Genomic DNA, 55,416 nt, shown 5'->3' with positions numbered 1-55,416 from the left:
AGGCTCAGCGCAGGCCCGCAGGAAAGCGAAGCGCCTGGAACGGAAATCAACAGCCTCGATTACACGCTAAATAAAAAAACTGCAGACAAGCTCTTTTTTCATCGAGTTTGTCTACAGTCTGGAATCCGCAGATTAAGCATCCGCGGATTTTTTTGTCCCATTTGATTTGTGCATTTTAAAAAATGTTCTTTGCAATATGATATATGTCACTTATTTGAAAAGCTCATGCTGATAAACTTAAAGTAATTAATAACGATTCTCACTGGCATGTGATTTTCAGTTAACGAAGGAGAGATCAGAATGGAAAACAAAGTTATTGAACTTGATGTAAGAGAGGATTTAAAAAATAAATTGGAGCCATTTCAAAAAATCATGTCGGCGATAGCTGAACTCGATATCGATGATGTTTTTATCCTTCATGCTCCGTTTAAACCCGTCCCTCTCTTTGGAGTATTAAAAGCTAAAGGGTTTGAATATGAAGCTGAAGAAATTGAAAAGAAGCATTGGAAAGTGATCTTTACTAAGAGAGGTGCGTCAAAATGAAACTGGATAACCGAGGGCTGGAACCGCCTCAGCCGATGATGAGAACTCTGGCAGCTCTTGAAGATCTGCCAGAGGGAGAAACCTTATCCATTATAAATGACAGGAGGCCCATGTTTCTTTATGAACAGCTGGACGAAATGGGCTGCAGGCATGTAACTGCCGAACAGGAAGACGGAAGCTTTTTAATAGAAATAACAAAATAAGCAGGTGATCGCATTGCTGGCCAATACAAAAAATGAGACCAATATCAAACTTCCTTTTTCATTTATACTTTTCAGCTTGCTCTGCTTAATAGGATCTATGGCGCTCATTCTTTTTCAAGGGGAATCCATGATTAACAGTCAATTTCGTATACCCGCCATTTGGTCAGCGGCTCATTTGTTTATATTGGGCTGGGCGCTGATGACAGCAATGGGAGCTATGTATCAGCTCGTTCCGGTGGCCTTTCTTACCCCTATATGGAATGAAAGATTTGGATTTATACAATTTACTGTAACCGCCTTTGGGATATTATATTTCGCGCATAGTTTATTTTATAATCCGGCGGGTGCAATGCTGCCCGGGCTCATTACATTAACAGGCATCTTAATGTTTCTGCTGCAAATGTTCATGACTTTAAGGCAGCAGGCAAAGCCCAATGTACTGACTCTTTTCGTAGGAACTGCATTGATTAGCCTGCTGTCTGCAATTCTATTGGGAATCCTTATGGTCTTCAGCATGAAAACCGGATTTATTTCCGGCCATTATCAGGCAGTTTTTAAAAGCCACATACTGCTTGGAACAGCAGGCTGGTTTACCCTTCTGATTTTTGGATTTTCCTATAAAATGGTTCCCATGTTTTCCTTGTCCCACGGATACAGCATGAAGCCTGCCAAATATGTGTTTATGGTTTATGCTATTGGGCTGGCAGCTGCTCTGATCTCTTTTTTCACCAAGAATAATTCGCTTTTAACTATAGCTTTAATGATCCTGGCTGGCGGATTTGCATTCTTCACCTGGCACATGCTGCAAATCCTGCAGAAAAGAGTAAAGAAAAAGCTTGATTATTCATTCCGATTTGCTCTTCTCGCTATACCTGCAGGGCTTTCAATCCACCTTGGAGCATTCATAAACTCACTAATCGGAAACTTTCAAAATACAGTGGGATATCTCGTGTTTGCATACCTCATGCTCTGGGTAGCCTTGAGCATTCTCGGTTATCTGTTTAAAATAGTGCCATTCTTGTGGTGGACCTGGAAATACAGCAAAGAGATCGGCAAACGGAGTGTGCCTTCTCTCAAAGATATGATGAATGACAAGGCATCCATTCCGGTTCTTTCCGCCTTCATTCTTGGTATCCTTGGTGCGACAGTCTCCATTGCCTATGAACAGCCCGCCCTGTTCCTAACCGGCCAGATTTTAACTGTTGGTGCAAGCATTGTGTTCTGTTATTTGATTATTACTGTTATAAAACAATAGGGGGAATTAACATGAATCGAAAAGAAATAGTCCTCAGCAATCTAAAAAGAGTTATGGATCCCGAATTGAATATAAACGTGGTTGATTTGGGCCTTATTTATGATATTAATATTCCAGAGGATGACAAAGCGGTTATTACCATGACTTTGACAACACCTGGATGCCCGCTGCATGACAGCATAGTCAGTGGAGTTAAATATTGCATAGAAGATCTTGAGCTGTTTTCAGATGTAGAGGTTAACCTTGTCTGGGAGCCTGCCTGGACTCCTGCTCGTATGACACCGGAAGCAAATCAGCTGTTGAGAGGTTAAAAGAAAGGCAGCGCCCTCTTGGGCACTGCCTTCGTTCAGCTTATTACGGATGGCTCTGCAGGCAGAACCCTTTTTATCATTTCGCGCACTTCAGGATTTTCATTTTTATTCATCAGAATATGAACGGTCCCTTTGTCTTCATGTGTTCTAATTAATCTCCCAATCCCCTGCCTTAACCGCAGAATCATATATGGCAGATCAACCTCTTTGAAAGGATTGGCCGAACCTTCCCTTTTCGCTGTAAAGACCGGATCGTGTGGAGGAAATGGCAGGCCATAAATAAGCACATTCTCCAGGGATCTCCCAGGTATATCAAGACCTTCCCATAAATGGACAGAGCAGAGTACTGAATGCTCATCATTTTGGAAATTTGATACGAGGCTGCTTATCTCTGCATCCCCTTCAAAAAAGAGCGGTACACTTATTTTCCCTGAAGCAAAGGCTTTGAATTCTGCCAGCTCAGAAGAACTGTTGAATAATACTAAAGCACGTCCTTCGGTTGCCTTAACTTGTTCGAGAATGTATTCCATTTTCGCTGTGCATGACTCCTCTGCAAATTCCGGCATGCGAATGACCATATTTTCTTCATAGTCGAACGGGGACTCAACAGTAAAGGATAAATAATCGTCTACTCCCAGGCTTTTTGCCATATAATCAAAGGATTTATTCTCAGACAATGTTGCTGAAGAGAAAACAAAAGGCTTCTTCTGGGAAAATACTTCTTCCCTCATAATATCTTCTACCATTCTTGGCATGATAACCAAGGTTCTTTCCCCATTATTCTCTTCAAACCAAGTTATTCCTTTTAATTCCTTAAGGAACAGTGAAAGTGAGTATGCGATTTGCTCAAGATATTCTTCAACAATTTTTAAGTCATATTCATTAATCACGTACATTTCGCTTTCAAATACTAATTCTTCCTCAAGTGTATTGATCAAGTCCTGCAGTTTACGGCCTTCTCTCATTACATCTGCAGTTTTTTCAATCGTTTTCTTGTCAGAACCAGTGTCACCCGAAGCAGACATGGACAATGTCAGAAAGAAATGCTCATTCTGGTAAATAGCATCTTCAATGATATTTAACGTTTTTTCACGCACATCATTCGCCATAAGCCTTGTTAAGAGGGATTCCAGAATCTGCTCGGAAAAACGATATGTCAGAGCCTTTTGGGATGCATATTCCAGCAGATGGCCTTCATCAAAAACCACACAAGAACTCTCAGGAAGCAATGGCAGCTGCCCTTCCCGTTTTCTCGATTCCTTTGTCCAGATATGTTCCATGTAAAAATCGTGTGAACAAATGATCAAGTCTTTTGCGCTGCGGTAATATTCCCTATGGAGAGTTTGACCGCAGCGGTGACGCTTCTCACAAGTGAAACAGTCCTGGATTGAATCCCAAGAGACATTGGTCCAATGCTCATCCGGCAATTCAGGGTAATCTTTCCGGTCACCATATCTTTCAAACTTTTGCATGGATGAGCCTGTTTGAACAAAATCCGGAAGATCATCAAAAATGCGATTATAGTGATCATGAGCATCATTTGCTACGAGCTTGTCCAGCTTGTTTAGGCATAAATACTGATCGCGTGATTTTGCCAGTCTGACATCAATATTTAACCCTAATGCTTTTTCCAGCTTGGCAATATCACCTTCTTTTTTCACAAGCTGCTCGATTAAAGTCTCATCCGCACAGGCGATAATAGCAGGTTTATTTATGTACCTTGCATAACTGATTGCATATAAGAGGTAAACAATCGTTTTCCCAGTCCCTACACCTGCCTCAGCAAAAATAACACTTTTATCTTTAAATGCTTTCTCCAGCTGAAAAGCCATAAATATTTGCTCATCCCGAATTTCAAATCCTGCTTCAGGCAATATATCGTAAAAAACATCTCCGATCCACTCACTTAGCTTTTCATAAAAAGATTCGCTCTTGGATACGGCAAAAGGCATCCGGTTCGACATGCTACCCCTCCGTAATTAAAAAGTTAAAGCGCCTAAAAACCAGACGCTCCTGAATTCAGTTCTATCATTATTTCATATATTAGGTGTTAATAATCAAATGAACATCATATAATTTTATCTCAAATACAGTAACTGTCAAGATATAACGCCAAACCTGTTGTTTTCGCCTATCAATGTTGTCCGTTGATTTCCGCTCCAGGATGCTCAGCGAACCGCGGGACTTTGAATAAGCTTCCTTGAGTAAACACCGCACGAAGAAAATGCGAATGCATTTTCGAGGATCTCGCACCTTGAGCCCCAATCAACTCAGTAAATAATATAAAAAATGCAACAAACCTTGAGAAAACAGCCTTATCAAAAAAACAGGGGTGCTTTAAGGCAGCCCCCTGCTCATTATAAACGACTAGTTGAAACGTGACATAGAAAATGACAATGCCTGCTGAAGTTCGTCCTGTGCGTTTTTAAGACTCTCCAGTGCCTCTGCTGATGGATCACCGTCTCCGTGAATTGCTTCAAGTGTTCCATTCAGCGCCTGGGAAATTTTATGGAAATCGATGCTGGAATGTTTCATTGCCACCCCTCCTGAAAAAAGAATCAGATAGATATATTCTATACAGTCTCAGGAGGTTTTATGCTTTTGCTGCTAATTATTTCTCGGCGGTCTTTTGCCCCAGTACTGATAATAGTCTGTACGAATAAAACCATTGAAGAGCTTGCGTTTTTTAGTTGCTTTTCTTCCATAGTGATTCTCAAATTCCTCGTCTGATGTCAGGATATAAATGGACCACGTGTCAAGAGGAGCAAAGGCATTTCCCATCTCTGCATACATTCGCTGTACCGCAGCCTTCTCACCAAGGCGCTCCCCATATGGAGGATTCCCGACAATGACACCATATTCCTTAGCAGTCGTAAAATCACGCACTTGCATTTGTTTGAAGTTGATCAAATCACCCAGTCCAGCTTCGAAAGCATTTTCTTCGGCAATCTTAACCATCCTGTGATCAATGTCAGCACCTGTTATATCGAGTGGCTGATCATAGTTTGCCAGGTCTTCAGCTTCATTTCTTGCATCTTCCCAAACTTTTTCAGGAATCCAGGACCATCCTTCCGAAATGAATTCACGATTAAAACCGGGTGCAATATTCTGGCCGATTAATGCTGCTTCTATCGGGATAGTCCCGGATCCGCAGAAGGGATCAGCAAATGGCTTATCAGGGTTCCAATTTGTCAGCATAACCAATGCAGCTGCAAGTGTTTCCTTCAGCGGGGCCTCCCCCTGCCCTGCACGATATCCCCGTTTATGGAGGCCGCTTCCGCTGGCATCGATGGTCAGAAGGGCTACATCCTTATGAAGAGCGACTTCTATTTTAAATAGGGGCCCATTTTCTTCAAGCCAGCCTGTCTTATTATACTTTGTTCTCATGCGTTCCACGATTGCTTTCTTGACAATCGCCTGACAGTCGGAAACAGAAAAAAGCTTGGACTTCACAGATTTACCTGATACTGGGAATTCGGCGTTTTCTGGCATATACCTTTCCCAGGGCAGCGCTTTAGTTTTTTCAAAAAGCTCGTCAAAGCTAGTTGCTTTGAATTCTCCTACTTTAATGCGAACCCGATCTGCTGTTCTCAGCCATAAATTAGACCGGACAATTGCAGCTTCATCACCTTTAAAGGTTATTCTGCCGTTTTCAACTTCACATTCATATCCAAGATCGCGCACTTCTTTTGCAGCAAGTGCCTCAAGGCCCATGGCCGTAGTGGCGATTAAATCGTATTTAGACATATTTATTTTCACCCTAACCTAATTCTTATTTCTATTATGTATACCCTAACTGGATCAACAAATAAAGTATATCTGTTTATAGGATTACCCGCAATGAATGCCTAAGTTATCATTATTATATACCAGCCTGCAGCAAAGTAAAAAAGCTCTCCCAAAAAGGAGAGCTTGAATTTATAACACTCATACTGTCTCACTAATAACGTTCTGTAAGCCATGTTTTGTACCGTAGTACTGCAAGCGACAAATGTCTCGTACTCAGGTGGCAATCATCTATCTACAGGCATCTGCCTGTCCTTCCCGTTGTTCATTTCCTCAGGGAAAGTGCCCCTACCATCATTTGGGTTTCTCGCTCGCGGGGTTTACCTCGTTCCACCCTTTTCATTTCTGAAAAGGCTACGTCACTGTGGCACTTTCAAGGTATTCATGCCATATCCCGAAGGACTTAGGCATTTTCCCTGCCGTCAGCCGGAGACAGCTCCGACTGCCCTAGCTTATGAATTCGCTAGGCACGAACACTACAGGCATCTCAGCCTGTGCGAGCATGGACTTTCCTCTACAATATAAGATATATTGCAGCGATTACCCGAACGCTATTAATGATCACAAAGAATATTATATGTAATCTGTGATGGAATAGCAATGGTTTTAAATTGGAAAGTCCGATAAATACTGTCAATCATACAATTTACTGCCAAAAACGTGTTTTTCCAGATTTGATAATCTTTTTAGGATGTCAAAATTGGTTGTTCCAGCAGTTTGTGCTGCCGGTCTGCGTGAAGCTTCCTCAACCTGTTTTTTCAGCTTCATATTTTCCAGCTGCAGATCTTCAATTTCCTGATGGAATGCCTCGTAGTCTTTAATGACCAAATCTAAAAACTTATCGACATCTTCAGGCTTGTAGCCTCTCATGGCTGTCTTAAACTCTTTTTCCAAAATATCTTTTGCAGTTAATTTAATTTTATCGGATAGCATGACACTCACCTCAGTATATCGGCAATCATAATTAATACTATTTTTCCAGAGATATGTACATTTGTCAATTTATCTGAGCATTATTCAAATGTGTCTCTCTGAGAGAATTGTTCTTCTTCTACAATCAATTGTAAATCATAAAAGGTGATTAGTCTAATATCATATTCATTTTCTTCCTGATATTTTTTTGCGGTTTCATACAGATACTTAGGGCTTCCCTCTTTTTCCATATCATAAAACAGCAGCAGAACATCACTTTTACTGATCAAAAAATGATTTTTTAATCTGAACTGCTGCGGACTTTCATATGGTTTTTTTGTGACTGAATCAACAAAATCTGCCTGAGCCAATATAGATTCATACCATTCTTTGTTGGCATCATTCCAGGAAGCTTCCTGATCTAAAAAGGGAGTAATGACTGCAAGCTTCAGGTCTTCGTATCCTTCAAGCTGAAGATTATAAACAACTTCAGCTGCCCAAAGTTCTGCACCAAGCTGCCCGCTGATGATTACCCATTCCAGACCGTCATCCATCAAAGAAAGCAGGCTTTTTCTGATTGCGGTTTTGATATAGCCGACAGCAGGGTTATCATTTTTAAATATCCCTACTTCAAAAGGCTTGTACCCTGAAATAACTGCTACTTTTGTCAATTGCAAAACTCCTTAAAGAAATCTGGCAGGGAATAGCCAGTTATATAAATAAAACAAGGGCATAAAGCCCTTGTTTATTATCTGCCTGAAAAGCCAGGCCCTTGTTTTGGACCCATTCCTGTTGATGCTCCAGCTACGCCAGTTCCAGGTCCGCCATATCCTGGTCCCATTCCCATTCCTGGTCCCATTCCCATTCCTGGTCCCATCCCCATACCTGGGCTATATGCACCTGCCACGCCAGGTCTTGGTCCCATATTCACATTTGATTGTGTAACCTGGTTAACATTTGACTGCGTTTGCGGGAAAGAGTGCTGATTCTCATAGTTAATGTGGTTTACATGAGTATGATGTGTAGGATGAATGTGCGGAACCACAATGTTCTGGAACGAATGAGTTACACAGCACTTTGTCGGATGAACAACAGCAGGCATAACCTGCGAAGGTCTCGGTCTGCAATACATGTAAAGATCCCCTTTCGAAATTGTTTTTACATTAACAACCTATGTTAGAAAGAGTAATCTTGTACTAATGAAAACACCTATTTTATAGGTACTAGCCTTAGAGCATACTGTAGAAACTGTCTTTTAAATTGGAGAAAACGATTGCAGTAGTGAAAATTACAAGGAAGAATAAAAATAAGATTGCTTTATACATCTTTTACCAGCCTCACTATATAAAATTCCTAAAAAAGTACCACACAAGTTATAATTTTAACTGTTAGAAGAAGTACATACAACTAGGAAATAGTGGATTTTTTTGTCTGGTATATTAAAATTATGTTACAAGGAGATATTAGCTTGATTAAATTTTCGTTCAAGCCGTACAATTCGCCGGTGCACATCTTCCTGTTTTATTTTCAGTTTTTCTATTCCGTTATCTGCTTCCAGCAGGTTTAACGCTTTATTTGAATAGATTATAGCCTGGCTAATATCCTTTATTCGATGCTCGTAGATCTTGGCCAGTTCAATGCAAGATATTACCTTCATATTGGTCAAACCTTTTTCAGCAATATCCTTCCATAATTTTGCTGCCTCTTCCCAATTTTTATGTTTCTTATGCTCAAAAGCTAATGCAAACCTGGCATTCAAAGCTTCAGATGACTCTCCTGCAGATATTTTATTGAAGGCACTTGCTGCCTGTGAAGATTCACCCAGTGTGGAAAGCCACCTTCCCACTTCATAAACCTCACGGGATGTCTGTCTTTCATCCAGCTGCAGAATCTGGAAAGAAAGATGTGTATACAGGCTTATCAGGGATAGGATATCAATTTCATTATGCTTTATGATTCCCAGCATGCCTTCAGGATCTTTTCTTTCAATAAAATCAAAATAAATCATTGGTGCCAGAAACCCTGGAATATCATCTTTTCTTTCAATCCCCAGAACATCTTTCTCCACTGCAGCAAGCTTTATTCTTTCAAGCTTGTGCTTCCACATTCTTCTAGCAGCATGATATAAATCAAAATGTCCAAACGGCGGCAGTTTTGGAACATGCTCCCTTAACAGGGTATGTCTCGTTTTAACCTGCGGCCAGTCGAAAGCTTTCCCGTTATATGTGACCATTGTTGAATAATCAATGCTTTCCAAAAAACTTTTATATAAAGCTATCTCAGCACCCGGCTGAGGGAGAATATGCTGTTTCAGCTTTATTTTGCTTCCCTGCAGGCTGGCTTGGCCAAGAAGGAAGATAGTATTGCCAGTCCCTCCGCCCAATCCGGTTGTCTCTGTATCAAAAAAGAAAAGATTTTCCGGCCCGTGACCGGATGCAGACAGCGGATGTCTCAGGCCGGAAGAATTCCAGGCATCCACCGCTGCTGTAAACTGTCCAAAAGTATAGATTCCATGCTTGTAATCAAGGCTGTATTCTTTTTCCCTTACAAGACAGTAAGAGTCTTCAAAGTAATACGGATAAACACCTTCTTTAGTCCATACTTCTTTAAAAGGAACATCGGCCTTATTCTCATGTTTTGGGACGGATGAAGGCTGTTTATCGTTATCTGTCCCAAGATGGCCCTTAAGCCTGTTCAGCTTGTTTTTAATGGACAATTCTATCACCTGCGCTATTAACGCCATTTTTAAAAGAGCCGAGAATCCTGAGTACGTCTTTTTTGGCCGTTTCTGATGAGGTATCTGTTCCTATGCAGGAAGGACAGCCATGGTCACATGCACATCTGCTGACCATTTCCATCGTTTCGTGCATGATATGTTCGATTCCCCCGAAAATTTTCTCACTTAACCCTACACCGCCAGGATACCTGTCATAGAAAAAGATTGTCGGCTTTTCATTATGGGCAGCTTTCACTTGCGGGACAACATGAACGTCCTGAGGATCGCACATAACAAATAACGGCACAATATGCTTAAGGGCATGTGCTGTTCCAATGAGTCCCTGTTCAAGCCGGTCCTGTTTATAATTCAAGGATTCCCGGTTAAACGAAAGCCAGGTTGAGCTTGTATGGAGCTCTTCTTCAGGAAGTGTTATTGGACCGGATCCGATATTTTCATGTGTTTCAAACTTAACTTTTTTAAATATTGTTGCCATTGCTACAACACTGACATCCCCATAGCCAATATCTCCAATGGATGACGACCTGATTTTATCCTGCTCAAGCACTTTGAGCTCTACTGCCAGATTAGCATCGGTAAAATAGTCCACATCCACTTCCCGGACAAATGCCTTCTTCTCTTCCCAATCAAGCATTTCCACCTGAAACTGGGTTCCCTGATGAAGATAGATTGCCTCATCGTGGAGAAGGGTCATAGCGGAAAAGCGGTCCATTTCACCAATTACTTTTACATTCGCAATATCTGACTGATCAATTATGATAACATTCTCCTGTGATGCTGAACGAAGACTGATGTTGTGGGCAGGAAATGAATCTTTCATCCAATAAAATTTGTCTCCGTTCTGATGAAGCACCCTCTCCTCCGCCAGATATTCCAATACCTCTTCGGTTTCAAAAGTGCCAAAACGTTCCCCGGCATTGAAAGGGAGCTCATAGGCTGCACATTTGATATGATCAACCAGAATAATAAGGTTATCCGGGTTTATTCTGGCTGTTTCAGGACTTTTATTAAAAAAGTAATCAGGATTTTGAATAACATATTGATCCAGCGGACTGGAGCTTGCCACCATAATGACAAGCGATTCACCATGCCTTCTGCCTGCACGTCCAGCCTGCTGCCATGAGCTGGCAATGGTACCGGGATATCCGGTCATGACACAAACCTGCAGCTGTCCGATATCCACTCCCAGTTCAAGGGCATTTGTGCTGACAACTCCATAGATCTCCCCTGAACGCAGTCCTTTTTCAATTTCCCGTCTCTGGGTTGGCAAATAACCGCCTCTATAACCCCGAATAGCTTTAGGCCCCAGTTTATGTTTGACAAGCTCCTGGAGGTAAGTCAGCAGGATTTCGACTCTGACCCTGCTTCTTGCAAATACAATGGTCTGGATTTTATTTTTCAGAAGTTCTCCTGCGAGCTTTCTCGCTTCGAGAGTTGCACTTCTTCTGATATTCAGCGGTTTATTGACGATTGGAGGATTATAAAATACAAAATGTTTCTTCCCGCTTGGAGCTCCGTTATTATCCACGAGTTTCATCGGCTTTTCAGTAAGCTTTTCTGCCAGCTCCAGAGGATTGGCTATTGTTGCAGATGTACAGATAAAAATGGGGTCGCTGCCATAAAAACGGCAAATGCGTCTAAGGCGGCGAATAACATTTGCTACATGACTGCCAAATACCCCTCTGTAAATATGAAGTTCATCTATGACCACATACTTTAAATTTTCAAACAAGGATACCCACTTTGTATGATGAGGCAATATTGCCGAGTGAAGCATGTCCGGATTTGTAATAACCACATGCCCGGCCCTGCGAACTTTTTGCCGAATGTTTGCCGGTGTATCCCCGTCATATGTATAGGAATTTATATCCAATCCGGACTCCTGGATGATTTCATTGATTTCGCTTTTTTGGTCCTGAGCCAATGCTTTTGTGGGAAACATATAAAGCGCCCTTGCATCCGGATCATTTACGATCGTCTGCAGGACTGGAAGGTTGTAGCAAAGCGTTTTTCCAGAAGCCGTTGGAGTAACAGCTACCAGACTGTCCCCATTCATGGCTGTCTGATAAGATGTTTTCTGATGTGTATAAAGCCTTGAAATGCCCCTTTTTTGCAGTGCATCCTTTAAGGATGGATGAATGTTTTCCGGAAGGCTCGCAGTTTTAGCCTCTTTTTCTTCTATTGTGTGCCAATGGACAATATTCTCTTTATATTGCTGTTCAGATATAAGCTGTTTCATGATTTCAGGCAAATTTTTTCGCACTTTCATCTATTTCACCTCATCTTCCTATTCTATCGAATAAACGTTCGTTCTAACAGAGCAAACTCTTAATTTCTATTAACTTTTTATGGAAAAATTTCTATTAAGCCTTTAAGTCTTTACTCTTTCAGATTCAAAGAAAAATTGACTGAAAGTTCTAAATATAAGAGAATGTAATATATCCATTTTTTCTCAAATGAGGTGAAGTCATGCTGCAAAGCATTTTAAAATCAACAGGTGTATTTATGTTAATTGTCATTGGATTTATCCTGATTCTTTTTCTTCCAAGAGAAAAGGAAGTAACCTTTTTATCGGCCTTTCATATTGAAGCAGATTACCCCTTCAGCTTTGAACTATATCTGGAAAGAATAGAAGATTTCACTGGCCATATCTTAACTGAAAAAGGATTAGGGGAAGCCCGCACCGGACGCCCCGTTAGTGAAGAAGCTGGAATATTCGTTGCGCGCAGCTTAAAAATTGTTCTGCCTGCTTTCATTGTCAGCATGCTTCTTGGCACATTAATGGGTGCTGTCCAATTTTACCGGAGAACAAAATTCACCGGGAAGCTGCAGAATTTTCTTTCCTGGATGTTTTCTTCCATACCCGATTTTTTTCTGTTTATTGCCATTCAGTATCTATTCATTCTGATGATGCAGCATGGACTTCCGCACTTTAAGCTATATGGACATGAAAATTGGTATAGCTTTTTATTGCCGCTCATTTCATTATCCCTATTTCCATTTCTGCACATGTCCCGTTTTACATCGGCTGCTCTTGAAAATGAAATGGGCGAAGAGTATGTGCGCACAGCATATGCAAAAGGGCTTGGCGACTTTAAAGCACTTCTTCACATGCTCTGGAATTGCTGGTCCCCCATTATGAACCAGGCGCAGCTGGTGATGCTCTATATCCTATCCAGTCTCCCAATCATTGAAAAGCTGGCAGGCTATAATGGGGCAGGCAAGGAACTTCTATTCAGCATATCATCTAATGATGAAATGAAGGCACTGTCCCTGATGCTTCCCTTCCTCTTCATCATGTTTTTAACAATTATCCTTTCACAGACAGCAAAAATATGGCTCGTCCAAAAGGAAAGGGTGTGAGGGAAATGCGATTTTTATCTTGGATCAAGAAACATGCTTTATTTTGCTTAGGAACCTTTTTGCTGCTGCTATTGCTGGCAATCACGTTTGCCGGACCATATCTTCCTTTTGTTGACCGTGAGCTAACAACGATTACATACATCCTAAATGAGGATAAGAAGCCAGTTATACCGCCTTATCCGCCATCAGAGGATTACATATTCGGCACTGACAAAAGCGGAAGGGATTTGCTAAGCCTGATTATCCTGGGGGCAAGAGAAACCATTTTGCTTGTTGCCTGTATAACTGTCCTTCGGTATGTACTGGCCATTCCGCTCTCCTTTCTTGCACACAAAAAATGGCTGGGTACACACCTTTTGCTTAAATGGCTGAATGGACTGCTGTCATATATTCCAACCATCATCATCGTCATGCTTCTTGCCATGCTTCCGCCATTTTTGCTGAGTGAATACCGCCCCTTATTCCTGCTCCTTATTATTGCTCTGGCAGAAATGCCCCGTGCTGCTGAAATGATAAAGCTGGAATTCGATCAGATTTCATCTAAAGAGTATATATATGGAGGGATTGCTGCCGGAGCATCACCTTACAGGCTTTTCAGAATATACTATCTTCCTCTTCTATATAGTAAGCTTCTTGTTTATATGGTTACTGATCTTGGAAAAGTCATGTTTCTGCTTGGTCAATTAGGGTTTGTCGGCATTTTTATTTCGCAGGATTTTGTTCAATCCATGACAGGAGATTGGCAATTGGTCAATAATTCGATTTCTTGGCCAATGATGATGATTAAAGCCTTTGAGGATATAAGAGGCCCAATTTGGATTCCTTTTTTCTCGGCATTTGCCATGACCTATGCTATCTTAACCTTCAATATATTCGCGGAGGGATTAAAATCATTTTTCACCAGGAAGGTCCGATATATTTAGATATCACAGCCGGGATTATTAAAATAAGCTTTTCTTAATATAAACGTTATTAATGTTTTTTGTTACAATAAGCTTAATAGGACAGAAGCAAGAGGTGGATTATGAAAGCAGAAGAAATTAAGGCAGTTCTCTCCCAGTTCTCTCTTTTTAAAGAGCTGAACAGCGAAGAACTGGATAAAGTAGTTGAGATATCCATATCACGGGAATGGAAAAAAGGAAGTCATGTTTTTCTGCAGGACGACCCGCTGGATAATGTTTATTTTATTAACAACGGCAGAGTTAAGATTTATAGAAGTGATATTAATGGAAAAGAACAGATAGTTGCCATCCTGGCAAAAGGCGAGATGTTCCCTCACGTGGGATTCTTCAGAAAAGGCGGGTACCCGGCTTATTCCGAGGTGCTGGAAAATGCTCAGCTCGTAGTTGTGCCTATTTCGCAATTTGAAAAGGTGCTTATTGAAAATCCGGAGTTATGTATTAAGGTGTTTAAAGTCCTTGGCGAAAAGATTGTCGACCTGCAGGAGCGCCTGGAATCGCAAATTTTAAACAATACTTATGAGCAAATCATTAAATTGCTTATCCGGCTAGCCAAAATGCATGGAAAAAAGCTTGAAAACGGCAGCTTTGTTCTAAAAGGGGACTTTACCAATAAAGACCTTGCCAATATGATCGGCACCACAAGGGAAACGGTCAGCAGGACTCTAACCAAAATGAAAAAAGAAATGTTAATTGAAACAGACCAGGATGGACATTTAATCATAAACCCTGATCAGCTATTAGAGACAATGTTTTAAAACCGCACTAGATGCGGTTTTTTCTTTTTCCTGATTAACCAACAGGAACATCCACCCAATAGGCGGCATACGATATGTTGAAAAATCCTGTTTGAGAGGGGATGGATGGATATGGAGGATCCAAAGAAAAAGGATCGAAACGAACCATTTGGGGATTTGATGAGATCAATGAATCAGCTTTTCCATGAAAAACCTGGCAGAGGATTTCTGCAGACAATGGATGATTTCTTTAAAAACCCCTTCCCGGCTTCTTCTTCCTTCCATGTTGATGTTGCTGAAACTGAAAAGGAACACATCATTAGTGCGGAACTTCCGGGAATAAATAAAGAGCAAATACAGATTGATATCCTGGATAATTATATAACCATTTCAGTTAAATCCTCTGAGATGATAACGGAAGAAGATGAAAAAAACAAAATTTTCCGCAGGCAGCAAAGCATGCAGCGTTCCAGCCGGACAATTCCGCTTCCACAGCCAGTTAATGAAAAGAAAGTAAAAGCGGTTTACCAAAATGGCCTTTTGCAAATTACAGTACCTAAGCAGCAGGGAAAAAGAATCCTGATCGATGAGAACTGATTCTGACTGCAATCCTGCTTTTATAAAGTCTGGTTAAACAAAAACAAGCAGTATCATGCCTGCTTGTTTTTGTTTGGGTTATCTAAGCTGGTCTTAACTGTTCAGTTTAGATGTATCAATCCAATTATTGAAATAGCCGGTCGGAACACTGAAATAATCCTTTGTGAAGGATATAAACTCCTTCGTATCGACCTCTTTATAGCGGAATTTCTGATAATAATCGGACAGGAACTGCATCCCCACATCCTTAGGAGTCTCCCCTTTCAAGGTATACTTTTCCTGAATCATTTGTAAAATCTCCAGTGCAGGCTGGCCATAAATATATCCTGTATGCTTTACCTCATTAACCGGCACATTTGAATATTGCCTGCCTAAACCAGCTTCCTCGATTGCCTCCATCCGATAATGGGAGATGCCAAATGCCTGCTGTTCAGCTTGATTTTGTCCTGCATAGAAGTACATAGAGGTGGCAAATTCAGTGATTCCTTCATCAATCCACGCATTGTTGTATGGGTCATTAGCTACTGCTCCATAAAAATACTGATGAGCAATTTCATGGACAATAGAAATATCATAAAACCTTTTATCATCAATATAAGGATTTATAGTGACTATACCGGGATATTCCATGAATTGCCCTTCATCCAAAACAATATCAAGCTGCTCATGCGGGTAATCTCCAATTTTATTCTGATAGAAAGATAGTGCTTTTTTAGCCAGTGTTAACGATGCTTCCGGGTTTTTGTCATGATTACCTTTTGAAAATAGTCTGACCTTTACACCGTCTTGCGCTTCCGTTTCATACACTTTCATATCCTTCATGACTGCAATGAAGAAATCCCTGACCCTTTTGGCTTTAACTGTCCCCTCATTTTTTCCTTTTGCCGGATCTATTTCTGCTGTGGAAGCCAGGGAATAGCCTTCAGGCAGCTTATAGGAAACTTTGAAATCTGAGAAGCCTGTATGAAATGTTTCCAGCCCCTCCATATAAGGCTCTTTGTTCCATTTGCCTTTTTGATAGACTGCAGCCATTGGGTACCATTGAGCAAGATAATAATTTGTACCTACATTTGAAAAACGGCTGCCTCCCTCTGGGACTGTAAATCCATATTGGATCTCCACCTCATGTCTGCTTTTATCTTTCATTTCAGGTTTTAAGTTTATTGTCAGCGTATCACCATCCAGCTTAAAAGAAGCTTTTTGCCCATTCACTGTCACTTTTTCGATCTTCGCTTCAGACGATCCTTCAACAGAATCAAATGAATGTCCCTCTTTAAAAACGTTCGGAATGAAATAAAAGACAAGCTCATTCCAGTTATTATCTGATTGGTTTTTCAACTGAATATTTGCATTAGCAGTGAAATAGCCTTCACCGTTCATTTCCAGATCAATTTTATAATCCGCCTTACTGCCGCTTTGGACACCTGTTTTTGAATCCTTTGCAGCCACAACATAGACACCTGCACCTGCAAAAGCAATCACTAATGCAGCGAAGCCTGCTTTAGGGCCGGAGAATGACCAGAAATTCTTTTTTCTGCTATATTGTTTTCTGGAAGGCTGTATTAATGGCTCATGCCCGGTCTTAATCCAGGGAGTACGCTGATAGTTTGATTGAAAGCGGTTCTTCAGTCCATTTGCCAGCAGACTGAAAGACACAGTTGCAAGCAAAAGGACCGCTAATGGTGCAATTAATATATGGGTATTGCCATAAATATTTAATCTTGCCTGACCAACCAATCCCGCCAGCTCCTTTGTTGCTGACAGGTAGATTATGGGGTCATATCTCATAATGGTTCCGCCGACAAAGATATTTAAAAGTGCCAGCTGGCCCATAAGGGCGATGACGTACACAATTTCAAGTATAAACATTACAAGGAACGTTTCCTTTAACTGGGGAAAAATATGCTTCCAGATCAGACGGTGTTTTCCGGCCCCCAGGGCTTTTGCAGCTTCAACATATACAGACTTATATAACTGTGCGGTTTTAAGCCTTACAGAAGATACAATGCTTGGAATGCTGATGACTGACGCAATGACAATAAAAAAGGCAATTAACACATTTTGCTTAAGAGTACTGTTGAAACTTATTGGTGCAAGGAAAAAATACAGGATCAGAAACAGAGGTACATAGCTCCATGCATTTTCGAAAGCAATCAGCCAGCCTGGCGTCCTTCTCAAGGTGCCCGCATACAAACCGATGATTGTTCCAAATGCCATTTTTATAACTGTCACAGCAGCTGCAATAAAAACAGTGTATCTTAATCCATATAAAATCATGGATAAAATATCATAGCCCCATTTATCAGTACCCAGCGGATAGGAGGATGATTCAAAAGGCTCCAGTGGCGGTGCCAGAACCTTCCCGTTTGTATATTGTGTTTCTAAAATCGAAGTTAATGAATGCGGTGCAAGAATAGGCCCGAATATGCTAAGAAAAAGCAAGCCGGTAACCATAACAATTCCGATAATTAAGGAGTAATTTATTTTTAGCAGCTTATTCATAGATAAAACCCCGTTTAAACAGATAGAATATGAGTCTGTTAGAAATATAGACAATTAAAGAAATCAAAAGCATGGCAAACAAGCCAATTGCGATCGGCTGAACCCCGCTGCTCTGAAAAATAAATTTTGTTATGCCGGAAACATTCATAATATGTTCAATAATAAAGAGATTGCCAATAGCCAGGGAAATCACTTTGACCAGTTCGGATTTGATAAATGGCTCTAAATTTTTGAAGACGTGCTGAAAGTTTATGTAATTTAAGCCCATTCCTTTAGCAACTGCAGTCTTAATGTAGTCCTCCCCGCTTGTCTGATAATATTTGACCGACACGAGCTTAAATAAATATAGTGTCGGGGCAATCGCTGCAAGCACTGTGGGAAACCAGGTGTTAAGGGCTCCTCCATCCGGCCTGAGTGAAATCACTCTGATACCGGTCATTTTATATATTTTAACGGCAAGAATCATAGACATCACTATGATGATAAAGTCAGGTATGGCCGCAAGAATATTCATGAATGCCCCAAAAAGCTTAGTAAGCCTGAAGCGGCTGATAAATACCCCGAAAATCAGACTTATAATTAAGGATGCATTTACAGCAATCAATACGATCAGGAGACTGGTCAAAAAGTTATCAGCAATGTCCCCGGCTATAGGACGTGTCTGCATCCCAAGCTCATAGGTACCAAGGCTGCCCTTGCTTATTTCAGAAATAAAATCTCCATAAATATGCGGCAGACTTTCGAAGCTCCATAGCAGACTCCCGCTCAATGGATCAACAGATATAATTTTTGGCAGAGCTGCTAGAAATAAGATTAATACAAATATAATAAAAATTTGCTGCACAGCACGAACCATAGTACCCCCCCTTTATGACTAAGAGTCATTTTTTATTTTTTCACTTTTACCTAAATTTTGTCAATCTGCAATTAAATTCTCATAGAGAATATTTCCTATATACCTTTAAAAATAGACCGGCTATTCTATTTTTAAATATATTTAATCTTTTTTCAAGTCTGATTTTTTAAAACATAAAAAAAAGGCCTGTGCGGCCATGATCCCTTAAGCTTTAAATATTCCGCCAATTCCTTTAACCATGGATGATACCTGCGTGACTGCAGACATCATCTGGCCTGCTGTGTCCACCATTTTATTGAGATCCAGTGATCCATCCTGGGCTTTAAATGAATTCATAATGCTTTGCACGCCAGATGGCTGTTTTGGAATGAAGGATTGCTTTGGATATGGATTCATGTATGGCATTTGCGGAGCTGCTGGCTTGCTTGGCTGATTTCCATAATAATCTTCAGATTCTAGCGGATTCTGAAAAATACCTGCATTTTTTGATCCTGTATGTGAGTAATATCCGGGATCAAAATTTTGCTGCGGATAGGGCTGGTGCGGAAAACTCTGCGGCATTCCTGTCATTTGCTGCGGCTGCTGGTATTCCATATTAAAAGGCGAATAATAAGGATTATACTGTTCGGCAGCTTGGTTATAATTATGCAATGGCTGCTGCCTCATATAATATTGGCCATTGTTCCCCATATAAAATGGATCAAAGTATACATTTTGATTTAAATGGCCGTATGGCTGTATATGGCTCGTTCTATTCATTACTCGGCCAAACATGGGCAAACATCCTCCCCATTCAATAAGATAAGTATATTAGCGATACTATCAGGCAGTAGCCTTCGTATTATCACCATTACAATATATGAATGATTTGCCCAGAATGTGAAAGGAGTAAAAAATGAGTAAAAAAGGAAGCGCTTTCCGTTTTTGTCTAACTATGATGAAAGATGTCGGAAGTTTGATTTTTTTAAAAACGATGAAAAATAAATTTTCATGTTAGGATATAAAAAACAAATTGTTTCTTGTCCGCTTTTTCATTTACCGGGATGCGGGGAAGAAATTTCTCCGCGAATCTATTCTAGAGGAGGCAATATCATGAATGTTCACGAACTACAAATGAAGTTTCATCAGCTGCGGGAGTATACTCCTGAAAATGTTAATGAATTATTGGATTTTGCTAAAAAGGCCTATATCCATAATGAAATTTCCAGTACAGATTATCGAAATCTCGTTCGTGAGCTCGAAGCTCAAGGAGCGGCCGTTCCAGAAAGCTACAAAGATAATACCCTCCAGGATTCAGTAAATGCATAAGAAATCAATGAAAAAGGGAGCCTGATTCAGGTTCCCTTTTTTTCATCATTTAACAATATTATCAACTGCTTTAACACATACACAGCCGAATTAACATAATTAATGAATCTGGTTCTGCTTGTTTCAGGAAAAAACGCCTGAATGGAAACCATTTCAATATGTTCCGAAGCAGATTCAATCTGCTGTGAATAAAGATTTCGTGGTTTATGAATGCTAACCCACTCCCGAGCTTCTTCTTTCCATCGGTCATTTATGGATTTAACCTCATCAGCAAAAGGTTTGACTTCATTATAAAAATCACCCTTTTCACCTGATTCCTTAACCTTTTTATACCTGCTGTCCGAGATCTCCACATATTCAAGCAGCAGTTCTGTCATTTGCAGCAGGGAATGTTCATTTACCATGGGCTTCATCTCCAAAAATAAAAGTAGCTAGTCAATTTTAGCTACTGAAGGATACTGCTATTCTATTCGACTTAGAAGCCGAGTTCAAGCTTCATACGTGCTGATCTTTTTGCGCTCTCTATACTGTCTGCCTCAGACCTGATTGCCGTCATATCTTCTTCAATCACTTCGAGCCTGCTTTCACAAGCCTCTATTTTTTCTGACTGTTCATAATACCAATCCTGCCGAAGTCCCGACAAATTAGACTCCAGTACATTTTCAAGCTCTTCAAGCTGATCGTATATTTCTGAAAGCATGGCCAGCAATTCATTTTTTTCTACCATTTTTCCCTGCATTCAAAAAACCTCCCGATTTCTTTTTCTCCTTGCCATCTGCCATAAATACAATGAAGGATACAGTGAAAATTTGCTTTGTGCCTACATAAATTCTATCTTCCCTGAAGGTTTCCTCCACGCATGACAAAACTAGAAGTGATTCGCCAAAGAAAGTACTTATTTGCATAGAAGCGGCAAGGTTTCGACAGCCTCCGAAGAATGAAAATTATATCATTGAACAAACTAATGAACGGAGGTGTTATGTTATGGCAAAAAAAGAAAAACAAAATAAAGTTCAGCCAAAAAAGCTGGAAGAAACAAAAGCAGGCTATGGCAATAAGAAGCTTGAAGGTCCTGACCGCCCTTCAACTTAACAGAACAAAAGCGGAAGCGGATTGGCTTCTGATCTCGAAGGGGGCAGGCACTGGGGCTGGATGCAGACACTAAAAAAGCAAGGGAACCCTTGCTTTTTTGTTTGCAGTTTTATTCTGTTAGCAAATTGAGAGAAATATTTTCCCCAGCTTGGCAGCTTTGTGAAGCTGGTCCTGTTTATGCAAATACCATTTTGTAATATGGACGGGATGTTTTAGGACAACCGATTCTGATGTCCATTTACTCTTTATGCGTTTTTTGACAGACCAATCAGTAAATTGATGTATGTGATGAGTGATTATTGGGTATGTACAGCGTAAGAAAGGAGTAGTTCTCCGTTTTCTTCCATTAAAGTATTTCTCATAATCATGCCTTGAACCAGTATGAACCGTGCGTAAAGCAAATTCATACACGTCGTCATAATAACTTGTGTCAAATAATATTTCTGCCAGCCGTTTTCCAAGATCAATTCTTTTGGACACCGAGCGGAAACCATTAACACTCGCCCCGTATAATTCTCCTTTACAGGTAGGGAAGATGACTGAACTAAAATGAAGATAATCCTGAAAGGAAAAAAGCAATGTATGAAAAACTTTATTTTTATAAATAGAATGCTCCATTACAGGCTCTTGAATAACATTTTGTTCGTTGATAATCAGTGAAATCATTAACCTCTTTTTATTTCTATTTTTCCAGAAATAAAGCCACTCCTTTTCCATAAAGGCCGATACATGGAAAGTTTTTAATAAATGAAACATTGGCCTATTTAGTTTCGTCGAATAATGATAGAGGAGCAGTTGGGGAAATGCATCCTGAAAAATAAGCCAATTAGCCCTTTCATATGTAATATAAAGCATATCCCTGAATTTCTTTCCTATCAATTTAGGAAAACAGTTTCCTTCAAGATCGCACATATTCCAGCCGGCATTACGGGATACCATGGAGGCCAGGAACGCCCAGCGTATTTCAGGATGCTTTTTGTAAATTTGAAAATAAGCTTCCGTTCTCGAGATATTGTCCATGTTATATTTGGCTGTCATTTTCATAATATGATCCTTTATTGACTGTTCCTTTTTTTCATGTCTATTCAGGAATTTCCCAGAAAGAAACACCGCAATTCACCTCAGAAAATGAATGTTCTATATTTAGGCGTCAGGCAGCATCCGGGTAAAACTGGAAAATACTGCTTAACTGGAGTTTCCTATATACTTTGTTATTTAGAACTTTTTATTCAACCAAATCACGCGTACTTTTGTTATCATAGGGAGTAGCTGAAAATGAGGTGAACGCATGAATTTCCACTATCCTAATGGCAGGAGATATACCCCGCCTGCTAATAGCGCCAAAAAACTGGCTCCAGAGAAGAAATGGACATACAGCAATCGCGGAATGACACTGGAGGAAGATATAAATGAAACCAATGAATTCTATTTGGAACATGGGATAGCCACTATTCATAAAAAGCCCACGCCTGTTCAAATCGTACAGGTCGATTATCCAAAGAGAAGTGCAGCCGTTATTAAAGAAGCTTATTTCAAACAAGCATCAACAACTGATTATAATGGTGTGTATAAAGGCAGATATATTGATTTTGAAGCAAAAGAAACCCAGAACACGACCTCCTTCCCTTTAAAAAATTTTCATGAGCACCAGGTAAAGCACATGGAGAAAGTTTTAGCCCAGAAAGGAATTTGTTTTGTCCTCCTCCGCTTCTCGGCTACCGAAGAAGTTTTCCTGTTAGAGGCACATCATCTGCTCTCATATTGGGAGAGAATGAAGGATGGGGGGAGAAAATCAATCACCAAGGGTGAAATTGAAATGAATGGCCATTACATTCCGCTTGGATTTCAGCCCAGAATTGACTATATTAAGATAATAGATTATCTTTATACCCTTAAATAATTAATTTACAGTTCCATTGTCAGAAAGGATGAACATAGATATGACAGAAAAATATCAATCAAGGGAGGAGCGCCGCAAACAGCAATCCAAGCCTAAAAAGAAGGGCAAGAAAAAAGGCACAGGCACTTTTAAACGTATTTTCCTTATTTTAATTGCCCTCGGAATTGCTGGAATGCTCTTAGGAGCAGGCGCTTTTGCTTTTATGGTGAAAGACGCACCAAAGCTTGATGAAAAATTGCTGAAGGATCCCATTTCTTCACAGATTTACGATATGGAGGGCGAATTCATTACAGATGTAGGCTCGGAAAACCGGGATTATGTCGCATATGAAGACATTCCAAAACTTGTGGAAGACGCCTTTTTAGCAACTGAGGATGTCCGATTTTATAAACATAATGGAATGGACTTAATCCGTTTAGGCGGTGCTGTTATCGCAAATGTTACGCGCGGATTTGGTTCTGAAGGGGCAAGTACGATTACCCAGCAGGTGGTAAAGAACTCCTTCCTGAATAATGAAAAAACGCTTAGCAGGAAAGCCCAGGAAGCCTGGCTTGCCTTCCAGCTTGAACGCAAGTATACAAAACAGGAAATCTTTGAAATGTATGTCAATAAGATTTATATGTCTGAAGGCCATGGCGTTTTAACGGCATCGAAAATTTTCTTCGATAAGGAACTTAGTGAGCTGGAGCTTCATGAGGCCGCCCTTCTAGCCGGCATGCCGCAAAGCCCGAACAATTACAATCCTTTTGATCATCCTGACAAAGCAGAGAAAAGGAGAAATATTGTCCTTTCACTGATGAATCAGCATGGTTTTATTACAAAAGAAGCAATGGAAGCAGCCCAAAAGGTTCCTGTTGAATCTACACTTGTGGCTGAAGAAAAAAGAGAAACAAACGAATCAAAATATGATTCTTTCATTGACGTTGTATTAGATGAAGTGGAAGAAAAATATCCAGATTTAAATCCGTATTCTGATGGCCTGAAAATTTATACGACACTGGATCCGAATGCACAGAAGCATGTTGAAAACATTTTAAATACGGATGCAGCCGTAGCCTATCCTGATGAAGAGTTCCAGGCGGGAATCACCCTGCTGGATACAAAAACTGGTGAAATCAGAGCAATCGGCGGAGGACGCAATCAGGAAGTAAAACGCGGCTTTAACTTTGCCGTGGATCAAAAAAGACATGCCGGTTCAACCTTTAAACCAATTGTCGATTATGGACCAGCAATTGAATATCTAAAATGGGGCACTTACCATACAATTGTTGATGAACCTCACACATATTCCGGAGGTACAAAAATCAATAACTGGGATGGAAAGCACATGGGTCCTATGTCCATGCGTGAGGCCCTTGCCCGCTCACGCAATATTCCGGCTCTGAAAACACTTCAGGAAGTCGGGACTGATAAAGCATTGGAATTCACCAATAAATTAGGCATTCCAATGAAAGAGATGTATGAGTCCTATTCCATCGGCGCTTATGAGGTTTCTTCTCTTCAGGTAGCCGGTGCATACAGTGCATTTGGAAACAATGGCTTCTATACTGAGCCACATGCCATCAAGCAAATTGAAATGCGTGACGGCACGAAGCTTGATTTGAAACCTGAATCTGAAGTAGTGATGAAGGATTATACAGCATTTATGATCAGTGATATGCTGAAAAGTGTAGTTAAATCTTCTTACGGAACCGGCCGTCTGGCTGATGTTCCAGGATTGCCTGTAGCAGGGAAAACAGGGACTACAAACTATACAGATGAACAGGAACAGGAATTTGGAATACCCCGAGGTGCCGTGCCTGATGCCTGGTTTGCAGGCTATACAACTAACTATACAGCAGCTGTCTGGACCGGCTATCAGGATAGAAAAAATTATATCCCGGCCGGAGATGAGCAAAAAATTGCGCAAAAGCTTTTCAGCAGCTTAATGGCACATGTATCAGAAGGAAAAGAAACCGAGGACTTCAAGGCACCTAACTCTGTGGAGAAGGTAGCCATTGAAAAAGGCAGCAATCCTGCCAAACTGGCAAGCCAGTACACACCTAAGGAGCAAATCATTTATGAGTACGCTGTGAAAGGCAATGCTCCGACTCAAGTATCTGAGAAATTTGATAAACTGGACTCCCCTTCTGGCCTGTCAGCGAACTTTGACCAGGAGGCAAATGAGATCACATTATCATGGGATTACCCTGAAGACGCAGAAGGCACTCAATTTGAAGTGACTGTATCCGTTAATGAAGGCGGAGATCAGCAGCTCAGCGTTACTTCAGAAAAAGGCTTAAAAATTGCCAACCCTCAGCCAGGGGCTGTGTATACCTTTAAAGTAACAGCATTTAACGGTGACCAGCAAAGTGATCCTGCGTCTGTAAAAGTAGAAATCCCTGATCCAAGCCTCATCGAAGAAGATGAAACGGAAGGTGAAGGGCAGGATGGAACGGAAGAAGAACAGGAAGGTCAAGACAACCAAAATGGTGAAGGCGGCCAGGACGGAGACCAGGATGGCGACGGTTCTGGAAATGGTAATGGTGAAGGTTCTGGAAATGGTAATGGTGAAGGTTCCGGAGATGGCTCTGGAGATGGTGAAGGAGCCGGAAACGGCGACGGTGATGATGAAGGTTCCGGAGAAGGCGATACTGGAACTGGAGAAGGAACGGGAACTGGAGCAGGGACTGGAACTGGCGGTGACACCGGAGGAGCTTCCGGCAACGGATCTGAATCCAATGGCGGCCGTAATTAAATAAAGCTAATGAAAAAAGCGCTGATTCAGTTTTGAATCAGCGCTTTTTCTTCATTTTTTCCAATGCCAGCATCTTCATACATTGCTTCTCCATTTCGTCTATAAGTTCAGACAGCTGTATGTAAGAATGATAAAAAGCCGGACGTGCAAAAATGAAATCCAGCCGTTCTTTAATATTCACTGGCTTTATTGACAACTCTCCGGGATCGGACAAAAGGTTTACCGGCTTCCGGTTTGTCCAATAGAGCATCTGTAAAAACAATCCCAAAGATACTTTCATCGGATCTAAAGCAGCTTTCCGGTCACGGTTTGTGAAGTGCATACCAAGAAGATCCTTCTGTCCTGCCCATTCATCAATCATAACCGGAATATATTTAGCATTGTTTTCCCAAGGTCTTACTGAAGGGATTCCCGCATAAAAAGCCGCTTCATATAAAAAGGGCGGCAACGGCTGGTAAGCGAAAAGAGATTCTTCTTTTACAGCCAATGAATCACCCCTTTTATAAAACAGGGAATGGCATAATTGTTCTTTAACAGGAATGACGATTTCTCCGGTCATTTTGCCTGCTTCACCTTCATTCGTTTTTTTCCTTCGCGGCATAAATCGAGCAGCGGGCAGATTTCACACTGAGGATTCTGTGCCTTACAGTGATATCTTCCAAAAAAGATCATACGATGATGTGTAATTGACCATTCATCCAACGGCACTTTCTTCATCAATGCTTTTTCAACTTCCAGTACAGAGTCCTTCCAGCGGCAGAAACCAAGCCTTTTGCTGACTCGTTCAACATGAGTATCAACCGCAATGGCAGGCACCCCAAAAGCCACTGAGACTACGACATTAGCTGTTTTGCGGCCTACTCCGGGGAGCTTTGTCAGCTCGTCTCTGTCGCGCGGCACTACCCCTCCATATTCAGCGAGAAGCAATCTGCATAGCTTTTGGATATTCTTGGCTTTGTTTCGATAAAGACCAATGGAACGGATATCCTCCTGTAACTCCTCTATGGAAACTTGAAGGTAATCCTCGGGGGTTTTATACTTTTGGAACAGGTTCCTTGTCACTTTGTTAACCAGTGCATCAGTACATTGTGCAGACAGTGCCACTGCTATGACCAGTTCAAACGGGTTGGAATGATTCAATTCGCAATGTGCCTCAGGGAACATTTCTCCCATTGCATCAAGGCAGTGTCTAATTTGTGTTTTATTTAACAAAGAAATCACCAACTTACTATCTTCATTATTTTTTCGGCAGCAGTGTCTGCTTACTGTTCAAGCCAATTATAAAAGGGAACAGATTTCGTTGTCTGTGACGGAGTATCCTCCCTCTTCGTCCTTTGCTGTGCTTGATTCTGTCTGAATTTTTTCCCATAGCTTTTAGCCTGTTCAATCGTTTTTATGCCGTTCTTTTTCCATTCAAAAAGAATCCTGTCTATATACCTGAAATTCAATTTACCGGACAGGACAGATTCTCTTAAGGCAGCTTTTATAATATGGGGATCATGGTGATCATCATCCATCCAAAGAGCAAGTGTTTCACATTCAAAAGGTGAAAGCGGCCTGCCAAACTCCCTTTCAAAGCAGGTATAAAGATCTGTTTCCTCCTGCTGCATCTTAGCAGCTTCCTCTTTTTTACCGGTGAGCAGAAACTGATCAATGAGCTTCTCCCAAAGCGGATCAAGATGGTAACTTTCATATCTGATTCCATCGGCAGAGTAGCTGTCTTTAATATCAATAAAGCCTTTTTGGATTAGTTTTCTTAGCATTTCCGTGCATTCAGCCACAGAAATGGTCATGCGGGAAGATAATTCTACAGGGGTGGGAAATTGATTCCCATGTTCAATATAGGAAATTACATGAAGTATCAGGACGAGTTCATGTTCATTCAAATTCATTTCTTTATATTGTGAAAGCAGGACGCCAGGTATTGAAATATTACCTTCCTGCAGCCATTTTAATAAACTATTTTTGGACATTCGGGACACCTCCTTCTCAGTATATCATGAACATAGTGACCAAAGTGAGTTGAAAAAACGGTAACTTTTCCATGAAGATTCAGCTTGACTGCCTTCTTTTGAATGTTCTAACGAAACTGGAAGAAGCAAAAAATCCGCGGGAGGCGGATTTTTGCTTTATTTATTAATTCATTTTTTATTATGGATATAGGCGGTTTAATAATCGAGGGAACGGAATTGTTTCACGTACATGCTCGACGCCGCTGATCCAGGCAACAGTTCTTTCAAGCCCAAGACCAAATCCGGAATGTGGCACTGAACCATATTGGCGAAGCTCCAGGTACCACTTGTAAGCATCCAAATCTAATTTATGTTCATCTATGCGCTGCTTAAGCAGGTCATAATCATGAATCCGCTCAGAGCCGCCGATGATTTCACCATATCCTTCAGGAGCAATCAAGTCGGCACATAGTACAACATCTTCTCTTGCAGGATCCGGCTGCATATAGAAAGGCTTCAGTGAAGTTGGATAGTGCGTGATAAAGACTGGCTTATCATAGCTTTCTGCAATAGCTGTTTCATGCGGTGCTCCAAAGTCGTCTCCCCACTGAATATCATCGAAGCCTTTTTCCTGAAGAAACTTAATTGCCTCATCATACGTGATACGCGGGAATGGTGCTGTAATTTTTTCAAGCTTTTCTGTATCACGGCCAAGTGTTTTAAGTTCAATTGGACAATTCTTAAGTACGGACTGAACAATATGAGCAACATATTCTTCCTGAACCTTTAAGTTTTCATCAAATTCACAGAAAGCCATTTCAGGTTCAATCATCCAAAATTCGATTAAATGACGGCGGGTTTTTGACTTTTCAGCACGGAAAGTCGGACCGAATGAAAATACTCTTCCAAGAGCCATCGCAGCTGCTTCCATATAAAGCTGGCCGCTTTGGGATAAATAAGCATCTTCATCAAAATACTTGGTCGCAAAAAGCTCGGACGTTCCTTCCGGTGCGCTGCCCGTCAGAATTGGCGGGTCAACCTTGGAAAACCCTTGCTCATTGAAAAACTCATAAGTTGCCCGGATAATTTCATTTCTGATTTTCATGACTGCATGCTGACGGCGGGACCGCAGCCACAAGTGGCGATTATCCATAAGGAATTCAGTTCCATGCTCTTTTGGCGTAATAGGATAATCGACAGCCTGATGAAGAACTTCAAGGCCTGTCACCAGCATTTCAAATCCGAAAGGAGAACGCTCGTCCTTTTGGATTCTGCCCGTCACATATACAGAGGATTCCTGAGTGACTGATTTAGCACCTTGGAAGATTTCCTCCGGCACTTCCGCTTTTACTACAACACCTTGAATAAATCCTGTACCATCGCGCAGCTGCAAAAACGCAATCTTCCCGCTTGAACGCTTGTTGGCAATCCAAGCACCGATGGTAACTTCCTGATCAACATATTTATGAACTTGAGAAATTGTTGTTTTTATCAATTTAAGTTCCCTCCAAAAAAATCTAAGCAATCACTTCTTATGTATCGCTATATATTATACCTTCAAGGACATTGACAAGCAATAACAGTAAATTATTAATCGCTCTAATTAGGCTGAAAACATAGAAGGAAGCCGGATACGATCCGGCTTTCCCGTTTTACTATTATTTTAAGTTCTTTTCAACAAATCCGTGCATCCGTTCCACTGCCTTTTCTAATAACTCAAGAGAAGTTGCATAGGATAAACGGATATTATCCGGAGCGCCAAAACCTGATCCAGGAATAACTGCAACCATCGCTTCCTCCAGAAGCGCCTCCACAAATTCATCGACACTCGCAAATCCGGTCAGTTCTGCTGCCTTTTTTACATTAGGAAACAGATAAAATGCACCTTGTGGCTTTACACAGGTAAAGCCCGGAATGCTGATTAATTTATCGTAGATAACGTTTAGTCGATGTTCGAATGCTTCTCTCATTTCTTCCAATGTATCCTGCGGCCCGGCATATGCAGCGATCGAGCCATATTGTGCTGTTGTTGTCGGGTTGGATGTACTGTGGCTGGCAAGGTTGGTCATAGCTTTGATAATACTTTTATTGCCTGCAGCATATCCAATTCTCCAGCCTGTCATAGAATGAGATTTGGATACCCCGTTAATTATAATGGTTTGTTCCTTAAGCTCTGGTGAAAGCTCAGCAATCGAAGTATGCTGATGGCTGCCATAAACCAGTTTTTCATAAATTTCATCAGATACAATCAGCACATTATGCTTCAAACATACCTCGCCAAGCTCCTTTAATTCCTCAGCAGAATAAAGCATGCCAGTCGGGTTGCTTGGAGAGTTGATAATAACAGCCTTGGTTTTGTCAGTTATGCTTTTGGCCAGCTGTTCCGGAGTGATTTTAAAGTCATTTTCTTCTCTTCCCTCTGCATAAACAGGAACACCCCCGGCTAGTTTAACCTGTTCAGGATAGCTGACCCAATATGGAATCGGGATAATGACTTCATCCCCTTCATTCAGCAATACCTGGAACAGTGTATATAAGCCATGCTTTGCCCCATTAGTTACGATGATTTGTGAAGCATCATATTCAAGTCCCTGATCTTTTTTAAACTTGTTTGCGATTTCTTTCTTTAATGCTGGAAGACCTGCCGATGGTGTATATTTTGTATGACCCTCATTCATGGAATTCACTGCAGCATCAATGATATGCTGTGGCGTATTAAAATCCGGTTCGCCTGCTCCCAATCCGATAACATCATGTCCCTGGGCCTTTAGTTCTTTTGCTTTAGCAGTGATTGCCAGAGTTGTTGATGGTGTTAATGCTTTTACTCTTTGTGCCAATTGAATCTCCATTGCTTGCTTCCTCCCGATTTTCTCCTGCACTGTGGCGGTGAATGCCTATGGCTACAGGTTTTCAATTTTTTTCAGCCATTCCCCTGTTTTAAAATCTATATAGTAATAATTTATTAAATTACTGCCGGAACGGTAATGAATTTCCCATAATGGAATATTTTTCTCCATCCCCAGCCGAACAGACACGATCTCAGCAGAATTCTTCTCCTGCTTGAGCCTGTTAATGGCTTCATTTTTGGAAATTCCATCGGATTGCTTCAGTGAGACGATTTTTCCTTTTTTTTCCGGAACCCAGACATATATGCTTGTACCATCATGGTCTTTGCCTTCAATCACATAGAAGGTCTCAGTTCCATGATATAAGTTGAAGTCTTCAGCTTCAGCAAGATCCGTTTCCTGTTTTGCAAGCTCAACTGCCTTTGATTCTGCTGCCCTCACTGGCTTCATACTGTTTAAGTAAATGAAAGAGCCTGCTCCAATGCTTATAGCAAGCAGAATAAGGATACCCCATAATATTTTTTTCATGTCTCCATCACTCTTTTATGTACGATAAATCGTAAAAATCGCTTTATTTTGGTCTTCCTGATCAAGCGCCAAACCGAACATCAAGTCTTTTTCTTTTAACGTTCTGTTCAGTGCATCAACAATTTTATACAGATCCGGGCTTTGCTGGATCTTCACCGTAGATAAAACCTCAATTTTGCTTTCCATTCTGGAATTCCTCCTCAGCCTCTACAATATTTGTAACTTATATACCCAACCGTTAAGGTTAAACTAACTTTACAAAGAAATAATTCTCAGTAACAGTATAACAGCAGAAATGATCAACTGGTATTAAAACAATACAAATTTTCTTCTGGTTCACCACGTCATGCTGCGCCATAAGCGCAGCTTTTTCGTTACCTTCCTTTTCAAAAGGCAAGAACTTAGCTGAGTTACACTAATTAGCCGCCAAAAATTAATTGCCTTCACAAAATCTTCCCTGGGAATTTTTCGTGAAGGTTCATTTTCTGTTTATTTGAACTCCTCACCCGGGAAAATCGTGAATAGCTCATAATTAACGTCTGTAAATTTGATGGTGACCGTACCGTGCTTTCTTGTATAATATACATCAACCCAGGCATCATTTAACAGCCGGAACAGATCTGAATCATGTTTTATAGATGGTCTGTAAAAAAGAATAGCGATCTGGGGATCCAGATGTTTAATCATCTCTTCTGATATAGAGCCATCTCCTCCAAATGCAGGAAGTTTAACAATATTAACATTCGATAACTCTTTTTCCATAAGAAATTCTTTGGCTTCCGGACTTGTCGAGTTCATAAACAATACCCGATGTCTTTTAAATATAAAGGAAATATCCATTCCTTCACCCAGGTCACTGCCTTCGTATAAAACTTCTGCATGTAATCCCGGAAAAAGCTGCTGCTTCGCATTTTGATTCCAGGCATGAAAATCGAGATCACTTATTCCTTTTTCAGACTTCAGCTCTGACAGGGCAGATTCATTCGCTATAATTTCCCTTACCCCGAAGTTTTCAATAAGCCATTTAAGGCTTGCCTTATTATATAATTCTTTATTTGTCAGGATGACTGCTGAAATCCGATTAACGCCATATAATTCAAGGAGCTTTCTTAATTCACCCTCAGTTCCCTGCCCGCCGGTGTTAATGAGGATTTTTTCGTCATTTCCATGATGAATTAAGGCAGACTCGCCATCCGATAGAGAAAAAAACGTAAAAGCCAGTTCATCACTTTTTAATTTTAAGTCAATGCTTTCCACTTTAACAGGAACTGCCGGTGAATCTTTCGGTATGTAATACCAATTCGCAAACAGCAGCATAAAGGCGAACAGCACGTTCATCTTTCCATTCCTCCTACATTGAAACAAAAGCAGACTGAGGGTTTATTAAAACCCAACAAATTTATGATGTGTTAATCATTTAAATTTATCCTGCATTACAGATCTTTGTTCATCATAAAGGAATGAAAATGAAAATACACGAAACGTTTATAGCCAATTATTAATCAAATCAACAATTTCATCAATATTGCTTTTCTTGACAGGAATGGGAGGAATGGAATCCAGGAATGCTTTCCCATACCTTGCGGTGATGATTCTCCTGTCAAATATTACGATGACTCCCCTGTCGGAACTTGTTCGGATTAATCTCCCTACCCCCTGCTTAAAACGGATAATTGCCTCGGGCAATGAGTATTCGGAAAACGGATTTTTTCCTTTATTGGCAATTTGCTCATTCTTTGCCTGAGCCATCGGTTCATCAGGCGGTGAAAAAGGCAGTCTTACAATTACAAGACAGGAAAGATCCTCACCCGGGATATCCACACCTTCCCAAAAGCTGCTTGTCCCCAGGAGGATGGCTTTATCAAAACGCTGGAAATTTCTCGTTAGCCTTGATCTGCTCCCGCTTGTCACACCCTGGGCGATGATAGCATAGTCCTCCAGAAATCCTGATTCCTTGATAAGTTCATGGGTTTTCCTTAACATTTCATGTGAAGTGAAAAGAATCAGCATTCTTCCCTTTGCAGCTTCCGCAATTGAAATAATATGCTCGGTAATGGATGCCACATACTCCTCCAGCGGTACTGCATTAACTTCAGGCAAATCATCAGAAACTACGAGCTTAACCTGATTCTGATAATCAAAAGGAGATTGAATTTGCTTTAGAGTGCATTGCTGTTCCTCCAGCCCTAATTCTTTTACGATAAAGCTAAAGGAATTTTTTACAGATAAAGTGGCAGATGTAATGACCGCACTTTCCTTTTGGCTGAAGAATTGATCATTGAGGTATTCAGAAACCGATACAGGCTGTGCATAAACCGTTGTGGCATTTTGTGCTGCGCGCGTATCCATTTCTATCCATACAACAAATTCGGCGGCCGGCAAATGAAAGATATGCTTTAAGTCTTCATTCATATCCCGCAAATCATCCAAAACTGAAGCCACTTCCTCCATTAATGCCTTTTCCTCAAGAGACAGGGCCGATTTAATTGCTGAAACTGCGCATACACGACTGTCTATGGCCTGGATTAAATCCTTAAGCATAAATCCAAAACGTTCGGCACCCGCTAATACAGCCTTCGTTTCCTTATTGGCAGCACTTTTAGTAAATCTCACTGAAATTCGATTTACGCTTTTTTTGGCTTTATTGTACTTCTTAGCATACATCGCTATTACTCTGAACAATTCATCCATTTCATGAAGAATATCAGCTATTAATTGGTTGACTTCAAAAGAATGCAGGAAATCATCCCGTGTCCCTGCTTTCTCTTCCACCAGCTTCTCAAGCTTATAGTAGAGCTGTTTCTGTTCCATCATTCCAATTTGTCCAAGCATCAGCCGCACTGATAAATAATCCAGCTTGTTTCCAAAATGTTTCCCGGAAGCCTTAACAAAATGATGCCCTTCATCGATCACCACATGGCTGAATTCCGGCAAAATAGCAGTACTTGCAGTAAGATCCGTTAATAGCAGTGAATGATTCGTAATAATGATATCTGCCTTTTGTGCTTCCTTTCTTGCCCTCAGATAAAAATCTCTCGATATCCACGACTTATCCTGCAAAAAAGCTGTTTCATCATTCTTTATTCTGCTCCAGTAAATCATCCCGCCGCTTGACAGGTTTAATTCATCAATATCACCAGTGTCAGTCTCCAGGAGCCATACAAGAATCTGCATTTTGCTGAGGATTGTATCATAATTATCTTCATCATCTCTTAGTGTTTGAACGAACTTCGCTAGGCTGATATAGTGGCTTCTCCCCTTCAGCAATACAGCACTAAGCGGGAATGAAAGCATTTTTTGCAGCAGAGGAACATCCTTTGAAAGCAGCTGCTCCTGCAGCTGTGTTGTATATGTACTGATAATGACAGTTCTGCCGCTCTCCTTTGCATGTAAAGCCGCCGGAACAAGGTATGCCAGGGATTTCCCAACACCAGTTCCTGCCTCTATTAATGCATGCTGTTTATTTTTGAAGGCTTCATAAACCGAATCCATCATGATAAACTGGCCTTGCCTTTTTTCATAGGACGGGAAAGCTTTAACGAACAATGCCTGTTTTTCCTCTTCACAGAAAGGAAAGGCCTGAAGTCCGGATCCTGCAGACTCCTGTCGTTCCGTTCCTTTTTTTAAAGCAATGCCTCTGTGAACTTCAATATCATCTGCCAATTGCTCAATCTTGCTATCATTAGTTAAAATGTGCTGGTCCAATAATATATCAAGATCACTCTTTAAGCCTCCAGACAGCTTATGAAGCCGTTCTATGGTGGTGTGAGGAAGATTTTTAAGCTTGTTTAATAATATTAACAGGAGCTCAGCTGTAACATATGCATCGCTGTCTGCCTGATGGGGGCGTTCATGATTTAGTCCTTCCCGGAGTGATAGATCCGATAATTTGTAGCTATCTGCGGTAGGAAAAAGGATTCGGGCCATCTCCACTGTATCGAGAACAGGACCGTAAAATCCGTTATATCCTGCCTCAATCAATTCTTCCTGTAAAAAAGACAAATCAAACAGAACATTGTGTGCCACAAAATAGGCACCCTCAAGCAAAGTCAGGACTTTAGGGGCAATCTCCGAAAAAAGCGGGGCATCCTCGACCATTTCATCTGACAAACCTGTCAGTTCTTCTATGAAAGGGGGAATAGATTGCTCCGGGTTTATAAGGGAGGAGTATTGCTCAGTAATTTTTCCGTTTTCGATTACCACAGCAGCGAATTGTATTATTTTATCGCCTTTTTTCGGGGCGTTCCCGGTTGTTTCCAAATCCACTACGACATATTTATTACCCATGGCTAACACCTCATATTCAGTCATTCAAAAGGTATCATAAAAACGGAAAAAGAAAAAGGCAAATACTTTTCCCTCTTTATTTTCTTCCACCTGCTCAGGTCCCTTATTCACTGACTATTATAAAAAAGAGCCGAAGCTCCTTAAGAGTTCCGCTCTAGTTAAAATACATTATAGCACTGTACTTTCCGGCTCTGCATGTATCATGTCAGCGATCCGATTCTTGCTGTCCATTATGGCTACCTTCGGTTCATGATAAGGCACCTTTTCATCAGGAACAAGAGCATATGAAATGATAATGACTATATCGCCTTCCTGGACAAGACGTGCAGCTGCCCCGTTTACGCAGATTACTCCGCTGCCTCTTTCCCCTGGAATAATATAGGTTTCAAATCTTGCACCATTGTTATTATTGACGATCTGAACCTTTTCATTGGGCGCCATTCCTACCGCTTCAATTATGTCCGTATCAATTGTGATGCTGCCAACATAATTCAGATTGGCTTCTGTTACTGTTGCACGATGGATCTTGCCATTCATCATGGTGCGAAACATGCTGCTTCCTCCCTTAACTTTCTTTTCTCACTGATATTATTGCGTTATCTATTAAACGGGCCTTTGTGAATTTAACGGCCATAGCGATAATGATTTTCTCTTCGAGACGGGTAAGCTGTTTAAGATCAGGATAGGATAGAATTTCAATGTAATCTATTTCCCCGCTTGTGTTTTTTTCAATAAATCCCCTTATGACGCTGAGAATCTTGACTGGATCGTACTCCCCTTCAGTTATTAGAGACTCCGCCATTTTAAGGCTTTGATGGAGAGCAGAGGCCTGGTCGCGTTCTGCCGGCAGAAGATGTACGTTCCGTGAGCTCTTAGCTAGACCATCTTCTTCCCTGACCGTCTGAACAGGGACAATCTCCACTGGAATATTAAAATCTCTTACAAGCCCGTCAACGACGGCCACCTGCTGGGCATCCTTCATCCCGAAATACACTTTATCCGGCTGAACAATGTTGAACAGTTTTATCAGGACTGTGGCAACACCATCAAAATGCCCTGGCCGTGATTTTCCGCATAACACATCTGTCCGCTCCTGTACCTTAGCCGTTACCGACAGTGCTGCAGGATACATATCTTCTGCTGAAGGAAAGAAAAGATAATCGCAGCCCTCTTTCTCTGCAAGGCTGCTGTCACGCTCTAAATCCCTTGGATATGTCGCTAAATCTTCTTTAGGTCCAAATTGTAGCGGATTAACAAAGATGCTGACCACTGTAACATCGTTTTCTTTCCTGGCATTCCGTAATAACGAGAGATGGCCTTCATGCAAATAGCCCATTGTCGGGACAAACCCGATTGTCTTTCCTTCCCTCTTAAGCTGTAAAGCAATCCTTTGCATTTCTCTTATATCAGTAATCGTTCTCATGCTTTTCCTCCATACAGACTCAGCAGCTCTTCCTCTTTCATCCTGAAAGAATGGGAATCATCAGGAAATGCTCCATTCTTCACTTCAGCGGAATACTTAGTAAGGCTGTCGCCGATAATCGGGTTCAGGTTTTCATACTGTTTCACGAACTTTGGAACACGATCTACACCGTATCCTAATACATCATGGTACACAAGGACCTGTCCATCGGTATCCTTGCCGGCCCCGATTCCAATGACTGGAATCGTCAATTCTTCCGTGATCTGCTTTGCCAGCTGTTTTGGGACACACTCAAGGACAAGAGCAAATGCTCCGGCTCTCTCACATTCCCTGGCATCATCAATCAGCTTTCTGGCTGCTTCAGCGTTTTTCCCCTGGACCTTATAGCCACCCAGGACGCCAACGGATTGTGGTGTCAGTCCGAGGTGGGCAACAACAGGAATGCCTGCTTTTGTTAAGGCCGTGATTTGTTGTGCAACTTCATCACCGCCTTCAAGCTTAACAGCATGTGCACCAGTCTCCTGAATGAGCCTTGCTCCATTTAACAGTGTGTCTTTCACAGATAAATGATAGCTCATAAACGGCATGTCAATTACAATGAATGTATGTTGTGCCCCCCGTTTAACAGCTTTTCCGTGATGAATCATATCCTCCATCGTAACAGGAACGGTTGAATCATAGCCCAGCACTACCATCCCCAGCGAATCCCCAACAAGTATCATGTCCACATTGGCCTTTTCAGCCTGTTTGGCAGCAGGGAAATCATAGGCGGTCAGCATGACAATTTTCTCATCATTTTCCTTCATTTTTAAAAAGTCTGTTGTTTGCTTCATCATTCGTCCTCCTTATACAGGAAGAGGCAATAAAACTTTAATGAGTTTAAAAAACAGAACATTAAAAAATCCTTCTGTCGGCAGAAGGATTTTACATTAGCTCATATATCAGTTCATCCCTCTGTCCCGGTCCACTTTTTTGGATCTAGGCAGATATATTATATTTGTGTTTCCTTACAAAAGGTGCAGTTCTGTTAAGGATACTGCCCATAAAAAGTATATCAAAAAGGGAAATGAGTTGGCTATAAAAACTTTCAGGCCGGCATTCTATACATCCAGCTCAATGTCTGCAGAATATACGTGATGGATTTTCCCGCTGCTGTCCTCAATCATCAGGACCCCATCTTCGGTAATTCCAAGGGCCTTGCCATATATGCTTCCGGTAATCGTTCTAGCAGTAAGATTTTTCCCAATGCTGACCGCATAACTTTCCCATAAAAGCTTAATCGGATAAAAGCCCTTATCTAAATAAAGTTTATACAGGTTTTCCAGTTTGCCAAGCAGGATTTTAATCAGCTCAGCTCTTGAAAGCTTTTCGCCTTTTTCAATGGATAATGAAGTGGCAATTTCTTTAAGTTCATCGGGATAATCATCAAGCTGCTGGTTAACGTTGATGCCAATTCCTATGATAATAGAAATAATCCGGTCGGCATCCGCCTGCAGTTCTGTCAGAATTCCTGTAACCTTCTTCCCGTTCATCAAAATATCATTCGGCCATTTAATTTGCGGTGTTAAATTGGTCAGCTCTTCAATTGCCTGTACAACAGCCACTGCTGTAATCAGTGTAAGCTGCGGAGCTTTCGGCGGTGGAATGTTCGGCCTTAGAATAACACTCATCCATATGCCTGTTGATTTGGGAGAATGCCATCTCCTGTCCATTCTCCCCCTGCCTGAAAGCTGTTCTTCCGCAATAACGACCGTTCCTTCCTGCGCACCCTCGTATGCAAGGCGATGGGCAATCTTCTGAGTTGAATCAACACTTTCTTCATGATGAATCTGGCGTCCAAGGGTCTCAGTCTGCAAACCAAGCCTGATTTCATCAGGGGTAACTTTTTCAGGTGTTTTTATTATCCGATAACCTTTTCTTCTGACCGCTTCCAATTCAAAGCCTTCTTTCCTCAGCTCCTCAATATGCTTCCATACAGCCGTTCTTGAACATCCAATCAGGTCAGCTAAATACTGGCCTGAAAGATATTCCTCATTGCTTTTCGTAAAAGCATCAATCAATTTGTTCCTGATTTCTGATTGCACTTTATGAGCCACTCCCTTATGGATTCATTGCTATTACTCACTTCGCCGCGCAAGACTGCTTTTTCGGTTTTTTCAAGCTCCGCTTTAATCCAGGGACCAGGAGGTTTGCCAAACCAATTCATCAGCTGATCTCCAGTAAGCTGAAGGTCGCTTCTTTCTTTAATCGGCAGAGAATTATATTGACTCAGCAGGCTGTCTGTTCCCCTGCTTGAGTCCTCATGCAAGATTACGTTAAGGACCCGTTCCGCATTCAGGGATTTGTCCCCTGCCTGATAAAGGGAATAGGCCTCCCACTGGTTTTTGGCTCTGTACCGGATCCAGTTGATAATCGAAGCTATCCTTTTTGTTCTCTTTACAGGCAGTTTCCAGTTCTTCAGAAAATCTTCAGCCTGTGACTGGTCCAACTTAAAGTTATACACAAGAAAGGCCCACATTTCATCTCCTGTCAGATCAGCTGCATTATATTTCTCCGCCTCTTTTAATTCCTGTTGGAAGCCTGACATTTTTGGCAGATAATTAGACAATCCTGTTTCCGCAATGACCTTAAGAGCTTTCATCCTGCCGGTTCCTGCTAATAACTTTTCGAACTCTGCCAGCTTTCTTTCCACTGCTATGTTTTCAAGTAAATGTGACAGGGATGCCAAAGCATCATAAGTGTTTCTTTCAATCTCAAATGCCAGCTGGCTGAAAAAGCGGACTGCTCTCATCATTCGAAGGGCATCTTCAGTAAATCTCTCAGCCGGCTTGCCTACAGTGCAAATTTTTTTTCCCTCTATAGCGCCCCTCCCGTTAAAAGGATCGATAAGCAGCCCTTCTTTATCCATGGCAATCGCGTTCATCGTAAAATCTCTTCTTTTCAAATCCTCTTCCAGTGATCTGATAAATTGCACTTCTGAAGGCCGCCTAAAATCCAGGTATTCAGCCTCTGTTCGGAAGGTTGTAATTTCATAGGGTATGCCATGGTATAGTACCACCACAGTGCCATGCTCAATACCCACATCAAGTGTTCTTGAAAATATGGCTTTTACTTCTTCCGGGGTAGCCGAAGTTGCAATATCAACGTCTGCAATTTCTTTTCCAAGTATATAATCCCTGACAGAGCCTCCTACAAAATAGGCCTCAAAACCTGCATCCTCAAGCTTCTCGAGCACAGGAACTGCCTTTGCAAAAGCTTCATTCATCAAAGGTCACCTTTTTCCAAAAGTTCATAATATAGCTCTTCATATTGACTGACAATGCGGCCGGCACTGAAACTGTCCTTTGCAAGCGAAATGGATTGTGAAGAGAACCGTTCTAGCAGTTTCTCATCAGTAAGCAATTTAATCGCTTTTAGCGAGATTTCAGTTATATCGCCCAAAGTGCAAATATAGCCGGTCTCACCATCGCTGATTACTTCGGGAATTCCACCGACATCAGTACCGATGCATGGCACTCCGCATGCCATTGCCTCAAGAGCAACAAGTCCAAAGCTTTCCTTTTCCGATAATAAGAGCATTAAATCACTGATGCTGTAAAGCTCCTCCACATTGTCCTGCTTTCCCAAAAACAAAACCTTGTCTTTAAGCTTCAGGTCATTCACCAGTCTGCATATAACGCTCATTTCCGGTCCGTCTCCTACTAACAGCAGCTTTGAAGGAACTTCTTCAGAAATTTTTGCAAAGGCCTTCACAACATCAGGCACCCGCTTTACACCGCGGAAGTTAGATACATGGATGATCACCTTTTCATCAGCTTTTATTCCATATTCTTCTTTTAGGTAAAGAGAATCGGTTTTCCTGTATATTCTTTCATCTATAAAGTTATAAACTGCTCTTATGGACTTATCAGGTTTGATCAGGTCATAAGTTTGTGATATTAAAGCTTTGGAAACAGCTGTAACTCCATCAGACTTTTCGATTCCAAAACGTATCGCATCTGTAAGGGATGGGTCGTACCCGAGAACTGTAATATCTGTTCCATGAAGGGTGGTAACAATCTTAATGTCTGTACCGCTCATCTGCTTTGCCAGAATCGCGCAAACTGCATGGGGAATCGCATAATGCACGTGCAGCAGATCAAGGCCCTCGCGTTTTATCACTTCCGCCATTTTACTTGCCAGCGCGATATCGTAAGGAGCATATTGAAATACGGAGTATTGATTGACATCCACCTGATGATAAAAAATATTGGGGTACATCCTTTTTAGTCTAAAAGGGAGGCTTGATGAAATAAAATGTATTTCATGGCCTTTTTCGGCAAGCATTTTCCCTAATTCTGTTGCTACAACACCTGAACCTCCCACCGTGGGATAGCAGGTTATACCTATTTTTAATTTTTTTCTCATATTTCTCCACCGAATATATCCATATTTACCAGTAAGGGATTCTTCACTTTAAAACCTTCTGCATATTGCACCCCTGCCTGTTTTCCAAATAAACTTTCCCTCGCTGCAACAGTTTCAATATAACCGTTGACAAGCGGTGTATCAAATGAACCTGGGCTTTTTGCAAATTGACTCTGATAGGACTCGAGACCTGCAATTTTTTTATCCATAAATGAAGAGATATCGATTAGGAAGTCAGGCTTATGGAAGCCATTTATCATGTAAAAGTGCAGGCTTTTCACTTTATGCGGAGCAAAATTGCCGCCTGTTTCATATTTCTTGATTCCGGCTGAAAAGACGGCTTCTTCCACTAGGCGGGCACAATGCCCGTGGTCTGGATGCCTGTCCTCCATATATGGCGCAAACACAAGGGCAGGCCTATATTTGCGGATCATTTCAGCAATCTTTTTTATGTATTCCTGGTTATAAAATAAGCCCCTGTCAGGCAGATTAAGATTCTCACGGACACTAACTCCCAGAATGCCTGCTGCTTTCAGCGATTCGTCTTTACGGATTTCAATCGTCCCATTGGAAGAAAGCTCTGCCTGTGTTAAGTCACATATTCCAATCTTTTTGCCGATAGAGGCAAACTTGGCAATTGTGCCGCCCATGCCGATTTCAACATCATCAGCATGCGCGCCAAATGCCAAAATATCGAGGTTATCCGGGTTCATTCATGTCACCTTTTTCACTAACAATATTTCTCCAGGATAAATCATTGCGTTCAAGGCCTTTAATAATAATTTCAGCTGTGCCCATATTGGTCGCGAGCGGCACAGCATATACGTCACAGAGGCGCACCAAAGCTGAGACATCCGGTTCATGAGGCTGAACAGTCAGAGGATCTCTGAAGAAAAACACAACATCCATTTTATTGTTGGCTATTAAAGCACCAATTTCCTGGTCCCCGCCAAGTGGTCCGGACTGAAAACGATGAATGGAAAGGCCAGTTTCTTTCATGATGCGGGAACCGGTTGTTCCGGTAGCATAAAGGGTATGTTCAGCAAGAATGGATTTATAGGCGATCGTAAATCTTACAATATCATCCTTTTTCTTATCATGGGCTATTAAAGCAATATTCATGTCGGCACCCCTTTCTAATCGATAATATTTTCGAGACCATAAACGAGTGTATCAATTTTTAAGACCGTATCAACAGCAAGTTTTACTCCTGACATAAAGGAAGCTCTATTATATGAGTCATGACGGATGGTCAATGTCTGGCCCTCAGAGCCGAACATCACCTGCTGATGAGCAATCAGGCCGGGCAGGCGTACAGAATGTATATGCATGCCATCGAAATTTGCACCTCTGGCACCAGGAATCGTTTCCTTCTCCTCCGGGTGCCCCTGCTCCTTTTTCGTTCTTACATCAGCAATCATCTCCGCTGTTTTAACTGCAGTACCAGATGGTGCATCCAATTTCTGGTCATGGTGCAGCTCAATAATTTCCACATCATTAAAATATCTTCCTGCCAATTGGGAGAATTTCATCATTAATACAGCACCAAGTGCAAAGTTTGGGGCAATAATGCAGCCAATTCCTTTTTCATGGCAAAGTTCTTCAAGCTCTTTCAGATTATCCTTCGAAAATCCTGTTGTTCCCACAACTGGCCTTACACCATATTCCAAGGCAGTTTTTGTATGGAACATTCCTACTTCCGGAGTTGTCAAATCGATCAGTACGTCGGGACTCAGCTCCTGAAAGGCTAGGGCAAGATCTGTGTACACCGGAACATGGCCAAATTGCGAGAAGCCTTCAAAATCGCTAAGAAAGCCACCGCCATTTTTATGGTCGATCACGGCAGCTAACTCATAGTTCTCTGTTCGATTAACAAGCTGGACGGCTTCGCTTCCCATCCTCCCCCGCGGTCCCGCTATAATAACTTTAACTTTATCCATTTTTCTCTCTCCTCTACTCTTCAATTCTTGTCCATCTGTCTTTATCGCGTGTGCTGAATTTTTCCATGACACGATCGTGCGCTTCTTCTAAGTCAATATTTAAGGAATTAGCAAAGCATATTAGAACAAAGAGCATATCTCCAAGCTCTTCCTCGATAGCCTTTTCTTCCTCTGTGGATTTTTTTGGTTTTTCACCATAGTGATGGTTCACTTCCCTGGATAGTTCCCCAAGTTCCTCGGTCATCCTTGCAAGCATGGCCAATGGGCTGAAATAACCTTCTTTAAATTGGCTTATGTATTTGTCAACGTCTGTTTGCATGTCTTTCATTGTTTTTGGTCTCTCCATACTTTCACCTCTGTTTTTATTACATGTTCTATATACGGGATTTCCACTTTTCATGTTAAGCTATAGCTCAGCCATTTTACAAATATTTTTTTTCATTGCTTATAGATGGTCTGTCTGCCGCTTCTTATCCTTTGATGTTATTGCTCTTATAATCTGTATCTTATATAATTAGATACGCTTTGGTATTGTGATATTCAGGCAGCGGAGGGATAATATGTTTTATGGATTGAAATTTAAGAATATTTTTTTCATTTTGCTTGGCTCGGCCATTTTTTCATGGGGCCTTGTTCACTTTAATATGCAAAATAACTTGGCTGAAGGCGGTTTCACTGGTATTACCCTGCTTTTATACTTCCTTTTCGAGTGGGACCCTTCCTATACTAACCTTCTGCTAAATATACCTCTTTTCTTTATCGGATGGAAACTACTGGGAAGGAATGTTTTTCTTTATACCATCATCGGAACGGTCGGTGTGTCCCTATTCCTATGGATTTTTCAGCGTTACCAGATTGAAATGCCATTAAAAGAGGATTTGACTCTTGCTTCCTTATTCGCGGGTGTTTTTATCGGGATCGGCCTTGGCACCATTTTCAGGTTTGGAGGCACAACAGGCGGAGTTGATATAATTGCCAGGCTTGTACATAAATATGCTGGAGTCAGCATGGGAAAGACAATGTTCATTTTTGACTTTTTTGTGATTGCCCTTTCATTAATTACATATTTGAACTACAGGGAAGCCATGTATACGCTGGTTGCTGTTTTTGTGGGTGCAAAAGTAATTGATTTCATGCAGGAAGGGGCTTATGCAGCAAGAGGGGCCATGATCATATCAGAACAAAACGATGCAATTGCCGATAAAATCATGAAAGAAATGGATCGGGGCGTTACCGTGTTAAAAGGACACGGTTCTTTCACAAAAAAAGAGCGGGAAGTATTGTATTGTGTTGTCGGCCGCAATGAAATTGTGCGGTTAAAAAATGCGATTACTTCTGTTGATCCCCATGCATTTGTTTCTGTCACAGCTGTACATGACGTGCTGGGAGAAGGCTTTACTTTGGATGAAAATAAAAAGCCGGTTGAACGCTAAAAATCAATGTGATGTCCCAAGGGCATCACTTTTTTTCATTAAAAAAGCCGGCATTACCGGCTTTTTACTCAGATCTGGTCATTCCTGTGTAAATAAGAATTAAACGCAGCAATTCCAGCACAGCCACGGCTGCTGCCGCCACATATGTCAACGCAGCTGCATTCAATACTTTCTTAGTCTCTCTTTCTTCATCGTTTCTGATAATTCCAAGGGATACTACCTGATCCATCGCACGATTGGAAGCATTGAACTCTACCGGAAGTGTGATCACCTGAAAAACCACTGCAGCTGCCATGAAGATAATTCCAAGCAGCACCATACCGCTCAACCCAGCAAAAAAACCGATCATGATTAAAATCCAGGAGAAGTTTGAACCAAGATTCGCAACAGGTACGAGTGCATGGCGGAAACGCAGAAAAGCGTAATCCTGATTATCCTGGATAGCATGGCCAACTTCATGGGCTGCAATGGCAGCTGCAGCCACAGAATGGCCATGATAATTTGTTGCTGAGAGTCTGACTGTCTTGGATCGCGGATCATAATGATCTGTTAGATGCCCCCTGGTTTCTTCAACGCCAACTTTATATAGACCATTCTCATCCAGAATTCTTCTGGCTACTTCAGCACCCCTCATTTGCGTGGATGAAGGAACTTTTGAATATTTGCTGTAAGCTCCCTTTACTTTCATTTGTGCCCAAAGCGGAACAAGAATAATTATTGCAAAATAAATGAGATATCCTCCCATTCTGTTACCTCCCATTAAGCTGATCATGGTGAATTTTAACAGCTGGCCTGCAGATATCCAGCATACAAATCGCTCTGCCTATCTTTTCCCTTGTCTCTTGATTACAAAACGGGAAAAGACTCTCATTATTCTTTTTGTTCAAAGATAAGAGTGTAGAAATTTTTGAACTTCGAGGCCTGTCTAGCTGCAGCACCTACCCACTCGAGGTCACAAGCCGATCCCCCCAAAAGGGCAAAGAACGCCTTTCCGTGAGGCTCGTCTTATGCTTGTCGGGGGTGAGCAAGGTGCTTCCGCTTTTCTTATTAAGATCGATTTTTTTGTCTTGCCCTGTCTCCCTTATATTTTCTCCAACCTACGTAAGATAATGTAATGATGATTATGCTCCCGGTTGAGATGATCACCCACCAGAGGGATGGATCCGTTTCATCCTCTGTCATTTCATCAAAGATAGTCTGCAGATCATTTTCCAATGCAGCAAGTTCCTGCTGGCTTGCCTGCTGGGAAAGCACCTGCGGCCGATAATGATCGATAAAATTTATGCGGGCGTTCAGTTTTTGTACCTTTTCTGCATCCACATCAATCTTCAGACTGGGATAAATAACCTCATATAAAGACAAAAAGGAATTCAAACGTGAATGGAAGTTCTCGTTATTGCCGCTGTATGCCGCTTCCTTTACCTCTCCAAACACTGACATGATCGGCTTCTCCATTTCAGTCCATAAAGGCTGATATTTGGAGGAAATCGCATCCATTACGAGGCGGAATTTTGTAGCATGATTCAGCCGTTCTTCGTGGCTCATAGATGTATTTACCGCAGCTTGTACAGCATCATCATGAGAGACGGTAATAATCCGCAGTTCGTCCATTGTAAATGGCCTATCCTTGCCGTTTACAGCAACGAATTGCTCGGAGAAATACTCCAACAGCTTCTTGGCATCCTCATACCTGTGAAGCTTAACCATCTGTAAAGCTTCATTAGATAATTGATCTAGTTTATCTATTTTTGTTGTCTTATCTGCAGACACCATTCCAGGCAATAACATAATAATGAATAAGAATGCGATTACTTTTCGCCTCATCAAACTTGTCCCCCCTCAAATTACTATTAGATAAATATGAAAAGAGGGACAAGGTTAGACCAGAAAATAATTTCGGGAACTATTATATTTAATTTGCGTGCCAGGAGTCATTACAACTTTTATATTAAAGGTCCATTTCTCAAAGGTATTTTTTTGCTGCGAATTATGCTCGTTGATTTCCGCTGCGGGCACTTGCTTTCCGCGGGGAGGAACGGGAGCCTCCCGCAGGAGTCAAGCGCCCTCCGCTCCAATCAACTCAGTAAATGAAACTAAGTTATTAAAAATCAACATGATTTATGAGAATAACCGCATTAAAACTTTGATAAAGCTATTTCACAATATCCAGACTAAACCGATTCTTTCTTAGGACGAAGTAATACGCTGTTCCTAGTGAGAAAATGCTGAGCCAGAATGTAAAATAGCCGATTTGCGGTGTGTAAAGATTTAAAATCGGATAGCGGGGAAGCATGAAAAAGACATAATCAATTACATCATTGTGCAGAGTCCAGATACCTGTAATGACTAGATGCCATGTTTTGAAGCGATAGAATGGTGCGTAAAGAACACCCTGGACTGCCATAGCACCATGGGAGAAGATCAGCATGAGAGCAACAGGATCCAATTCACCTGTAACCTGAAATACGAGCAAATTCATAACTACGGCCCATATTCCGTATTTAATAAGGGTTACAATTGCTAAAGCTTCCATCAATGGCCAATTTTTGCCCATTAGAAAGGCGATAAGCACAAACATAAAAAACAGGCTCGCTGTAGGGCTGTCGGGTACGAAAGGCAAGAAAATAGCCGGTGTATCTACCAGCTGCCACTTATACCATATATACCCATAGATGGTGCCTGCTGTGTTAATAATCAGAAGCAGTATCAGCATAGCTCTGCTGCCTAATAAAGGATAAATCCATTTCATGTTTTTTCTCCTTTTCTTTATGTACACGATTATTTCATTATTTTACCACATCAAACTCCTGTAAAAAAACGAGTAATTTTTGGGCAAAAAAAAGAAGCTGGCAAAGCCAGCTCCTTTTAAATTATTTGCTTTCAAGGCCAGAAATAAATTCAGCAAGCTTTTGAAGTTCTTCATCAGAGCCTTTGAACATTCCTGGAGGCATAGCGCCTTTACCGTTTTTAGCAATGTCAGCTACTTCTTCAGGTGTTAACCCAGTGTCTACAAGTGCAGGTGAACCTGCACCACCCTGAAGATCTCCTCCGTGGCAGGAAATACAGCCGTTTGCTTCAAAAATCTTGTAGCCTTCGTCTTCTTTATCAAACTCTGCTTCAGCCACAATCTTACCTTGCTGTGCTGCCGCCTCCCAATCATGATGGGCAACAGACTCCCAAGTCAAATACGTGATGCCGGCTAAAGCCAATAGCATAAAGCCGGTTGCTAAAGGACGCTTGGACGGACGGCGTTCAGGTCCGCGATCAATGAATGGTGCAAGCAGCAATGCTCCGAATGCAAGACCCGGAATAATGAAAGCACCGATCGCATTATAAGGTCCGGATGCATAGCTGTATTTCAGAAGCTGGTACAAGAACAGGAAGTACCAGTCTGGCAGCGGAATATAAGCTGTATCACTTGGATCAGCAATTTTTTCTAACGGCGGCTCATGCGCAATTGTCAAGCATAGGAAACCGATAAGGAATACAGCCCCTACCATCCATTCCTTTAACAGGAAGTTTGGCCAGAATGCTTCTGTTTTTCCTGGATATTCCGAATAGTCCTTCGGAATATTCGGTTTGCGTTCTGCAGGAACACGAGAGTCACCTACGAATTTCATACCTTTACCACGATGCATTGGGCGATTTCCCCTCCTTTTGCAATGATCATAAAATTATTTCTTACAACGGTCCTGAAATACCCTGCTTACGAATCATAATAAAGTGGGCAGCCATTAACCCGAATAATGCAGCCGGTAAGAAGAATACATGGATAGCAAAGAATCGGGTGATCGTCTGCGCGCCAACAATATCAGAATGTCCTGCAATAAGTATTTTCAGATATTCTCCAATCAGCGGAGTTGATTCTACAATCTGGATTGTTACTTTTGTAGCGAAAAGGGCTTTCATATCCCAAGGCAATAAGTAACCTGTAAGTCCAAGTGCAAGCATTATGAAGAAAATAAGCACTCCGACAACCCAGTTTAATTCACGGGGCTTCTTATAAGCTCCCTGGAAGAAAACACGTAACGTATGTAGGAACATCATTACGATTACCAAACTTGCTCCCCAGTGGTGCATTCCGCGGACAATCTGCCCGAATGCAACATGGTTTTGAAGATAATACACGGATTCCCATGCATTTTTGATATCCGGAACATAGTACATTGTCAGGAACATACCGGATAAGATTTGAATTACAGTAACGAAGAACGTCAGACCGCCAAAACAGTAAACGAATGCAGAGAAATGATGTGCAGGGTTTACATGCTCAGGCACTTCATGGTCAGCAATATCCCGCCAGATCGGCGTAATATCTAAACGCTCATCTACCCAATCATAAATTTTGTTTAACAATTATTACGCCTCCTTTCGCGGTTCAGCCTTGCCTAAATACAAGAAGCCATCTTTTTCTTTGTAAGGAAATACATCAAGTGATGCAACCGGCGGTGTACCTGGAACGTTTGTCCCATCCTTTGTATAAAGGCCGCCATGGCAAGGGCAATAGAAATGATCAGGGTTTGACTTGTCAGTATTCCAGTCAACTACGCACCCTAAATGCTTACATACTGGAGACAATGCAACAATTTCACCTTTATCATCCTTATAAACCCAAGCAGTGCCGGTAACTTCGGATGTGTACCATGCATCCTGCTGCTCGTAAGTGTAATCAACCCTTGTCGGCTTTTCAGTAATTTCAGCCACTTTTTGCTTTGTTGGAATAAAATCACTTTCACCAGCTGCCTGCAATACAGGATCAACCGCAAAACGGACCATCGGCATAAGCATGCCTGCTGCCATGAAACCGCCTACACCAGTAAGTGTATAGTTCAGGAATTGACGTCTAGAAACTCGATTTTTGCTCATACTTTTCCCCCCTCTATTATGAAGTTAAGTCCAACGGACAAAATTCAACACAATATAAAACTAGGACATAACAATGATATATCAATCTTTATGCAAGGTCAATATAATCCTTTGGCGAAACATGTAAATAGAGCGACTTAACATTCACACTATTCACCATTTTGCCACTTTTGAACAAAAAGATTCAGCAGCTGTTTCACCTGGTCATCCAGAATGGAATTCCGATAATTCTCATCCATATGCTCAAGAGGCAGGGATGGCAGCCAAATCAAACCTCCTTCCAGCCGGTCTTCGAACGTTTTCCACATGCTGTCCGAAGTTAAAAGGAAGATATGCTTAAATCCCTGTGCCTTCAATTCTGCTTCCCATTGGCCCAAGCCGCTGATCAGACTCTCTTCTGATGCCGGTTTCAGATAGGCATATCCAGGCAGCATGATGAGGCGTCCTCTGAATTGCCTTTCAAGCTGCACACTTAGAAGCGATATAAATTCAGTCATCGCTACAGACTGCTTGATATCATCGCCAAATGATACAGGAAGGAGCGGCAGAACAGCAGTGTCTACATATTGCTTTTCTTTTAGGAACATGTCGATATCCTGTGATATCCATTTCATATCATTCACTCCATTACATATATTTGCCTTCCTTAATATATCATTAATGCTTAGAATGCTTCAAATCAGAGAATGCAGGCAAAATAAAAGCCCTGCTTATATAAAAGCAAGGCTTAAGTAGTTTCTAATCTATTCAGCTGCTGAGTCAAAACGTTAAAAGCTTTTTTATCCTGTTTATCCAATGCTTCATCAATGAGTTCAAGGAGTTTCTCTCTTCTGAACTTTTCCAGGCTTTCTGTCAGGAACCTTTCGGCGATCAGCCGATCCTTTTCGTTTATCTGAAGTGTCTTTGGCATAAAGGGATTTTCCTCCATGACCGCTGCATACTGATGGGCCTTATTTGAAGCATGGAAATTAAGCTGGATATAAATCTCTTCATCCCTGTTTAAGCGGATATCATGGAAGGACTTCTCCGCATCTGTGGTCATTACATTCTCTTTGTAAAAGCGAAAAGGAACTTCATCCACACAATGGGTCGACATGATCAGGCCCCTTGGGCAATACTGTGCCTGCTCCACAAAATGCACCTTTTCCATAAGCTGGTCATGACTCATTAAATAATTGAGAATCCAAACACATTCTCTTCTTTTGAGCTGATAATGGTTTAAAAACCAGCGGATAAAATCTTTCTTCTCGTTGACAGATACAGGGGTCGCCATTTTTGATTCCCTCCTCTGCTTACAGACAAATTTGGTCTTACTGAAACTGCATTAAGGATAGACACTGCCTTTTTTAATCAAGAAAATTATCCGTGAGTCGCTGCAGAACATCCTGATATTCCTCATTGCCAGGCTCCAGTTTGGTTAATGTATTAAAAATTTCGGCAGCCTCTTCCCTTTTTCCTTCCTCTGCTAAAAAATATCCGTAATCTGAAAGAAAATCCGGCTGCTGTTTAAAGAAAGTATATGCAAGCTGATATTTGTTTAATGCCTCTGAATATTCCTCTATATGCTGAAGGGCAACGGCTGAATCCCATATAAGCTGGGGCTCTTCAAGCTCGTTCAGCATTTCAGTGATTTCGATTACATCTTCATATCTTTCCTGCTGGAGGAGAAGTTTATTTAAAAGAATGGCTGCCTGGACATATTCGGGATCCAGTGCAAGAGCCTGCCTGAACATATCTTCGGATTCTTTTTCATTGCCATTTTTCAAGGCAAGCTTCCCGCCATAGAAGAATAATTCTTTGTTAAATTCGTCCTGTTTCAAGCCTTCCTTGACTGCTTCCAGGCCGCTCGCGGCTTCTTCCTCCCGCTCGTATGCCTGAGCAAGGTATAAATACAGTGAATGATACTCGGGATCCAGCTCCTTCAGTTCAGTCAATTTTTCAATGGCTGTCCGGTTAAAGCCGGCTTGAAGCGCTGTAAAAGCATAACTGAAAAGGGTATTAATCTCCAGTTTGTCATCAAGCGCTTTTTCGTAATATGGGAGGGCTTCTTCAAATGCTCCGCCTGCACTGAGAATATCCGCCAATCTCTGATTTACATTAATGCCTGCAATGATTTCCTCTTTACTGAGAACATTTTCATAAATCCGCTTTGCTTCCAGGAACCGTCCCTGCTCTGCATAAAGTTCACCCAGGGCAAAATCTACAATTATCTCATCAGGCAATATTTCTTTTGCTTTCAGGAGCTTTTGTTCGCTGACCTCAAATAGACCATCCATCTGATAAAGGTCTGCTAATAAGAGAAGCGACTGCGGAAAGCTCGGATCATGTTCATTTATTCTTTCAAGGACAAGGATGGCTTCCTCTTCATTTCCAAGATCAATATGTGTTTCAGCCAACAGAACGAGCAGTTCTCCTTCTTCCGGATATGCTTCCAGAAGCCGTTCAAATAAGGCTTTTGATTCCTCAAGGAACCCGTACTGGAACAGTTCTTCTGCCAGCAGGAACCTTTCTTCATGGGAACCATCCAGCAGTATTTGCTGATAGCTCTCCAACGCTTCTTCATGATGACCGTTTTCTAAAAGAGTAATGATTTTATTTACTTTATCCATACTAAATTCCTTTCGAATGCTAATCGGCTATTTTAAAACAAGCTGGTGTGCTGATTTTAACATGCTCTCCGGAACCTGAACGAAAAATCACTTCTTGTCCGGCTCTAATCACTTTTCCCTTCAGTACAGTGACAGCAAGTTTATCTCTATGATAATGAAACAGCTGTGATTCTTCAACGGTAAGACCTTCTTCAGGTTTTTCAAATAAATTATAACTGATTTCCCCGCCCTGATGAATATTCCCTTTTAAAGGGTAAATCCCTGCTTTGGACAGAACTGACCTGGATAATGGCTCTTGCTCCATCAGTTCATTCGGCACCGAAGGTATTTTCTCTTCCTGCATCAGTTTTGCCCATAATGTATTTATTCTGCTTTTCTCCTTTTCATTCCTGCCTGCAAAGATAGGTGCAAGCGGACAATTATAAGGAAACATTGCTTCACGCAGCCATCCCCATGGAACTTGTTCAAGCTCCTTTGCATCCTGTATTTCAACAAAAACAATAGGAACTCTTTCTCTCTTGCATTTTCTCATAAAAGAAGGGGTAAGGAGACGGACAGGAATTTTCACACCAATAATATAATCAATCGGGCTGCTTAATAAACTTGCCTTAAAGCTTTTAAGATCACTCTTCAAAGAATATTCATGCTTTACAGGCACGGCTGTCAGGAAGGCTGTACATCCTTTTAATATGAACTCCCGGATGTAATACTCTTTTAGTTCTGAGAAAGGCATTTTCAGCGGGATAGATGTGTCCAGAACCACATATCCTGCAGACATAATAAATGCACCCGCATCCATTCTTGTAAACTGAAACCTTTTCATTTCAGCCTGCATAAGTGAAATCTCATTATTTCTTATCAGCATAGATGTTTTTAACAGCTTGTCTTCCTTTATCAGATTTGCATTCTCAATAATATATGTCATAAAACCACCCTCTTAAACGGTCTTATGACAAGCTATGAAAATTTAAGATAAATATGACTGCTTTAACAGAAAAAAGAGCTGCAGAAACAGCTCTTTTTTCTATGAAGGTATTGTATTTCAATCAGAAATAAGGCTATCTAAATGATCAAAAAACGACGGATAGGATACAGAGATCGCTTCTTTCTGCTGAAGGTGAACTTCGCCTTTTGAGATGGCAGCAGCTATTGCCAGCATCATGCCGATGCGATGGTCTCCATGACTTGAGACAGTTCCACCTGAAAGAGATGATGTCCCCCTGATTACCATTCCATCTTCTGTAGCAGTAATCACGGCTCCAAGCACCGAAAGTTCATTGACAACCGTATCAATGCGATTCGTTTCCTTCACCTTAAGTTCCTCTGCATCCTTAATTACTGTTTCTCCCTCTGCTTGTGTTGCGAGCAGGGCAATAATTGGAATTTCATCGATAAGCCGGGGAATGAGCGCCCCTTCGATAACTGTTCCTTTAAGTTTAGATGTTCTGATGGTAATATCCCCTGCAGGCTCAGCTGATCCATTTTCATACGGCTCAATGCTGAAATCTGCACCCATCTGCTGCAGCACTTCAAGGATGCCGGTCCTTGTAGGATTCAGTCCAACGTTTTTTAATGTAATTTCACTATTAGGCACAATGGCTCCTGCAGCCAGAAAGAAGGCAGCAGATGATATGTCACCGGGAACATGAATTTCTGTCCCTGTCAGTGTTTGGCCTCCCTTAATCCGAATGGTTTGCCCATCTGCTTCAACTTCCCCGCCAAATTGTGTGATCATTCTTTCAGTATGATCACGTGTCTTCACAGGTTCAATAATGACTGTTTCGCCGCTTGCCTGCAGGCCGGCAAAGAGCAGTGCTGATTTAACCTGTGCACTCGCGACAGGAAGCTCATATGTTACTCCTGACAAGGGGCCGCCAATGACTGATAAGGGGGTGAATTCTCCATTCTTCCTGCCATGAATCTTTGCACCAAATAAACTTAGTGGCACGGTCACTCTTGTCATCGGCCTTTTTGCAATGGATTCATCTCCGACAAGGACTGAATGGAACGGACGGCCAGCCAGAATCCCCATCATAAGGCGTATCGTCGTACCTGAATTCCCAACATCCAGAATACCAGCCGGTTCCTGTAATCCATCCATCCCCTGACCCATAATTGTAACTTTATTGCCTTCCTGCTCAATAGTTACTCCGAGCTTGCGGAAGCAGGCTATCGTACTAAGGCAGTCCTCTCCGGGCAGAAAATTAGTGACAGCAGTCTTCCCCTTTGCAATAGACCCAAACATGACAGATCGATGTGATATGGATTTATCACCGGGTACCGCTATTTCTCCGCATAAACCTTTGACATTTGACTTCAATTTTGCCGGTAACATCTATCATCACCCTTTGCTGGATTAATAAATTCGCTCTATAGACCGATGGTTGTTTCATAGCTTGTATACTGTTCCAGGCAATTGATTGCCCGATCCCTGTCCTCTTCCGTTTGAAAGCTTATAACCAGAACTCCATAAATTTCTTCCCTTGTCTCCAGGATTCGGATATTCGTAATGCTGATTTCTTCCTTGGCCAAATATCCAGTGATTTCTGAAATGACACCAGGGTAATCCGGTACATCCACGAACAGATCATAAAATGCCGGAATTGCGCCTTTTTCTTTTTGCGGCAGCTCATCCCTGAACATCTTTGCATGGGAAAAATATTCAAATATGCCCTCACTGTTTTCCTGTCTGAGGATTGATTTTACTATCTCCATTTCTCCCTGCCAATCCTCCATTAACTTAAGCAGCACTTCTTTATTCTGAAGAAGAATATCCCTCCACATAGCAGGGCTGCTGGAGGCAATCCTGGTAATATCCCTGAAACCTCCAGCTGCCAGTCTTGGAATCAGCTTGTGCGAACGGCTTGTCTTTTCTGCCTGATGGACCAGGGAAGCAGCTATCATATGCGGAAAATGGCTGACGATCCCGGTTATATAATCATGTTCATCGGGAGCTATGGTAAGAAATTTCGCTTTTGTTCCCGAGAGCCATTCCTTTAACCTTTCAACCTCTGACAGAGCAATATGCTCTTCAGGAGTGAGCAGATAAAAGGCATTCTCAAAAAGCAAATCTTTTGCTGCAGTGACACCGCTCTTATGAGAGCCAGCCATTGGATGCCCTCCGATAAATGTAATTCCTTTTTCCTTTAGTACCTTTGCGCAGCTGACAATTTCCTTTTTTGTGCTGCCAGCATCCGAAATAATGACGTTGTTTTTTAATTCACATTCTACTAAGATATGTATAATTTTTTGAGTCTCCTGTACAGGTGCAGCTATTAAAATTAAATCTGCGTCCCTTGCCCCATCTTTAATAGTAGCAGAAATTTC

Annotated in this window: 57 protein-coding genes and 1 other RNA gene (1 of these 58 running past the window's edge); 12 read left to right on the top strand and 46 right to left on the bottom strand. The window is 41.5% G+C overall.

What is annotated here, in order from left to right:
• The first annotated feature begins 300 nt into the window (after nucleotides 1–300).
• The 4 genes from BK139_RS15870 to BK139_RS15855 all read left to right on the top strand — a co-directional run bounded on the left by BK139_RS15870 (nucleotide 301) and on the right by BK139_RS15855 (nucleotide 2,312).
• On the top strand, nucleotides 301–543 hold the full coding sequence (locus tag BK139_RS15870; RefSeq protein WP_076260611.1) for a DUF2249 domain-containing protein: 243 nt from the start codon (nucleotides 301–303) through the stop codon (nucleotides 541–543).
• Nucleotides 540–746, top strand: coding sequence for a DUF2249 domain-containing protein (locus BK139_RS15865; protein WP_076260609.1), 207 nt, complete (start codon nucleotides 540–542; stop codon nucleotides 744–746). Before BK139_RS15870 ends, BK139_RS15865 begins: the two co-directional genes overlap by 4 nt.
• A gap of 127 nt (nucleotides 747–873) precedes the next feature.
• The gene (locus tag BK139_RS15860; RefSeq protein WP_286149021.1) at nucleotides 874–2,001 is read left to right on the top strand and encodes a hypothetical protein; all 1,128 of its coding nucleotides are present in this window, start codon (nucleotides 874–876) and stop codon (nucleotides 1,999–2,001) included.
• An 11-nt stretch (nucleotides 2,002–2,012) separates the two neighbouring features.
• Nucleotides 2,013–2,312, top strand: coding sequence for a metal-sulfur cluster assembly factor (locus BK139_RS15855; protein WP_076260599.1), 300 nt, complete (start codon nucleotides 2,013–2,015; stop codon nucleotides 2,310–2,312).
• A gap of 35 nt (nucleotides 2,313–2,347) precedes the next feature.
• Here BK139_RS15855 and BK139_RS15850 read toward each other — a convergent pair whose 3' ends face one another.
• From BK139_RS15850 to BK139_RS15815, 9 genes are all read right to left on the bottom strand, one after another.
• Nucleotides 2,348–4,276 (bottom strand): ATP-dependent DNA helicase, encoded by a 1,929-nt coding sequence (locus tag BK139_RS15850; protein ID WP_076260597.1) that lies wholly within the window; start codon nucleotides 4,274–4,276, stop codon nucleotides 2,348–2,350.
• Between the two features lie 403 nt (nucleotides 4,277–4,679).
• Nucleotides 4,680–4,847: a hypothetical protein gene (locus BK139_RS24050; protein ID WP_175609136.1), complete on the bottom strand. Its 168-nt coding sequence runs from the start codon at nucleotides 4,845–4,847 to the stop codon at nucleotides 4,680–4,682.
• A gap of 72 nt (nucleotides 4,848–4,919) precedes the next feature.
• A complete protein-coding gene (locus BK139_RS15845; protein ID WP_076260594.1) occupies nucleotides 4,920–6,059 on the bottom strand; it encodes a THUMP domain-containing class I SAM-dependent RNA methyltransferase in 1,140 nt (379 codons plus the stop codon).
• Between the two features lie 202 nt (nucleotides 6,060–6,261).
• An RNA gene (gene rnpB / locus BK139_RS15840) (RNase P RNA component class B) lies at nucleotides 6,262–6,650 on the bottom strand.
• 81 nt (nucleotides 6,651–6,731) lie between these two features.
• Nucleotides 6,732–7,031, bottom strand: a complete 300-nt coding sequence (gene gpsB / locus BK139_RS15835; protein ID WP_048008342.1) for a cell division regulator GpsB — start codon at nucleotides 7,029–7,031, stop codon at nucleotides 6,732–6,734.
• Nucleotides 7,032–7,111: 80 nt separating this feature from the next.
• Nucleotides 7,112–7,681, bottom strand: coding sequence for an SLOG family protein (locus tag BK139_RS15830; protein ID WP_076260591.1), 570 nt, complete (start codon nucleotides 7,679–7,681; stop codon nucleotides 7,112–7,114).
• 77 nt (nucleotides 7,682–7,758) lie between these two features.
• Nucleotides 7,759–8,142: a CotD family spore coat protein gene (locus BK139_RS15825; protein ID WP_076260588.1), complete on the bottom strand. Its 384-nt coding sequence runs from the start codon at nucleotides 8,140–8,142 to the stop codon at nucleotides 7,759–7,761.
• Nucleotides 8,143–8,460: 318 nt separating this feature from the next.
• On the bottom strand, nucleotides 8,461–9,726 hold the full coding sequence (locus BK139_RS15820) for a ribonuclease H-like domain-containing protein (RefSeq protein ID WP_076260585.1): 1,266 nt from the start codon (nucleotides 9,724–9,726) through the stop codon (nucleotides 8,461–8,463).
• The gene (locus BK139_RS15815; protein ID WP_076260583.1) at nucleotides 9,716–12,016 is read right to left on the bottom strand and encodes a DEAD/DEAH box helicase; all 2,301 of its coding nucleotides are present in this window, start codon (nucleotides 12,014–12,016) and stop codon (nucleotides 9,716–9,718) included. The genes BK139_RS15820 and BK139_RS15815 overlap by 11 nt, the downstream gene beginning before the upstream one ends.
• 200 nt (nucleotides 12,017–12,216) lie before the next feature.
• On the opposite strand from BK139_RS15815, the gene BK139_RS15810 reads away from it, so the two are divergent.
• From BK139_RS15810 to BK139_RS15795, 4 genes are all read left to right on the top strand, one after another.
• On the top strand, nucleotides 12,217–13,110 hold the full coding sequence (locus tag BK139_RS15810; protein WP_076260581.1) for an ABC transporter permease subunit: 894 nt from the start codon (nucleotides 12,217–12,219) through the stop codon (nucleotides 13,108–13,110).
• A 5-nt stretch (nucleotides 13,111–13,115) separates the two neighbouring features.
• Nucleotides 13,116–14,033, top strand: coding sequence for an ABC transporter permease subunit (locus BK139_RS15805; RefSeq protein ID WP_076260578.1), 918 nt, complete (start codon nucleotides 13,116–13,118; stop codon nucleotides 14,031–14,033).
• Between the two features lie 101 nt (nucleotides 14,034–14,134).
• Nucleotides 14,135–14,827, top strand: coding sequence for a Crp/Fnr family transcriptional regulator (locus BK139_RS15800; protein WP_076260575.1), 693 nt, complete (start codon nucleotides 14,135–14,137; stop codon nucleotides 14,825–14,827).
• A 111-nt stretch (nucleotides 14,828–14,938) separates the two neighbouring features.
• Complete coding sequence (locus BK139_RS15795; RefSeq protein WP_048008335.1) at nucleotides 14,939–15,403, top strand: Hsp20 family protein; 465 nt, start codon at nucleotides 14,939–14,941, stop codon at nucleotides 15,401–15,403.
• A 93-nt stretch (nucleotides 15,404–15,496) separates the two neighbouring features.
• On the opposite strand, the gene BK139_RS15790 is transcribed toward BK139_RS15795, so the two are convergent.
• The 3 genes from BK139_RS15790 to BK139_RS15780 form a co-directional block, all read right to left on the bottom strand.
• On the bottom strand, nucleotides 15,497–17,905 hold the full coding sequence (locus tag BK139_RS15790) for an ABC transporter permease subunit (protein ID WP_076260572.1): 2,409 nt from the start codon (nucleotides 17,903–17,905) through the stop codon (nucleotides 15,497–15,499).
• Nucleotides 17,898–18,761, bottom strand: a complete 864-nt coding sequence (locus BK139_RS15785; RefSeq protein WP_076260569.1) for an ABC transporter permease subunit — start codon at nucleotides 18,759–18,761, stop codon at nucleotides 17,898–17,900. The genes BK139_RS15790 and BK139_RS15785 overlap by 8 nt, the downstream gene beginning before the upstream one ends.
• Nucleotides 18,762–18,965: 204 nt before the next feature.
• On the bottom strand, nucleotides 18,966–19,535 hold the full coding sequence (locus BK139_RS15780) for a YppG family protein (RefSeq protein WP_083675396.1): 570 nt from the start codon (nucleotides 19,533–19,535) through the stop codon (nucleotides 18,966–18,968).
• A 318-nt stretch (nucleotides 19,536–19,853) separates the two neighbouring features.
• Between BK139_RS15780 and BK139_RS15775 the strand changes: the two genes are divergently transcribed.
• Nucleotides 19,854–20,069 (top strand): YppF family protein, encoded by a 216-nt coding sequence (locus tag BK139_RS15775; RefSeq protein WP_061792775.1) that lies wholly within the window; start codon nucleotides 19,854–19,856, stop codon nucleotides 20,067–20,069.
• A 26-nt stretch (nucleotides 20,070–20,095) separates the two neighbouring features.
• Here the strand turns inward: BK139_RS15775 and BK139_RS15770 are convergent, their stop codons facing one another.
• The 3 genes from BK139_RS15770 to BK139_RS15755 all read right to left on the bottom strand — a co-directional run bounded on the left by BK139_RS15770 (nucleotide 20,096) and on the right by BK139_RS15755 (nucleotide 22,271).
• Complete coding sequence (locus BK139_RS15770) at nucleotides 20,096–20,473, bottom strand: YppE family protein (RefSeq protein WP_076260566.1); 378 nt, start codon at nucleotides 20,471–20,473, stop codon at nucleotides 20,096–20,098.
• Nucleotides 20,474–20,544: 71 nt separating this feature from the next.
• Nucleotides 20,545–20,808: a hypothetical protein gene (locus BK139_RS15765; RefSeq protein ID WP_076260564.1), complete on the bottom strand. Its 264-nt coding sequence runs from the start codon at nucleotides 20,806–20,808 to the stop codon at nucleotides 20,545–20,547.
• A 470-nt stretch (nucleotides 20,809–21,278) separates the two neighbouring features.
• Nucleotides 21,279–22,271: a DUF2515 domain-containing protein gene (locus tag BK139_RS15755; protein ID WP_076260559.1), complete on the bottom strand. Its 993-nt coding sequence runs from the start codon at nucleotides 22,269–22,271 to the stop codon at nucleotides 21,279–21,281.
• Nucleotides 22,272–22,449: 178 nt separating this feature from the next.
• Between BK139_RS15755 and recU the strand changes: the two genes are divergently transcribed.
• Together recU and BK139_RS15745 are read left to right on the top strand one after the other, a co-directional pair.
• Entirely contained in the window at nucleotides 22,450–23,061 is a 612-nt protein-coding gene (gene recU, locus BK139_RS15750) for a Holliday junction resolvase RecU (protein WP_076260556.1), read from the top strand.
• A gap of 40 nt (nucleotides 23,062–23,101) precedes the next feature.
• Nucleotides 23,102–25,798: a penicillin-binding protein 1A gene (locus tag BK139_RS15745; RefSeq protein ID WP_076260553.1), complete on the top strand. Its 2,697-nt coding sequence runs from the start codon at nucleotides 23,102–23,104 to the stop codon at nucleotides 25,796–25,798.
• Nucleotides 25,799–25,835: 37 nt separating this feature from the next.
• Here BK139_RS15745 and BK139_RS15740 read toward each other — a convergent pair whose 3' ends face one another.
• The 19 genes from BK139_RS15740 to BK139_RS15650 all read right to left on the bottom strand — a co-directional run bounded on the left by BK139_RS15740 (nucleotide 25,836) and on the right by BK139_RS15650 (nucleotide 43,527).
• On the bottom strand, nucleotides 25,836–26,357 hold the full coding sequence (locus BK139_RS15740; protein WP_076260550.1) for a YpoC family protein: 522 nt from the start codon (nucleotides 26,355–26,357) through the stop codon (nucleotides 25,836–25,838).
• Nucleotides 26,354–27,010 carry an endonuclease III gene (nth, locus tag BK139_RS15735; RefSeq protein WP_076260547.1) on the bottom strand — a complete coding sequence of 219 codons (657 nt, stop codon included), beginning with the start codon at nucleotides 27,008–27,010 and terminating at the stop codon, nucleotides 26,354–26,356. Before nth ends, BK139_RS15740 begins: the two co-directional genes overlap by 4 nt.
• 50 nt (nucleotides 27,011–27,060) lie before the next feature.
• Entirely contained in the window at nucleotides 27,061–27,771 is a 711-nt protein-coding gene (locus BK139_RS15730) for a DnaD domain-containing protein (RefSeq protein ID WP_076260545.1), read from the bottom strand.
• Between the two features lie 178 nt (nucleotides 27,772–27,949).
• Complete coding sequence (gene asnS, locus BK139_RS15725) at nucleotides 27,950–29,242, bottom strand: asparagine--tRNA ligase (protein WP_175609139.1); 1,293 nt, start codon at nucleotides 29,240–29,242, stop codon at nucleotides 27,950–27,952.
• A 166-nt stretch (nucleotides 29,243–29,408) separates the two neighbouring features.
• Nucleotides 29,409–30,593 carry a pyridoxal phosphate-dependent aminotransferase gene (locus BK139_RS15720; RefSeq protein ID WP_139325641.1) on the bottom strand — a complete coding sequence of 395 codons (1,185 nt, stop codon included), beginning with the start codon at nucleotides 30,591–30,593 and terminating at the stop codon, nucleotides 29,409–29,411.
• Nucleotides 30,594–30,650: 57 nt separating this feature from the next.
• Nucleotides 30,651–31,124, bottom strand: a complete 474-nt coding sequence (locus BK139_RS15715) for a cell wall elongation regulator TseB-like domain-containing protein (protein ID WP_076260536.1) — start codon at nucleotides 31,122–31,124, stop codon at nucleotides 30,651–30,653.
• A 15-nt stretch (nucleotides 31,125–31,139) separates the two neighbouring features.
• Nucleotides 31,140–31,310, bottom strand: coding sequence for a YpmA family protein (locus BK139_RS15710; protein WP_009332715.1), 171 nt, complete (start codon nucleotides 31,308–31,310; stop codon nucleotides 31,140–31,142).
• 303 nt (nucleotides 31,311–31,613) lie between these two features.
• Complete coding sequence (locus BK139_RS15705) at nucleotides 31,614–32,462, bottom strand: ComEC/Rec2 family competence protein (protein WP_076260533.1); 849 nt, start codon at nucleotides 32,460–32,462, stop codon at nucleotides 31,614–31,616.
• Between the two features lie 147 nt (nucleotides 32,463–32,609).
• Complete coding sequence (gene dinG / locus BK139_RS15700) at nucleotides 32,610–35,411, bottom strand: ATP-dependent DNA helicase DinG (RefSeq protein ID WP_076260530.1); 2,802 nt, start codon at nucleotides 35,409–35,411, stop codon at nucleotides 32,610–32,612.
• Between the two features lie 168 nt (nucleotides 35,412–35,579).
• Entirely contained in the window at nucleotides 35,580–35,963 is a 384-nt protein-coding gene (gene panD, locus BK139_RS15695) for an aspartate 1-decarboxylase (RefSeq protein ID WP_076260528.1), read from the bottom strand.
• Between the two features lie 13 nt (nucleotides 35,964–35,976).
• Nucleotides 35,977–36,834, bottom strand: a complete 858-nt coding sequence (gene panC, locus BK139_RS15690; protein ID WP_076260526.1) for a pantoate--beta-alanine ligase — start codon at nucleotides 36,832–36,834, stop codon at nucleotides 35,977–35,979.
• Nucleotides 36,831–37,667: a 3-methyl-2-oxobutanoate hydroxymethyltransferase gene (panB, locus tag BK139_RS15685; protein ID WP_076260523.1), complete on the bottom strand. Its 837-nt coding sequence runs from the start codon at nucleotides 37,665–37,667 to the stop codon at nucleotides 36,831–36,833. Before panB ends, panC begins: the two co-directional genes overlap by 4 nt.
• A gap of 267 nt (nucleotides 37,668–37,934) precedes the next feature.
• Nucleotides 37,935–38,918 carry a biotin--[acetyl-CoA-carboxylase] ligase gene (locus BK139_RS15680; RefSeq protein WP_083675395.1) on the bottom strand — a complete coding sequence of 328 codons (984 nt, stop codon included), beginning with the start codon at nucleotides 38,916–38,918 and terminating at the stop codon, nucleotides 37,935–37,937.
• Entirely contained in the window at nucleotides 38,891–40,099 is a 1,209-nt protein-coding gene (locus BK139_RS15675) for a CCA tRNA nucleotidyltransferase (RefSeq protein WP_076260518.1), read from the bottom strand. Before BK139_RS15675 ends, BK139_RS15680 begins: the two co-directional genes overlap by 28 nt.
• Nucleotides 40,099–41,241: an N-acetyl-alpha-D-glucosaminyl L-malate synthase BshA gene (bshA, locus tag BK139_RS15670; RefSeq protein WP_076260516.1), complete on the bottom strand. Its 1,143-nt coding sequence runs from the start codon at nucleotides 41,239–41,241 to the stop codon at nucleotides 40,099–40,101. Before bshA ends, BK139_RS15675 begins: the two co-directional genes overlap by 1 nt.
• Nucleotides 41,238–41,954, bottom strand: a complete 717-nt coding sequence (gene bshB1 / locus BK139_RS15665) for a bacillithiol biosynthesis deacetylase BshB1 (protein WP_076260514.1) — start codon at nucleotides 41,952–41,954, stop codon at nucleotides 41,238–41,240. Before bshB1 ends, bshA begins: the two co-directional genes overlap by 4 nt.
• Nucleotides 41,941–42,363 carry a methylglyoxal synthase gene (gene mgsA / locus BK139_RS15660; RefSeq protein WP_076260512.1) on the bottom strand — a complete coding sequence of 141 codons (423 nt, stop codon included), beginning with the start codon at nucleotides 42,361–42,363 and terminating at the stop codon, nucleotides 41,941–41,943. The genes bshB1 and mgsA overlap by 14 nt, the downstream gene beginning before the upstream one ends.
• A gap of 14 nt (nucleotides 42,364–42,377) precedes the next feature.
• A complete protein-coding gene (dapB, locus tag BK139_RS15655; protein ID WP_076260509.1) occupies nucleotides 42,378–43,181 on the bottom strand; it encodes a 4-hydroxy-tetrahydrodipicolinate reductase in 804 nt (267 codons plus the stop codon).
• Between the two features lie 13 nt (nucleotides 43,182–43,194).
• The gene (locus BK139_RS15650) at nucleotides 43,195–43,527 is read right to left on the bottom strand and encodes a nucleotide pyrophosphohydrolase (RefSeq protein ID WP_076260507.1); all 333 of its coding nucleotides are present in this window, start codon (nucleotides 43,525–43,527) and stop codon (nucleotides 43,195–43,197) included.
• A 214-nt stretch (nucleotides 43,528–43,741) separates the two neighbouring features.
• Between BK139_RS15650 and BK139_RS15645 the strand changes: the two genes are divergently transcribed.
• Nucleotides 43,742–44,614 (top strand): YitT family protein, encoded by an 873-nt coding sequence (locus BK139_RS15645; RefSeq protein WP_076260504.1) that lies wholly within the window; start codon nucleotides 43,742–43,744, stop codon nucleotides 44,612–44,614.
• Nucleotides 44,615–44,678: 64 nt separating this feature from the next.
• Here the strand turns inward: BK139_RS15645 and BK139_RS15640 are convergent, their stop codons facing one another.
• The 12 genes from BK139_RS15640 to BK139_RS15585 form a co-directional block, all read right to left on the bottom strand.
• Nucleotides 44,679–45,359 (bottom strand): zinc metallopeptidase, encoded by a 681-nt coding sequence (locus tag BK139_RS15640; protein ID WP_048008306.1) that lies wholly within the window; start codon nucleotides 45,357–45,359, stop codon nucleotides 44,679–44,681.
• Between the two features lie 302 nt (nucleotides 45,360–45,661).
• Nucleotides 45,662–46,438: a sporulation protein YpjB gene (gene ypjB, locus BK139_RS15635; RefSeq protein ID WP_048008305.1), complete on the bottom strand. Its 777-nt coding sequence runs from the start codon at nucleotides 46,436–46,438 to the stop codon at nucleotides 45,662–45,664.
• A 328-nt stretch (nucleotides 46,439–46,766) separates the two neighbouring features.
• Nucleotides 46,767–47,363: a lipoprotein heptaprenylglyceryl N-acetyltransferase LhaT gene (gene lhaT / locus BK139_RS15630; RefSeq protein WP_076260501.1), complete on the bottom strand. Its 597-nt coding sequence runs from the start codon at nucleotides 47,361–47,363 to the stop codon at nucleotides 46,767–46,769.
• 121 nt (nucleotides 47,364–47,484) lie between these two features.
• Complete coding sequence (locus BK139_RS15625; RefSeq protein ID WP_076260498.1) at nucleotides 47,485–48,252, bottom strand: menaquinol-cytochrome c reductase cytochrome b/c subunit; 768 nt, start codon at nucleotides 48,250–48,252, stop codon at nucleotides 47,485–47,487.
• Between the two features lie 43 nt (nucleotides 48,253–48,295).
• A complete protein-coding gene (gene qcrB / locus BK139_RS15620) occupies nucleotides 48,296–48,970 on the bottom strand; it encodes a menaquinol-cytochrome c reductase cytochrome b subunit (protein WP_035330156.1) in 675 nt (224 codons plus the stop codon).
• 3 nt (nucleotides 48,971–48,973) lie between these two features.
• Entirely contained in the window at nucleotides 48,974–49,480 is a 507-nt protein-coding gene (locus BK139_RS15615) for a Rieske (2Fe-2S) protein (RefSeq protein ID WP_048008301.1), read from the bottom strand.
• Nucleotides 49,481–49,629: 149 nt separating this feature from the next.
• A complete protein-coding gene (locus tag BK139_RS15610) occupies nucleotides 49,630–50,094 on the bottom strand; it encodes a YpiF family protein (RefSeq protein WP_076260496.1) in 465 nt (154 codons plus the stop codon).
• A 113-nt stretch (nucleotides 50,095–50,207) separates the two neighbouring features.
• Entirely contained in the window at nucleotides 50,208–50,753 is a 546-nt protein-coding gene (locus BK139_RS15605; RefSeq protein WP_048008181.1) for a ReoY family proteolytic degradation factor, read from the bottom strand.
• Nucleotides 50,754–50,826: 73 nt separating this feature from the next.
• Nucleotides 50,827–52,089 (bottom strand): tetratricopeptide repeat protein, encoded by a 1,263-nt coding sequence (locus tag BK139_RS15600; protein WP_076260494.1) that lies wholly within the window; start codon nucleotides 52,087–52,089, stop codon nucleotides 50,827–50,829.
• 19 nt (nucleotides 52,090–52,108) lie between these two features.
• Nucleotides 52,109–53,014, bottom strand: a complete 906-nt coding sequence (locus tag BK139_RS15595; protein ID WP_076260491.1) for a hypothetical protein — start codon at nucleotides 53,012–53,014, stop codon at nucleotides 52,109–52,111.
• Nucleotides 53,015–53,131: 117 nt separating this feature from the next.
• Entirely contained in the window at nucleotides 53,132–54,424 is a 1,293-nt protein-coding gene (gene aroA / locus BK139_RS15590) for a 3-phosphoshikimate 1-carboxyvinyltransferase (protein WP_076260488.1), read from the bottom strand.
• A gap of 35 nt (nucleotides 54,425–54,459) precedes the next feature.
• A protein-coding gene (locus tag BK139_RS15585; protein ID WP_076260485.1) for a prephenate dehydrogenase crosses the window boundary here: on the bottom strand, nucleotides 54,460–55,416 show its 3' portion. 150 nt of this gene lie beyond the right edge of the window; 957 of the gene's 1,107 nt are visible here — the last part of the coding sequence; its start codon lies off the right edge, out of view; it ends in the stop codon at nucleotides 54,460–54,462.

Origin of the sequence: Paenibacillus sp. FSL R5-0490 (genome assembly GCF_001956215.1) — a bacterium.
Classification (GTDB): domain Bacteria; phylum Bacillota; class Bacilli; order Bacillales; family Cytobacillaceae; genus Cytobacillus.
This window is presented reverse-complemented; position numbering and strand designations above follow the sequence as displayed.

Bases quoted from the DNA above. Each gene is read 5' to 3' on its own strand.
- BK139_RS15870 (WP_076260611.1), top strand. From the start codon at position 301: ATGGAAAACAAAGTTATTGAACTTGATGTAAGAGAGGATTTAAAAAAT.
- BK139_RS15865 (WP_076260609.1), top strand. From the start codon at position 540: ATGAAACTGGATAACCGAGGGCTGGAACCGCCTCAGCCGATGATGAGA.
- BK139_RS15860 (WP_286149021.1), top strand. From the start codon at position 874: ATGATTAACAGTCAATTTCGTATACCCGCCATTTGGTCAGCGGCTCAT.
- BK139_RS15855 (WP_076260599.1), top strand. From the start codon at position 2,013: ATGAATCGAAAAGAAATAGTCCTCAGCAATCTAAAAAGAGTTATGGAT.
- BK139_RS15850 (WP_076260597.1), bottom strand. From the start codon at position 4,276: ATGTCGAACCGGATGCCTTTTGCCGTATCCAAGAGCGAATCTTTTTAT.
- BK139_RS24050 (WP_175609136.1), bottom strand. From the start codon at position 4,847: ATGAAACATTCCAGCATCGATTTCCATAAAATTTCCCAGGCGCTGAAT.
- BK139_RS15845 (WP_076260594.1), bottom strand. From the start codon at position 6,059: ATGTCTAAATACGATTTAATCGCCACTACGGCCATGGGCCTTGAGGCA.
- gpsB (WP_048008342.1), bottom strand. From the start codon at position 7,031: ATGCTATCCGATAAAATTAAATTAACTGCAAAAGATATTTTGGAAAAA.
- BK139_RS15825 (WP_076260588.1), bottom strand. From the start codon at position 8,142: ATGTATTGCAGACCGAGACCTTCGCAGGTTATGCCTGCTGTTGTTCAT.
- BK139_RS15815 (WP_076260583.1), bottom strand. From the start codon at position 12,016: ATGAAAGTGCGAAAAAATTTGCCTGAAATCATGAAACAGCTTATATCT.
- BK139_RS15810 (WP_076260581.1), top strand. From the start codon at position 12,217: ATGCTGCAAAGCATTTTAAAATCAACAGGTGTATTTATGTTAATTGTC.
- BK139_RS15805 (WP_076260578.1), top strand. From the start codon at position 13,116: ATGCGATTTTTATCTTGGATCAAGAAACATGCTTTATTTTGCTTAGGA.
- BK139_RS15800 (WP_076260575.1), top strand. From the start codon at position 14,135: ATGAAAGCAGAAGAAATTAAGGCAGTTCTCTCCCAGTTCTCTCTTTTT.
- BK139_RS15795 (WP_048008335.1), top strand. From the start codon at position 14,939: ATGGAGGATCCAAAGAAAAAGGATCGAAACGAACCATTTGGGGATTTG.
- BK139_RS15790 (WP_076260572.1), bottom strand. From the start codon at position 17,905: ATGAATAAGCTGCTAAAAATAAATTACTCCTTAATTATCGGAATTGTT.
- BK139_RS15785 (WP_076260569.1), bottom strand. From the start codon at position 18,761: ATGGTTCGTGCTGTGCAGCAAATTTTTATTATATTTGTATTAATCTTA.
- BK139_RS15780 (WP_083675396.1), bottom strand. From the start codon at position 19,535: ATGTTTGGCCGAGTAATGAATAGAACGAGCCATATACAGCCATACGGC.
- BK139_RS15775 (WP_061792775.1), top strand. From the start codon at position 19,854: ATGAATGTTCACGAACTACAAATGAAGTTTCATCAGCTGCGGGAGTAT.
- BK139_RS15770 (WP_076260566.1), bottom strand. From the start codon at position 20,473: ATGGTAAATGAACATTCCCTGCTGCAAATGACAGAACTGCTGCTTGAA.
- BK139_RS15765 (WP_076260564.1), bottom strand. From the start codon at position 20,808: ATGCAGGGAAAAATGGTAGAAAAAAATGAATTGCTGGCCATGCTTTCA.
- recU (WP_076260556.1), top strand. From the start codon at position 22,450: ATGAATTTCCACTATCCTAATGGCAGGAGATATACCCCGCCTGCTAAT.
- BK139_RS15745 (WP_076260553.1), top strand. From the start codon at position 23,102: ATGACAGAAAAATATCAATCAAGGGAGGAGCGCCGCAAACAGCAATCC.
- BK139_RS15740 (WP_076260550.1), bottom strand. From the start codon at position 26,357: ATGACCGGAGAAATCGTCATTCCTGTTAAAGAACAATTATGCCATTCC.
- BK139_RS15730 (WP_076260545.1), bottom strand. From the start codon at position 27,771: ATGTCCAAAAATAGTTTATTAAAATGGCTGCAGGAAGGTAATATTTCA.
- BK139_RS15715 (WP_076260536.1), bottom strand. From the start codon at position 31,124: ATGAAAAAAATATTATGGGGTATCCTTATTCTGCTTGCTATAAGCATT.
- BK139_RS15710 (WP_009332715.1), bottom strand. From the start codon at position 31,310: ATGGAAAGCAAAATTGAGGTTTTATCTACGGTGAAGATCCAGCAAAGC.
- BK139_RS15705 (WP_076260533.1), bottom strand. From the start codon at position 32,462: ATGAACGTGCTGTTCGCCTTTATGCTGCTGTTTGCGAATTGGTATTAC.
- dinG (WP_076260530.1), bottom strand. From the start codon at position 35,411: ATGGGTAATAAATATGTCGTAGTGGATTTGGAAACAACCGGGAACGCC.
- panD (WP_076260528.1), bottom strand. From the start codon at position 35,963: ATGTTTCGCACCATGATGAATGGCAAGATCCATCGTGCAACAGTAACA.
- panC (WP_076260526.1), bottom strand. From the start codon at position 36,834: ATGAGAACGATTACTGATATAAGAGAAATGCAAAGGATTGCTTTACAG.
- panB (WP_076260523.1), bottom strand. From the start codon at position 37,667: ATGAAGCAAACAACAGACTTTTTAAAAATGAAGGAAAATGATGAGAAA.
- BK139_RS15675 (WP_076260518.1), bottom strand. From the start codon at position 40,099: ATGAATGAAGCTTTTGCAAAGGCAGTTCCTGTGCTCGAGAAGCTTGAG.
- bshA (WP_076260516.1), bottom strand. From the start codon at position 41,241: ATGAGAAAAAAATTAAAAATAGGTATAACCTGCTATCCCACGGTGGGA.
- bshB1 (WP_076260514.1), bottom strand. From the start codon at position 41,954: ATGAACCCGGATAACCTCGATATTTTGGCATTTGGCGCGCATGCTGAT.
- mgsA (WP_076260512.1), bottom strand. From the start codon at position 42,363: ATGAATATTGCTTTAATAGCCCATGATAAGAAAAAGGATGATATTGTA.
- dapB (WP_076260509.1), bottom strand. From the start codon at position 43,181: ATGGATAAAGTTAAAGTTATTATAGCGGGACCGCGGGGGAGGATGGGA.
- BK139_RS15650 (WP_076260507.1), bottom strand. From the start codon at position 43,527: ATGGAGAGACCAAAAACAATGAAAGACATGCAAACAGACGTTGACAAA.
- BK139_RS15645 (WP_076260504.1), top strand. From the start codon at position 43,742: ATGTTTTATGGATTGAAATTTAAGAATATTTTTTTCATTTTGCTTGGC.
- BK139_RS15640 (WP_048008306.1), bottom strand. From the start codon at position 45,359: ATGGGAGGATATCTCATTTATTTTGCAATAATTATTCTTGTTCCGCTT.
- ypjB (WP_048008305.1), bottom strand. From the start codon at position 46,438: ATGAGGCGAAAAGTAATCGCATTCTTATTCATTATTATGTTATTGCCT.
- lhaT (WP_076260501.1), bottom strand. From the start codon at position 47,363: ATGAAATGGATTTATCCTTTATTAGGCAGCAGAGCTATGCTGATACTG.
- BK139_RS15625 (WP_076260498.1), bottom strand. From the start codon at position 48,252: ATGCATCGTGGTAAAGGTATGAAATTCGTAGGTGACTCTCGTGTTCCT.
- BK139_RS15615 (WP_048008301.1), bottom strand. From the start codon at position 49,480: ATGAGCAAAAATCGAGTTTCTAGACGTCAATTCCTGAACTATACACTT.
- BK139_RS15610 (WP_076260496.1), bottom strand. From the start codon at position 50,094: ATGAAATGGATATCACAGGATATCGACATGTTCCTAAAAGAAAAGCAA.
- BK139_RS15605 (WP_048008181.1), bottom strand. From the start codon at position 50,753: ATGGCGACCCCTGTATCTGTCAACGAGAAGAAAGATTTTATCCGCTGG.
- BK139_RS15600 (WP_076260494.1), bottom strand. From the start codon at position 52,089: ATGGATAAAGTAAATAAAATCATTACTCTTTTAGAAAACGGTCATCAT.
- BK139_RS15595 (WP_076260491.1), bottom strand. From the start codon at position 53,014: ATGACATATATTATTGAGAATGCAAATCTGATAAAGGAAGACAAGCTG.
- aroA (WP_076260488.1), bottom strand. From the start codon at position 54,424: ATGTTACCGGCAAAATTGAAGTCAAATGTCAAAGGTTTATGCGGAGAA.